Origin of the sequence: Candidatus Poriferisocius sp. (assembly GCF_965219775.1) — a bacterium.
GTDB lineage: Bacteria > Actinomycetota > Acidimicrobiia > Acidimicrobiales > Bin134 > Poriferisocius.
This window is the reverse complement of the sequence record NZ_OZ244793.1, coordinates 2,575,980-2,633,650: the sequence shown is the minus strand read 5'-3', so window position 1 is coordinate 2,633,650 and position 57,671 is coordinate 2,575,980. Positions and strand designations below refer to the sequence as shown.

The 57,671-nt window shown below is 67.4% G+C and carries 46 protein-coding genes, 1 tRNA gene and 1 pseudogene (2 of these 48 cut by a window edge); 26 read left to right on the top strand and 22 right to left on the bottom strand.

What is annotated here, in order from left to right; all coding sequences use genetic code 11:
* The 4 genes from ACOQPQ_RS11870 to ACOQPQ_RS11855 form a co-directional block, all read left to right on the top strand.
* Positions 1–1,712, top strand: the 3' portion of a protein-coding gene (locus ACOQPQ_RS11870; RefSeq protein ID WP_420640405.1) for an ABC transporter ATP-binding protein. 163 nt of this gene lie to the left of the window's left edge; only the last 1,712 of its 1,875 coding nucleotides appear in the window; its start codon lies off the left edge, out of view; it ends in the stop codon at positions 1,710–1,712.
* Positions 1,709–3,121: an exodeoxyribonuclease VII large subunit gene (xseA, locus tag ACOQPQ_RS11865; protein WP_420639637.1), complete on the top strand. Its 1,413-nt coding sequence runs from the start codon at positions 1,709–1,711 to the stop codon at positions 3,119–3,121. The genes ACOQPQ_RS11870 and xseA overlap by 4 nt, the downstream gene beginning before the upstream one ends.
* Positions 3,122–3,134: 13 nt before the next feature.
* Positions 3,135–3,395, top strand: a complete 261-nt coding sequence (xseB, locus tag ACOQPQ_RS11860; protein WP_420639636.1) for an exodeoxyribonuclease VII small subunit — start codon at positions 3,135–3,137, stop codon at positions 3,393–3,395.
* Between the two features lie 79 nt (positions 3,396–3,474).
* A complete protein-coding gene (locus ACOQPQ_RS11855; RefSeq protein ID WP_420640404.1) occupies positions 3,475–4,458 on the top strand; it encodes a hypothetical protein in 984 nt (327 codons plus the stop codon).
* A 69-nt stretch (positions 4,459–4,527) separates the two neighbouring features.
* Here the strand turns inward: ACOQPQ_RS11855 and ACOQPQ_RS11850 are convergent, their stop codons facing one another.
* Together ACOQPQ_RS11850 and ACOQPQ_RS11845 are read right to left on the bottom strand one after the other, a co-directional pair.
* Complete coding sequence (locus ACOQPQ_RS11850) at positions 4,528–5,781, bottom strand: acyl-CoA dehydrogenase family protein (RefSeq protein ID WP_420639635.1); 1,254 nt, start codon at positions 5,779–5,781, stop codon at positions 4,528–4,530.
* A 14-nt stretch (positions 5,782–5,795) separates the two neighbouring features.
* Positions 5,796–6,920, bottom strand: coding sequence for an acyl-CoA dehydrogenase family protein (locus ACOQPQ_RS11845; RefSeq protein WP_420639634.1), 1,125 nt, complete (start codon positions 6,918–6,920; stop codon positions 5,796–5,798).
* Between the two features lie 94 nt (positions 6,921–7,014).
* Between ACOQPQ_RS11845 and ACOQPQ_RS11840 the strand changes: the two genes are divergently transcribed.
* From ACOQPQ_RS11840 to ACOQPQ_RS11805, 8 genes are all read left to right on the top strand, one after another.
* Positions 7,015–7,088: transfer RNA gene (locus ACOQPQ_RS11840), tRNA-Ala, on the top strand.
* Between the two features lie 156 nt (positions 7,089–7,244).
* A complete protein-coding gene (locus ACOQPQ_RS11835) occupies positions 7,245–8,438 on the top strand; it encodes a Fic family protein (RefSeq protein ID WP_420639633.1) in 1,194 nt (397 codons plus the stop codon).
* 1,060 nt (positions 8,439–9,498) lie between these two features.
* The gene (locus ACOQPQ_RS11830) at positions 9,499–10,965 is read left to right on the top strand and encodes a hypothetical protein (RefSeq protein WP_420639632.1); all 1,467 of its coding nucleotides are present in this window, start codon (positions 9,499–9,501) and stop codon (positions 10,963–10,965) included.
* Entirely contained in the window at positions 10,938–11,387 is a 450-nt protein-coding gene (locus tag ACOQPQ_RS11825; RefSeq protein ID WP_420639631.1) for an ASCH domain-containing protein, read from the top strand. The genes ACOQPQ_RS11830 and ACOQPQ_RS11825 overlap by 28 nt, the downstream gene beginning before the upstream one ends.
* Before the next feature lie 272 nt (positions 11,388–11,659).
* Positions 11,660–12,463, top strand: a complete 804-nt coding sequence (locus ACOQPQ_RS11820) for a TIGR04255 family protein (RefSeq protein WP_420639630.1) — start codon at positions 11,660–11,662, stop codon at positions 12,461–12,463.
* A 746-nt stretch (positions 12,464–13,209) separates the two neighbouring features.
* Complete coding sequence (locus ACOQPQ_RS11815) at positions 13,210–14,022, top strand: hypothetical protein (RefSeq protein ID WP_420639629.1); 813 nt, start codon at positions 13,210–13,212, stop codon at positions 14,020–14,022.
* A 192-nt stretch (positions 14,023–14,214) separates the two neighbouring features.
* Entirely contained in the window at positions 14,215–15,699 is a 1,485-nt protein-coding gene (locus ACOQPQ_RS11810; RefSeq protein ID WP_420639628.1) for an ABC transporter substrate-binding protein, read from the top strand.
* 54 nt (positions 15,700–15,753) lie between these two features.
* The gene (locus tag ACOQPQ_RS11805) at positions 15,754–16,593 is read left to right on the top strand and encodes an HpcH/HpaI aldolase family protein (RefSeq protein ID WP_420639627.1); all 840 of its coding nucleotides are present in this window, start codon (positions 15,754–15,756) and stop codon (positions 16,591–16,593) included.
* A gap of 28 nt (positions 16,594–16,621) precedes the next feature.
* On the opposite strand, the gene ACOQPQ_RS11800 is transcribed toward ACOQPQ_RS11805, so the two are convergent.
* Positions 16,622–17,488, bottom strand: coding sequence for an NAD(P)-dependent oxidoreductase (locus tag ACOQPQ_RS11800; protein WP_420639626.1), 867 nt, complete (start codon positions 17,486–17,488; stop codon positions 16,622–16,624).
* Positions 17,489–17,614: 126 nt separating this feature from the next.
* Here ACOQPQ_RS11800 and ACOQPQ_RS11795 point away from each other — a divergent pair, with 126 nt between their 5' ends.
* The 5 genes from ACOQPQ_RS11795 to ACOQPQ_RS11775 all read left to right on the top strand — a co-directional run bounded on the left by ACOQPQ_RS11795 (position 17,615) and on the right by ACOQPQ_RS11775 (position 23,688).
* A complete protein-coding gene (locus ACOQPQ_RS11795) occupies positions 17,615–18,718 on the top strand; it encodes an amidohydrolase family protein (RefSeq protein WP_420639625.1) in 1,104 nt (367 codons plus the stop codon).
* Positions 18,719–18,732: 14 nt separating this feature from the next.
* Entirely contained in the window at positions 18,733–19,455 is a 723-nt protein-coding gene (locus ACOQPQ_RS11790; protein ID WP_420639624.1) for a class II aldolase/adducin family protein, read from the top strand.
* Positions 19,456–20,370 (top strand): amidohydrolase family protein, encoded by a 915-nt coding sequence (locus tag ACOQPQ_RS11785; protein ID WP_420639623.1) that lies wholly within the window; start codon positions 19,456–19,458, stop codon positions 20,368–20,370.
* Positions 20,371–20,513: 143 nt separating this feature from the next.
* Complete coding sequence (locus ACOQPQ_RS11780) at positions 20,514–21,296, top strand: VOC family protein (protein ID WP_420639622.1); 783 nt, start codon at positions 20,514–20,516, stop codon at positions 21,294–21,296.
* Positions 21,297–21,369: 73 nt separating this feature from the next.
* Positions 21,370–23,688, top strand: coding sequence for an arylsulfatase (locus tag ACOQPQ_RS11775; RefSeq protein WP_420639621.1), 2,319 nt, complete (start codon positions 21,370–21,372; stop codon positions 23,686–23,688).
* 60 nt (positions 23,689–23,748) lie between these two features.
* Here ACOQPQ_RS11775 and ACOQPQ_RS11770 read toward each other — a convergent pair whose 3' ends face one another.
* From ACOQPQ_RS11770 to ACOQPQ_RS11740, 7 genes are all read right to left on the bottom strand, one after another.
* Entirely contained in the window at positions 23,749–24,180 is a 432-nt protein-coding gene (locus tag ACOQPQ_RS11770; protein ID WP_420639620.1) for a nuclear transport factor 2 family protein, read from the bottom strand.
* 109 nt (positions 24,181–24,289) lie between these two features.
* Positions 24,290–25,246, bottom strand: coding sequence for a HipA domain-containing protein (locus ACOQPQ_RS11765; RefSeq protein ID WP_420639619.1), 957 nt, complete (start codon positions 25,244–25,246; stop codon positions 24,290–24,292).
* Positions 25,239–25,541, bottom strand: a complete 303-nt coding sequence (locus ACOQPQ_RS11760) for a helix-turn-helix transcriptional regulator (RefSeq protein WP_420639618.1) — start codon at positions 25,539–25,541, stop codon at positions 25,239–25,241. Before ACOQPQ_RS11760 ends, ACOQPQ_RS11765 begins: the two co-directional genes overlap by 8 nt.
* A gap of 111 nt (positions 25,542–25,652) precedes the next feature.
* Complete coding sequence (locus tag ACOQPQ_RS11755) at positions 25,653–26,741, bottom strand: phosphotransferase family protein (RefSeq protein WP_420639617.1); 1,089 nt, start codon at positions 26,739–26,741, stop codon at positions 25,653–25,655.
* Between the two features lie 35 nt (positions 26,742–26,776).
* Positions 26,777–28,984: a molybdopterin-dependent oxidoreductase gene (locus ACOQPQ_RS11750; protein WP_420639616.1), complete on the bottom strand. Its 2,208-nt coding sequence runs from the start codon at positions 28,982–28,984 to the stop codon at positions 26,777–26,779.
* A gap of 125 nt (positions 28,985–29,109) precedes the next feature.
* Positions 29,110–30,015, bottom strand: a complete 906-nt coding sequence (locus tag ACOQPQ_RS11745; RefSeq protein ID WP_420639615.1) for a hypothetical protein — start codon at positions 30,013–30,015, stop codon at positions 29,110–29,112.
* 59 nt (positions 30,016–30,074) lie between these two features.
* Complete coding sequence (locus ACOQPQ_RS11740; RefSeq protein ID WP_420639614.1) at positions 30,075–32,507, bottom strand: CaiB/BaiF CoA transferase family protein; 2,433 nt, start codon at positions 32,505–32,507, stop codon at positions 30,075–30,077.
* Between the two features lie 138 nt (positions 32,508–32,645).
* Between ACOQPQ_RS11740 and ACOQPQ_RS11735 the strand changes: the two genes are divergently transcribed.
* The gene (locus tag ACOQPQ_RS11735; RefSeq protein ID WP_420639613.1) at positions 32,646–33,041 is read left to right on the top strand and encodes a DUF5318 family protein; all 396 of its coding nucleotides are present in this window, start codon (positions 32,646–32,648) and stop codon (positions 33,039–33,041) included.
* A 56-nt stretch (positions 33,042–33,097) separates the two neighbouring features.
* Here ACOQPQ_RS11735 and ACOQPQ_RS11730 read toward each other — a convergent pair whose 3' ends face one another.
* From ACOQPQ_RS11730 to panB, 8 genes and pseudogenes are all read right to left on the bottom strand, one after another.
* Positions 33,098–34,495 (bottom strand): amidase, encoded by a 1,398-nt coding sequence (locus tag ACOQPQ_RS11730; protein ID WP_420639612.1) that lies wholly within the window; start codon positions 34,493–34,495, stop codon positions 33,098–33,100.
* 89 nt (positions 34,496–34,584) lie between these two features.
* Positions 34,585–34,956 carry a hypothetical protein gene (locus ACOQPQ_RS11725; RefSeq protein WP_420639611.1) on the bottom strand — a complete coding sequence of 124 codons (372 nt, stop codon included), beginning with the start codon at positions 34,954–34,956 and terminating at the stop codon, positions 34,585–34,587.
* 22 nt (positions 34,957–34,978) lie between these two features.
* Entirely contained in the window at positions 34,979–36,352 is a 1,374-nt protein-coding gene (gene dnaB, locus ACOQPQ_RS11720; protein WP_420639610.1) for a replicative DNA helicase, read from the bottom strand.
* A gap of 154 nt (positions 36,353–36,506) precedes the next feature.
* Positions 36,507–36,953 carry a 50S ribosomal protein L9 gene (rplI, locus tag ACOQPQ_RS11715; protein ID WP_420639609.1) on the bottom strand — a complete coding sequence of 149 codons (447 nt, stop codon included), beginning with the start codon at positions 36,951–36,953 and terminating at the stop codon, positions 36,507–36,509.
* Between the two features lie 266 nt (positions 36,954–37,219).
* A pseudogene (gene rpsR / locus ACOQPQ_RS11710) lies at positions 37,220–37,462 on the bottom strand (30S ribosomal protein S18); the annotation flags it as partial.
* Positions 37,462–37,962: a single-stranded DNA-binding protein gene (gene ssb / locus ACOQPQ_RS11705; protein ID WP_420639608.1), complete on the bottom strand. Its 501-nt coding sequence runs from the start codon at positions 37,960–37,962 to the stop codon at positions 37,462–37,464. The pseudogene rpsR and the gene ssb, both read right to left, overlap by 1 nt.
* Positions 37,963–37,979: 17 nt before the next feature.
* Positions 37,980–38,324, bottom strand: a complete 345-nt coding sequence (gene rpsF / locus ACOQPQ_RS11700; protein ID WP_420639607.1) for a 30S ribosomal protein S6 — start codon at positions 38,322–38,324, stop codon at positions 37,980–37,982.
* A gap of 160 nt (positions 38,325–38,484) precedes the next feature.
* Entirely contained in the window at positions 38,485–39,339 is an 855-nt protein-coding gene (gene panB / locus ACOQPQ_RS11695) for a 3-methyl-2-oxobutanoate hydroxymethyltransferase (protein WP_420639606.1), read from the bottom strand.
* A 270-nt stretch (positions 39,340–39,609) separates the two neighbouring features.
* On the opposite strand from panB, the gene ACOQPQ_RS11690 reads away from it, so the two are divergent.
* Positions 39,610–40,038 carry a hypothetical protein gene (locus ACOQPQ_RS11690; protein WP_420639605.1) on the top strand — a complete coding sequence of 143 codons (429 nt, stop codon included), beginning with the start codon at positions 39,610–39,612 and terminating at the stop codon, positions 40,036–40,038.
* Between the two features lie 158 nt (positions 40,039–40,196).
* Positions 40,197–40,583 carry a hypothetical protein gene (locus tag ACOQPQ_RS11685; protein ID WP_420639604.1) on the top strand — a complete coding sequence of 129 codons (387 nt, stop codon included), beginning with the start codon at positions 40,197–40,199 and terminating at the stop codon, positions 40,581–40,583.
* Between the two features lie 262 nt (positions 40,584–40,845).
* On the opposite strand, the gene ACOQPQ_RS11680 is transcribed toward ACOQPQ_RS11685, so the two are convergent.
* From ACOQPQ_RS11680 to ACOQPQ_RS11665, 4 genes are all read right to left on the bottom strand, one after another.
* Positions 40,846–43,497: an REJ domain-containing protein gene (locus tag ACOQPQ_RS11680; RefSeq protein WP_420639603.1), complete on the bottom strand. Its 2,652-nt coding sequence runs from the start codon at positions 43,495–43,497 to the stop codon at positions 40,846–40,848.
* A 484-nt stretch (positions 43,498–43,981) separates the two neighbouring features.
* Entirely contained in the window at positions 43,982–46,873 is a 2,892-nt protein-coding gene (locus ACOQPQ_RS11675) for a hypothetical protein (RefSeq protein WP_420639602.1), read from the bottom strand.
* Positions 46,874–47,117: 244 nt separating this feature from the next.
* Entirely contained in the window at positions 47,118–49,667 is a 2,550-nt protein-coding gene (locus ACOQPQ_RS11670) for a PKD domain-containing protein (protein WP_420639601.1), read from the bottom strand.
* Positions 49,668–49,712: 45 nt separating this feature from the next.
* The gene (locus tag ACOQPQ_RS11665) at positions 49,713–54,158 is read right to left on the bottom strand and encodes a DEAD/DEAH box helicase (RefSeq protein WP_420639600.1); all 4,446 of its coding nucleotides are present in this window, start codon (positions 54,156–54,158) and stop codon (positions 49,713–49,715) included.
* Positions 54,159–54,238: 80 nt separating this feature from the next.
* Here ACOQPQ_RS11665 and ACOQPQ_RS11660 point away from each other — a divergent pair, with 80 nt between their 5' ends.
* The 6 genes in view from ACOQPQ_RS11660 to ACOQPQ_RS11635 are tightly spaced (at most 55 nt apart) and all read left to right on the top strand, a layout consistent with a single transcriptional unit that may run on beyond the window.
* Positions 54,239–54,787: a class I SAM-dependent methyltransferase gene (locus ACOQPQ_RS11660; RefSeq protein WP_420640403.1), complete on the top strand. Its 549-nt coding sequence runs from the start codon at positions 54,239–54,241 to the stop codon at positions 54,785–54,787.
* Positions 54,788–54,814: 27 nt separating this feature from the next.
* On the top strand, positions 54,815–55,036 hold the full coding sequence (locus tag ACOQPQ_RS11655; protein WP_420639599.1) for a hypothetical protein: 222 nt from the start codon (positions 54,815–54,817) through the stop codon (positions 55,034–55,036).
* 52 nt (positions 55,037–55,088) lie between these two features.
* Entirely contained in the window at positions 55,089–55,850 is a 762-nt protein-coding gene (locus ACOQPQ_RS11650) for an ABC transporter ATP-binding protein (protein WP_420639598.1), read from the top strand.
* A gap of 46 nt (positions 55,851–55,896) precedes the next feature.
* Entirely contained in the window at positions 55,897–56,610 is a 714-nt protein-coding gene (locus tag ACOQPQ_RS11645; protein ID WP_420639597.1) for an ABC transporter ATP-binding protein, read from the top strand.
* 3 nt (positions 56,611–56,613) lie between these two features.
* Positions 56,614–57,561: a branched-chain amino acid ABC transporter permease gene (locus ACOQPQ_RS11640; RefSeq protein ID WP_420639596.1), complete on the top strand. Its 948-nt coding sequence runs from the start codon at positions 56,614–56,616 to the stop codon at positions 57,559–57,561.
* Positions 57,562–57,616: 55 nt separating this feature from the next.
* Positions 57,617–57,671: the 5' end (the start) of a branched-chain amino acid ABC transporter permease gene (locus ACOQPQ_RS11635; protein ID WP_420639595.1), read on the top strand. 1,088 nt of this gene lie beyond the right edge of the window; the window shows 55 of its 1,143 coding nt (coding positions 1–55); its start codon is at positions 57,617–57,619; its stop codon lies off the right edge, out of view.

Here is a 57,671-nt window from a genome sequence, read left to right as displayed (position 1 = left end):
TGCCACCGCTGCTGTTCCGTCAGATCATCGACGACGCCATCGCCAACCAAGACCGGGGCCTGGTGAACCTGCTGGCCGCCATCATCGTGTTGGCCGCTTTCGGGGAGGCGGCCCTGTCGTTCATCGAGCGCTACTGGTCGTCCCGCATCGGGGAGGGGCTGATCTACGACCTGCGGGTGGGGCTGTACGACCACGTGCAGCGAATGCCGATGGCGTTCTTCACCCGGGTGCAGACCGGATCGCTCATCAGCCGCATGAACAACGACGTGATCGGCGCCCAGCGGGCATTCACCGGCACCCTGGGGTCGGTGGTGTCCAACTCCATCGTGCTGGCCACCACCCTGGTGGCCATGTTCCTGCTGGAGTGGCGACTCACGCTCATGGCGCTGGCCCTGCTGCCGGTGTTCATCCTGCCCACCAAGCGGGTGGGGCGGAAGCTGCAGGCCCTCACTCGGGAGTCGATGGAACACAACGCGGCCATGAACACGGTGATGACCGAGCGGCTCAACGTGTCGGGGGCGCTGTTGGTGAAGCTGTTCGGCCGCCACCACCAGGAGCGGGACGGGTTCGGCGCCACCGCCGGGCGGGTGCGAGACATCGGCGTGCGCAGCGCGCTCTACGGGCGGGCCTTCTTCATCGCGCTGAGCCTGGTGGGGGCGGTGGGAGCCGCGGTGTTGTACTGGGTGGGCGGCCATTTGGTGATCTCCGGGACGATCACGGTGGGCACGCTGGCGGCCATGGGGCTGATGGTGGTGCGGATCTACACCCCGCTCACCAGCCTGACCAACGCCCGGGTCGACGTGATGACCGCCCTGGTGTCGTTCGAACGGGTGTTCGAGGTGCTCGACACCCCCAACCCCATCGACGACCGGCCCGACGCCAAGGCCCTGGCCAGGCCTCGGGGGCGCATCGAGCTGGACAACGTGACCTTCACCTACCCGCCCAGCGACGACCGGTTGGCCTCGCTGCAGACCGGTACGGCGGCGCCGGAGCCCACCGGCCACCCGGTCCTGCGCCACGTGTCGGCGGTGATCGAACCGGGGCAGTTGGTGGCGTTGGTGGGGCCGTCGGGCGCGGGGAAAACCACCCTGGCCGCCCTGTTGACCCGGCTGTACGACGTGGACGAAGGAGCGGTGCTGATCGACGGCACCGACGTGCGGGCCATCACCCAGGAGTCGCTGCGGGCGGCGGTGGGGGTGGTACCCCAGGATCCCCACCTGTTTCACGAGACGGTGGCCGACAACCTTCGTTACGCCCGACCGGGCGCCGGCGACGCCGAGATGGAGGCCGCCTGCCGTTCGGCCCACATCCACGACCTCATCGCTTCGTTGCCCGAGGGCTACGACACCGTGGTGGGAGAACGGGGCTACCGGCTGTCGGGCGGAGAGAAGCAGCGGTTGGCCATCGCCCGGGTCCTACTGAAGGACCCGGCCATCGTGGTGCTGGACGAGGCCACCAGCCATCTCGACAGCGAGAACGAGGCCCTGGTGCAACAGGCCCTGGGCACCGCCCTGCAGGGCCGCACCGCGGTGGTCATCGCCCACCGGCTGTCGACGGTGAACAACGCCGACGTGATCTTGGTCCTGGACCGGGGCGAGTTGGTGGAATCGGGCCGCCACCACGAGCTGCTGGCCGCCGACGGTCTGTACGCCGAGCTGTACCGCACGCTGGTGGGCAACGAACAGCGTTCACCGGTGCCGAGCGCAACATGAGCTCGTTCGACGCGGCCGAGGCGCCCACCGGGGCCCCGGAGCCCAGGACCTACACCGTCGCCCAGTTGACCGCCGGCATCCGCCAGGCCCTGAGCGACGCCTTCGGCGGCGAGCTGTGGGTGGAGGGGGAGGTCCGCAACCTGAGCCGGGCCCGCAGCGGCCACATGTACTTCGACTTGGTGGAGCCCGACCCCGACGGCGCCCACCGCCAGCCGGAGGCGTCGGTGTCGGTGGCCCTGTTCAAGTTCAACCGGACCCGGGTGGAGGAGACGCTGCGCCGCCACGGCGACATGGCGCTGGAGGATGGCATCAAGATCCGCATCCAGGGCGAGCTGGACTTCTGGCCTCCCCGTGGAACGCTGCGGCTGCGGATGACCGGGATCGACCCCAAGTTCACCTTGGGTGACCTCGAAGCCCAGCGGCTGCGGGTGTTGGAGGCCCTTCGCGACGAGGGCTTGTTGACCAGAAACCAGGCCGTGCCCTTCCCGGTGGCCCCCTTGCGGATCGGTCTGGTCACCTCGAAGGGCAGCGCGGCCCACCACGACTTCGGCAACGAGCTGGAGGTGAGCGGACTGGCCTGGGAGGTGGTGCTGGCCGACACCCCGGTGCAGGGGGTGGACGCCCCCGATGCCATCGCCGCCGCCATCCGGGCCGTGGGACACGCCGGAGTCGACGTGATGGCCGTGGTCCGGGGGGGCGGAGCCCGGACCGATCTGTTGGCCTTCGACAGCGAGATTGTGGCCCGGGCCATCGCCTCGGCCCCCGTCCCGGTGGTGACCGGTATCGGCCACGAAATCGACCGAACCATTGCTGACGATGTGGCCCACGAGGCCCAGAAGACCCCAACCGCCGCCGCGGCGTTCATCGTGGCCGCCGCCCGAGCCCACCTGGAAGCCGCCGAGACGACGTGGACGGCCATTGCCGGTCGGGCGGCCCGATCGCTGGGCGCGGCGCAACATCAGCTCACGATGGTGAGCCAAGTCACCGCCCGAGCCGTCGAGAGCCGCCTGCACCGGGCCGACCGACGGTTGCAACATCACGCCGGACAGATCCGTGAACTGGCCGAAGTCCGCACCCGCCAGGAGGCCCGCCGGGTGGACGGATGGGCCGCCGTGGTGGGTCATCGGGCCGGGGCCGTCGTGGTCGACGGTCGGCGCCGACTGGAACAGACGCAGTCGGTGCTGACGGGCCGGGCGTTGCGGGCACCCCGGGCCGCCAGCGGGGAGCTGACCAATCTCGAGGGCCGCCTCGGCCTGCTCGACCCCCGGGCGATCATGGCCCGGGGCTGGTCGATCACCCGCCATGGTGGCAGAGTCGTGCGCGATCCGGCGTCGCTGGCCGTCGGGGATGAACTGGTCACCACGCTGGCCGAGGGCGAGCTGTACAGCACCGTGTCCGAACACCGATGAGGAGCACCACACCATGAGCACACAGGACATCGGCTACGGCGATGCGTTGAGCGAACTCCAGCAGATCATGGGCGAGTTGGAGGCCGAGGACATCGACATCGACGTGTTGGCCGAGAAGGTGGAGCGGGCCGCCGATCTCATTCGCGTGTGTCGGGGGCGGATCACCGCCGCCGAAGTGCGGGTCAAGGAGATCGTGGCCGGTTTGGACTCCCAGGAAGAAGAGCCCACCAGCGATGGCCCCGGCGACGAGGCCGACTGGGATGACCCGTTCTGAGCGGACTAAAACGACGTAGTTGCCGTTCAGCCGTCGGGAGGTTGGCGGCCATGCGACCGGGGAGCAGGCCTTGCCCACTGTGAAACTCGACACGGTAGACGCCTTCATCGTGATCGACTTGGCCGACGCGCCCGAGTCGGTGGGCGTGGTGCGGTCGGCCCGCAAGATCCTGCCCGGCGGGGCGCAAGACCTGGCCCGGTCGATGACCTATGCCCTGGCCTCGTTCGAGATGCGCCGCAGCGGGGCCTCGGCGGGGATCAACGCCGTGGATGCCGACCGAGCCCAGGCGGTGGCCGACTTCACCGCCGAAGTCGCCCCCCTGGTGACCTCGGGTCGGTTTCTGCCCGAGCCGGGCACCCGGGTGGACCGAGCAGCTTTGGGGTCGTTGGCCGCCATTGACCCCCGGTCGGTGATCGGGAACGTGGCCGACCAGGTGACCGTCGCCGGGATCGTGGCCGCGGCCGAAGCCGCGGCGGGTGGGCTGGACGGCCGCCCGGTGGCCGTGGAGGGCCTGGGCGGTCACGGATCCGAGGTGGCGGCAGCCGTGGCCGACCGGGGGGCCAAAGTGGTGGCGTTGACCTCAGGTGATCGCGGTGTGGTCGATCGCGGCGGGTTCCCGGTTGATGCGCTCAAAGCGCCGGGCGACCTCCTGGGGGGTGAGACCAGTGCCGCTGAGGCCCTGGGGGAGTCGGTCGACGTCTTGTTGGCCGGCTCGAAGATGGGCGCAATCGACCACACTGTGGCCGCGCAACTCGACATCGAGGTGCTGGTCCCCCACGGCCCCCTTCCGGTCACCGCTCGGGCTCTGGCCGTTCTCGGCCGGGCCGACACCACGGTGGTGCCCGATTTCATCGCCACCGCCGGATCGCTGTTCGCGTGGTGGCCCACCGGCGAGCTCACCCCCGAAGCCATCACCGCCGATGCATGTGGCCGGATCACCGCGTCCCTGGACGAGATCGCCGGCCACCCCGATGGCCTGTTCCTGGCCGCGGCCCGTCGCGCCGAGTCGTTCCTGGCCACCTGGCAGGATTCCCTTCCCTTCGGACGCCCCCTGGCCCCCTAGCGGTGATTGGCCAGCGGCCCGATCGCCGCTGTGGTCGGCGTTGGCGCAGCCGTTGCGGGCGACGCCCGGTCAGCCGTTGCGGGGAACCTGGTTGAAGGGCAGTTCGCGATCGGCGGCGGGCTCGCGGGGCATGCCCAGAATCCGCTCGCTGATGATGTTGCGGGCCATCTCGGTGGTGCCGCCGCCGATGCAGCTCTGCTGGCGCTGCACGAATTCCACTCCGTAGGCACCGGTGGTCTCCCCCTGGTTCCACACCAGGGCATTGTCGCGCTGCAGCTCGAAGGCCAAGCTCTGGCGTTCCACCTGGGACAGCCCGTGAAACAGGCGCACCAACGACCCGGCCGGGGCAGGCAGGTAACCGCTCTCGATGCCCTTCACCACCCGGGCCGACAACAGCCTGTCCACCTGGTTGAGCGTCTCCAAGTGTCCCACCTTCTGGCGCAGCAAGCCCCGTTCCCCATCGTCTCGGTCGCGGGCCAGTTCGGCCAGGTCGGCCAGACCGTCGGCGGACCGACCTCGATGGCGACCCTGGGTGTAGGGGGAGGCGCCACCCACCGCGGCCCGCTCGTGGAACAGCAGGCGGCTGGCCACCGTCCAGCCGTCGTCCACCTCACCGAGCACGTTCTCCGCCGGGATGATGAGGTCGTTGAAGAACTCCTGGCAGAATTCCTCGGTGCCGTCCACCATCTGGATGGGGTGAATCTCGATGTCGGGATGGTGGATGGGCACGATGAACATGGTCAGCCCCCGGTGCTTGGGCACTTCCCAGTTGGTGCGGGCCAGCATCAGGGCGTAGTCGGAGCGCTGGGCGAACGTGCTCCAGATCTTGGAGCCGTTGATCACAAAGGCATCGCCGTCGCGGTCGGCCCGGGTGAGGGCTCCGGCCATGTCGGAGCCACCGCTGGGCTCGGACATGAACTGCACCCACAACTCGTCGCCCCTGATCCACGCCGGGATGTAACGCTGCTTTTGCTCCTCGGTGCCGAACTCCAAGATGGTGGGTCCGGTGATCGACATGGTGGGAACGCTGAACAACAGCGGCATGTCGAAGTCCATGCTGACCTCGTCGACGATCCGGCGGTGGGCGATGGTCAGGCTCTGGCCCCCGTACTCCGTGGGGTAACACACGGCGGCGTACCCCCCATCGGACAGGCGCCGCTGCAACTCCCGGTTGCGGGTGCTCCCCACATCGTCGTCACGGGTGGGGTGCCAGGGGTTGACCGGGTCGCGACGAGGCATGTTCTCGTTCATCCACGTCTCCACCTGCTCCCGGTAGGCAGCCAACTCGGCGGGGTCGGTCTCGGCGTACACGGAATCGTCCATCGGTGTCCCCTCCCTCAGAGTCCCCTGGTGGTCGCTAGGGCGTCGCGGTGGTCGGCCGGGGTGCCGAACAGGCCCCGGTTCACCGTGGCCCGACGGAGGTACAGGTGCAGGTCGTGCTCCCAGGTCACCCCGATGCCACCGTGGAGTTGCACGCAATCCTGCATGAGTTCCACCGAGTGATCGCCCACGTACGACTTGGCCACGCTCACCAGCCGGGCCTCGTCCTGACCGCCGACCAGGGCATCGACGGCGCCGTCGACCGCGGCCTGGGAGGCCTCCGACCACAGCTTCATGTCGGCAAAGCGGTGCTTGAGGGCCTGGTACGACGCCAAGGGCCGGCCGAAGGAGTAGCGGTTGAAGGCGTACTCCACGGTGAACTCCAGCACCCTGGCCGCCGACCCGACCAGGTCGGCGCACTGGAGCACCAGCATCATCAGGCGTTGGCGCTCCACGTCGGCCTCGGTGGGGGGACCCGGGGCACCCACCAGGGTGTCGGCGGCGGCTACCACCGAATCGAGTCGCACTTCGGCGAACCGGCGACCCAGATCCAGCGATTCCTGGGGGGTGACAGTCATTCCCGGGGTGTCGCGGGGCAACAGGAACTGGGCGAGGCCCGTAGGCGTGCGGGCGGTGATCAACAGGTTATGGGCTTGGGCACCGGCCTCCACCGCGGTCTTGGTTCCCGAGAGCACATGGCCCTTGTCGGCGGGCATGGCCTCGGCCACCACGTGATCGGCGGTCCAATCACCGCCCGGCTCGCAGAACGCCCACGCCAAGATGACCTCCCCGGCCATCACCCCCTCCAGCAGGGCCTGCTGGTCGGGCGTACCCGAGCGAGCCAACGTGGCCGCCACCACGTTCACCGGCATCAACGGACCCGGCGTGACGGCCCGACCCATCTCGTCGGCCACGATGGTCAAGTCCACGATGGGCCGACCCGAGATGCTGCCGCCCCCGAGCGACTCGGGCACCATCAGCGAGGTCCAACCGAGCTCGGCTGCCGACCGCCAGAAGCTCTGCGGGCAGCCGTCGGCCAGATCGTGCCATTCCCGCACCGTGCCGACGGGGCACTCCGCCTCGATGAAGCGACGGGAGGTGTCGCGAAACAGCTCTTGATCGTCGCTGAGGTCGACTCTCACCACCGCCATTCCACCATGACGCGGCCCAACGGGCCTACCGGAAGCGAAATTGGTCGGCCTCACGGGCAGCATGGCGGTACGCTGGCAGCACCGAGGGGCTGTAGCTCAGCCGGCTAGAGCACCTGCTTTGCAAGCAGGGGGTCGTGGGTTCGAGTCCCATCAGCTCCACACAACCCTTGGGCACGTTCCAGGCGTCCGGTGAGCGTGAGAGTCCGCCGCCAGGAGGCCGGCCAATTGACTTCGGCGAACGCAAACTTGGATTTCAGGGATGTGATTCCAAGTTTCGAGGTCGAAACTTGGAATGTGGCGGGTAGAATCCAAGTTGTGGTCACCGACCTCTCCCAGTCGCCCATCGGCTCGACGGTTCCCATCCGGGGTACCGACCACCGGTTCAACGCGCCCTACGAGCTTGCCGCTTTCGTCCCCGCTCCCCTTCCGCGCCAACTCAACCTGCCCGGCGACGTGTGGTTGGCGTTGACCGACGCCATGGCCGTACTCGGACGACTTGATGCGGCCGCGAGCAACATTCCCAATCCACTGCTCGTTACCCGGGTTGCCACCCGCCGTGAGGCCATCGGCACCTCGGCACTCGAGGGGACGTTCGCCAACTTGAGCGACCTCTTCGTCGCTGAGGCGGTTTCCATCGACGATACCGATTCGAGTATTCCGCCGAATGTCCGTGAGGTCATGAACTACACAAGGGCTGCCGATGCCGCCTATGACTGGGTCGCAGAGCGACCCATCACGGTCCCCCTCCTCTCCGGCCTCCAGGCCGAAATTGTCCGGGGCACCGACAGCGACGGTCCGGAGGCTGGGGCCCTGCGTGAGCGCCAGGTGTTCATCGGTGCCAAAGACCGGCCGATCACCGAGGCCCGCTTCATTCCACCCCCGCCGGGCGACCGGCTGAGGTTGCTCCTCGATGACTGGCTCAACTGGATCAACGACGAGTCGATTCGAGAGTCGCTGCAGCTATTGGTTCGAGTGGCGCTCGCCCACTACCAGTTCGAGACGATCCATCCCTTCACCGACGGCAACGGTCGCGTCGGTCGTCTCGTTGCGGCACTCCAAATCCTCATCGACGGTGCCCTGAAGACGCCGGTGCTGTCGGTCTCGGACTGGCTCAAAGAGCACTCGTCCGAGTACCGAGACCACCTTCTGCAAGTGAGCATCACCGGCGAATGGGCGCCTTGGGTCGGCTTCTTCGCCCAAGCGGTGGCGGCGTCAGCCGAGGACACATACCGCAGAATCATGAGGCTCCTCACGCTCCGAGAAGAGCTGTCCAAGCAAGCTCGGGAAGCGCTCCCCCGAGCGCGACTCGCCATAGAGATCGCCGAGGGCCTGATCGCGTTCCCTATGCTTACTGTCGCAACCGCTCAAGCCCACTACGGAAGATCGAACCAAGCGAATCGGGACGCCATCAACCGGCTCTGCGAACTCGGCATGCTCGAGCCCTACAGCGACACCGGCTACGACCGCCTCTACTGGAACCGACGTGTCTTCGAAATCATCTCCAGCTGATAGCAGACGGAGCTGGATGGCAGAAGGCCTCGCAACAACCCAGCCTAGCCACGCACTTGGGACATATGCCCTACTCATCCCGCAAAGGGAGAACATTCATGACACCTGAGGACTTCTTCCGCGACAGCGAACTCGACTCTCTGGGTGCCAGAGTTCTCAGGGACGATCTCCTGGATCGAATCCGGTATACTGCTAATGCTGAACGATCTGACGTCGAAACAGGTGTTGCCTTGCTTCGTCTGGCTCACGATGAACTTGAGGCATACGGCACACATGGCAGCGTGCGCACCTCTGAAAGACAGATCCTTCTCATTCTTCGTACCTGTCGGACTCTCCTCCAGCGACTCGGGATCAGCCTGGACCTCCCATTTAGTGATTTCAGTGCCTTTCAGTCACATTGGAATGCTAATGGCTGCCATGGCAGCTGGCAAGCGAGACGGAGTCTACTATATGGCCTGTTTGAACCAATTCATCGCCAGCTAGAACAACTTGAAGATGACGAGATCAGCTCAGCACTTGTACAACCTGTGGCGAGCCACCAAGAAACCGGGTGGCCCCAAGTTGACCGGGAGATCAACGAGCTACGACGCCACTTCCAAATTGCTCAAAGCGAACAAGACTATCGGAACATCGGTAATGACTGTGTTGCTGCCCTCGAAAGACTGAGTGGTGTGGTCTTCGACCCAACCCTGCACCTCTCTGAGGGTGAGGAGGAGCCGCCAACCACACACACAAAGAAACGAATAGATAGATTCCTAACACACACAGCATCAGGACAAGGAGACAAAGAGATCCGAAAGGTAGCCCGCTCTGTAGTCGATCTTGCACAAGCCCTAAAGCACCGTGATACTCCTACACGTCGAGACGCAGGCATTACGGCAGACTCTGTCATTCTCCTTACAACTATCCTCCGTCGTCTCGCTAGCACCTAGGGTAAGATAGAATGACAAGTACATTGAAGAGCCCTGATACAATCCTGATATTACCCCTAATGCAATTGTCTAGAGAGTACTCTGCCTCATCCTGCATTATCAAATTGCAACACTCCTTGGCCTAGGCTATGCGCTTCCTGATCGATACTAATATTCTCATAGCCTTGGAACCAGTGTCCGCTGAAGACATCGAGCCTGGCATGAACAATGCGACACATTTTGTAGCTCTTTGCAATGCAAATGGCCACCCAGTAATGCGCCACCCTGCTTCCAAGTATGACCTCCAGCGAGACCCTGACGACTCACGCAGACGCAACCGCCATCAACTACTGTACAAGTACCCTGAGCTCTCACAGGCACCATTAATCGACGATAGCCTTTCTGAGCGAATTGGCACTCCGGATATTGGTTCCAACGATTGGGTAGACAATCAACTTCTTGCTGCAGTCTATTATGATGCTGTTTCCTATCTTGTAACCGAGGATGGCGGTATCCATCGGAGGGCTGCTCGCTTGGACCTAGCGGATCGTGTGCTAACAGCAGCAGATGCTATAATCCTTATTTCAACACTTTGCCATCAGTTGCCCAAGCCCCTTCCATTAGTCACCTTCAATCCAGTTCATACTATAGATGCTGGTGATCCCATACTTGACTCATTGCGTGCCGATTATGCTCCTGGGTTTGACAGTTGGTTTTCTCGAGTCAAATGTGAGGGACGTGAAGCCTTCATAATCCGAGACAATACAGACTCATGTGCAGCCCTATGTATCGTCAAACCTGGTGACCATGAGTTTAGTTTTGGAAGAAACCCACTCAAAGTGTCAACATTCAAAGTTGCCGATGGATACTCAGGTAACCGCTTTGGTGAACTGCTGCTCAAGGCGCTTTTCTCATATTGCAATCTCAATAAGTTCGATTCAGCATGGGTGACTATCTTCGAAAAGCACGAGGCTCTGATTTCAGTACTCGAGCAATTTGGATTCCTTCTCACTGAACATAAGACCCAGAAGAATGAACTCGTTCTCCTTAAGCGATTTGTGCCGACACCCGAGGCTGACTCTTCCTTGTCTCCCCTCGCATTTCACATCCGATTTGGTCCCCCAGCCCTCAAGTCTCCTGAGAAGCCAATGGCTATCATTCCTATCAAGCCGGAGTTCCACAGGATGCTCTTTCCAGAATTGGAATCCCAACAGAGCATCATTGGTCCTGGCCCCTTCGGCAACGCGATTCGAAAGGCCTACCTGTCGAATGCCCCTATCCGAACGATTACCCCAGGAGATGTCCTTCTCTTCTATCGGTCGGGCGACATTCGAGCTGTGACGACCATTGGTATCGCTGAGCGAGTCCTCGTCTCCAAAGATCCTGCTGAGGTCAACAAGTTTGTCGGAGGACGAACGGTTTATTCTTCAGAACAGGTTCAGGACTTGACACGCCGAGAGGTGGTGGCCATCCTCTTCCGGCAAGACCGGTCGCTAGAAGAACCGATCTCACTCCAAGAGCTTGTCGGTGCAGGGGTTCTCCGTGGCGCACCGCAAGCGATCTGTCGAACCAGTCCGGAGGTGCAGGAATGGCTCTTGGCCAGGATCAGGCCGTAGCACTGCTCTCTGTACACTCTGAGTTCGCACAAGCAATTTTGCACGGCACGAAGACAGTCGAGTTGCGTCGTCGACCACCCAAGCGTGAGGTATCCCATGTCGTACTCTACGAGACTGCACCAACCAGCGCCATTGTCGGCTGGGCTCGCGTCCAGTCGGTCGAGACCCGGTCACCCACTTCCATCTGGACGACCTGGGGAGTTTCGGCGGGAGTGACGCGGGACCGGTTTCGAAGGTACTTCTCGGGCACTAGTGAAGCGACCGCCATAGTGCTCGGCGTCACGAGAAGACTCGAAGTTCCCATGCCCCTTGCCTTGCTCGGCCTTCACGCAGCCCCCCAGAACTTCATCTATCTCAACGGACAAGCTGACGCCGTCCCGGGACTAGCAGAGGACGCCATGCGTTGCACGGGCTCATGGTGACGTGGAGGGCATGCACCACCGCCGCGCCCGTGAGGACCCAATGCAACTCCCACCGGGCCCACATGGTCCACGGTGGTTCATCAACCAAGCCCAGGAGTGCACCACAAGCAGGGGGTCGTGGGTTCGAGTCGCATCTGCTCCGCTTGATTCCGGCGGGGGCCCGCCGTGGTGGGGCGAGACAGCCTGGTGGTCTCAGGCTGGGCTGGTCACCGTCAGAGGCCGCTGTTTCCCGAGTACATGCAGAAGTGTAAGATTTTATGTAAGATCAGATCGTGCCACCTGCCCGCAGGGAGCGACCTGCTCTTGATCTGGCTTGGAACCCGATCGTGTTCGCGTTGGGGCAAGTAGTCATCTCAGCCGTCCTCAACATGGAGAGTTACATCCCGGAGATCCAGGAGCGGCTCCGCAAGAGCGGGTATCCGCGATTCGAACGGCTCGAACTCCAGACACTGCGGTTCGAGGCAAGGTCGAACCCGCGGATGCAGACCGACACCCGATGGCTGTTCATCAATCGCGACGACACAGGGTTGGTGTCGATCAACACACACTCGGTCGTTCTGGAACGATCCGAGTACGGGTCGTTCGATGACTTCGCCAGTGAGCTTGCGGCGGTCCTCGCCCAAATCCAGGAAGTGATCGATGTCGAGATCACAGACCGCCTCGGCTTTCGCCGTGTCAACCTGATCGAGGGGCAGGACGACCTGCCTCTGACCGATGCCCTCAGCGGGGGGTTGCTCGGCATTGATGCTGGATCGTTCGCCGATGCCGCTGAGCATCGCTACGAGTTCTGGGCTGACACCCCGGTCGGGCGCCTTATGGTGCGGACATCTCATCCAGTACCCGAGGATGTGCTTCCTGACGATCTCTTGCCCAGCCGGCTCATCGTCCGGAGGCCGGCCGTCCCGACAAGGGCGGCAACGGTGGACATTGACCACTTCATGGTCGAGCCGGCTGATTTCTCGGCTGAGAACATTATCGAGTCTTTCTGGAAACTCCACGACGCTTCTGACCAGGCGTTTCGCAGCGCAGTGACGGAAGCTGCGCTTGAGGCCTGGCAGAAGGGGGGCCCATCGTGAGCACTGCTTGGAGAGACGTGCCATCGGCCTCAGCCCACGGAGCCGGGCCAACGGTCAAGAGGCAGGCATCGCCATCGTCACCGCGCGGCGCAACGACAGTGGTGTCACGGGACCCGCGCCTGGCCAACCTCCTCGACTGGGGGAATACCCTCTCCCTTCGCCGGGGCAGCGGGGCGAAAGAACCTCAGATCATTCGCATCCAGTTCGCGAAACCCACGTCTACCGGGGCACGCGTTGACTCTTCGAGCAGGATGCAACGAACAGAAGCTCCAGGACTGAAGCCACCGATACGACAAATGCTCATTGACATCCGTGCCGCGTGGGGTATGGGAGTTAGCCAGCTAGCAAGGGCACTTCGAGTCGAGAGACCGACGGTCTATGCGTGGCTTGAATCAAAGAACGAACCTCGAGCAGACAATAGGAACAGGATCGAGGCCATTTGGGATCTTTCACAACGCTGGGCACGCTCCGGGCTCCCTGCCGATGCAGGAGCCACGGATCGTGTCGAAGTCCATGGGCAGACCATCGGCGAACTCTTGATGCAGACTCCATTGCGGTTTTCCATGATTTCCAGCGCCATCGACCGCCTCGCAAAGGAAACCGCACCCGCAATGATACGCGGACGGAAGGGCCGCCAACTCGCTGAACGCTTCGGCAGGACTGAGTCGCAGGAGGCAGTAGCACAGTTGGATGCAATCACGGGGCGGCCCTTCGCCGAGGACCTGTAGCCCGAGGAGCGGGTCCGAATGACGCCGCCTCAGGACAGATCAGCCAAGAAGCAGAGCAGTTGGGACCAAGGGTCCTATCTGCTGGGCGAGACCGTCGATGCGCTGGCTGACGCCGAGGTGGTGCCTCCAGATTGGACTGGGCAGGGCTACGCGTTGGCAATCAGTCACCCATGTGATGTTGCCGCGGATGTAGCCGTGGAGCCATACATCGAATTTGTGCTCGCAAGGCCGGTTGAGCGACCGGACGGCAACTTTCGCTACGCGAAGAGTGCCCGGACGCTCCGCATCGAAAGCAATGTCGCTGGTCTGCCAACCGCCCTGGCTCTGTCGATTCATGATCGCGTGCGTGTTCGACGGGGTGATCTCGTGCCGCCGGAGGGACGGCTGGATCGAGAAGCGGTTCAATTGGTGGCTCTTTGGGTTAGCCGTCGGTACTCGCGATCGGCGTTCCCGGATGCGTTCAACGACCGACTTCGGATTGAGCGGCGGGCAATGCGAAGGCTGCTCCAGCGTGACGGTAGCGCGTTGTCGGGCATCTACTTCTATCTCTCCTCGCAAGAGGAACTGGATGAGTCGACCGTCTACGAACTGGCCATCAGAGCGACCATGACCGTGAACAACTACGACGACGCCGGTCTCCGTGCGCACTGCCAGGGTACGCTCGACAGCTTCGTGGGACTCTTGGGTTCTGTTGAAGGGGTGGAGATCGTCGATCACGAACTCTGTGACGAGGGCTCGATGAGTCTCGATGACCTGCGCTTCTACCAACGCTGGGACGTTGATGACTTGACCCTCCGACTCGAAGGCTCGGAACTGCCGCCCGACGGATAGCGAGGATCCCTGACACGCAGATGCAGTTCCCAGGAACGGCGGGGCTCGGCGTCGGTGACCGGGCCTTCCGAAACGGGGAGCGATCCACTTGGCATCGGCTCTGGTCTTGTTTGGGAGTGGGGGTCTTGTAGGGTGTCGGGGTACTTGATGGGTCGGGACCGAGTGTCGGGACCGAGCGTGCTGGGGGTTCTCATGCGGACTGGCAAGTTGCGTTGGATGATGGCGGTGCTCGTGGCACTGGCCTTGGCGGTGGCGGGGTGCGGCAACGACGACGACTCCGCTGGGGACGACGGGGCGGCGCCAACCGCGGAGGCCCCGGCGGCCACCGAGCCGCCCGAGGTCGACGACCCCGAGCCGGAACCCTCGACCCCCGAGCCAGACGAGCCAGCGCCCGAGGAACCGACCGACCCGCCCGAGGACGAGCCCGAGTTCGAGCCACCGCCCACCCCGGAACCGCCGCCGGAAATCGAGTTGACCGCCACCTGGCGAGGGGTGACCGCCGACACCATCACCATTGGCGTCTCCTACCTCGACATCGAGGCATTGGTCGACCTGGGGTTCTCGCCCGCGACCTGGGGCGACCAGGAACTGGTCATCCAGGCCTTGACCGACGACATCAACGAGCGGGGCGGCATCAACGGTCGCCAGGTCGAGGTGATCATGGACAAGTACAGCCCCATCGGCATCACCGAAGCCGAAGCCGCCTGCCTGCGACTCACCGAGGACAACGAGGTGTTCGCGGTGTTGTTCGGGTTCCTCGGCCCCGCCGAAGTGGCCAACACCTGCATCGTCGGCAACCAGGAGACGGTCCTGGTGGGCGGCACCATCACCGACGAGCGCATGGCCGAGGCCCGGGCTCCGTGGGTCAACGAGCGGGCCCCCCGCGCCCGGGTCACCAACGCGCTGTTCGCGCTGCTCGACGAGGAAGGCGAGTTGCAAGGACGCTCCATCGCCATCGTGGCCGACGCCTCGGCCGCCGCTCAGCTCGAAGAGGTCGCCGGGTTGGTGCGGAACTTCGGCGTCGAACCGGTCCTGGAGGTGGCCACCTCCTCGGCCGTCGGCGATCTCATCGCCCAGAACCAAGAGTGGTCCGCGCTGTCCGAACGCATCAGCGCGGCGGGCGCCGACACCCTGTTGTTGGTGGGCAACGCATCCGCCGGCATCCAGAATGCCTCCCTGTACGGCCTCGACGTGGACGTCTGGGCCACCGACGCCTCCGGTTTGGGCAGCAACATCGGCAGCAACGTGGAACCCGAAGCGGCCCGGGGCGTGATCTCCGTGGCCGCCATGACCGGCGCCCAGATGTACGAGTCCGATCCCCGATTCCAGGAGTGCTTCGACGCCTTCACCTCCCGGCACCCCGACATCGAGGTCAAGCACCCCGACACCCTGGAGGAAGGCGAACCGCTGTGGTTCACCAGCCTGTCCGGTCACTGCCGGTTCTTCCAGTTGTTCGAGCTGCTGGCCACGTCCGCCGGGCCCGAACTGACCCATGAGACCTTCGCCCAGGCCATCCAGGATGCGGGCGATTTCTCCATCGCGGGCCAGCCCTATGCCTCCTTCGGGCCGGACAAGTTCTCCAGCAACGACTCCTTCCAGCTCGTCGCCCAGGACCCCGACATCGGGGCCCGGGGCGAGTTGGTTCCCTTGGGACCGCTGCGGGACACCACCCCGTAAGGGCCTGACGGCCAACCGCAGTACTCGACCCCCAACGGGGATACGGTTGCCTCCATGAGCGACCACACTGGTTCCCCCCACCCGCTGGCCGGTGCCTTCGACGAGGGTCGGCCCGCCTTGGGGGCGTGGGCTGGCCTGCCGACGGCCATGGGGTGCGAGATCATGTCCCGGGCCGGCTTCGACTACGTGTGCATCGACATGCAGCACGGGCTGGCCGACTATTCCGACGCCCTGGGGATGCTGGCGGCCATCGACCTGGGCACGGCCACCCCGGTGGTGCGGGTGCCGTGGAACGAGCAGGGCATCATCGGGCGGATGCTGGACGCCGGCGCTCTCGGCATCATCGTGCCCATGGTCAACAGCCGGGCCGAGGCCGAAACCGCGGTGCGATCCTGCCGCTACGCCCCCGAGGGGGCGCGCAGCGTGGGGCCGGTCCGGGCGAGCCTGCGCGACGGTCCCGGCTACTTCGCCGGGGCCAACCGGGCGGTGCAGTGCATCCCCATGGTGGAGACCACCACGGCCCTGCAGCACCTGGACGACATCTTGTCCACCCCCGGCGTCGACGCCATCTACGTCGGACCTTCCGACCTGTCGGTGAGCCTGGGGTTGGGTCCGGGCAACAACGACGGCCACGCTGACTTCGACGACGCCCTGGCCACCATCGTGGCCGCCTGCGGTCGCCACGGCGTCGTGCCCGGCATCCACTCCACCCCGACCCTGGCCCCCACCCGAATCGAGCAGGGGTTCCGCATGGTCACCGTCACCGCCGATTCCGCCGCCCTCACCGCCGCGGTCACCGGCCACCGCCAATCGGTGTTGGCCGCTCTCGACGGCCACTCCGAGGCCAACTCCAAAGAGGCCGACCGACCATCAGGGAACGAATCCCTCTACTGAGCCCTCCCTGGAAGGCCACCCATCCGGACTACTCGCGGTAGCGGCGGATGATGGCGGTGGTGTCGAGGCGGTTCTCGCCGACGGCGGCGGTCTCGGCGGTGTAGCGGCGGCACAGCTCCACCAGGGGGATGGGGGCGCCCAGGTCGGCGGCGGCGTCGGCCACCAGGTTGAGATCCTTCAGCATCCAGTCGACGGCGAAGCCGAAGTCGAACTCGTCGGCCACCATGGTGTGGCCCCGGTTCTGCAGGTACCACGAGCCCGCCGCCCCCTTGGTGACCGCGTCCAGCACCTTCTCCATGTCCAGACCGGCCCGCTCGCCGAAGGCCAACGCCTCGGCCGCCCCCTGCACGGTGCCCGCGCACAGTATCTGGTTGACCATCTTGGTGAGCTGGCCCGACCCCGCCGGCCCCATGAGGGTGACCGCCGAGGCGTAGGCGTCCATCACCGGTGCGGCGGCCTCGAAGTCTTCGGGCCGGCCCCCGCACATCACGGTCAGCACCCCGTTCTCGGCCCCGGCTTGGCCCCCCGAAATGGGGGCGTCCAGCCACCCGATCCCCCGCTCGGCGCACACGCCGGCCAACTCCCGGGCCACGTCGGCCGACGCCGTGGTGTGGTCCACCAGCACGGAGCCCGCCGCCATGGCGCCCAGCGCACCGTCGTCGCCGAGCACCACCGCCCGCAGGTCGTCGTCGGCCCCCACACAGGTGAACACGAACTCGGCCCCGGCGGCCGCCTCGGCCGGAGTGGCGGCCAAAATCCCCGGATGGCGCTCGGCCCACCGCTGGGCCACCTCGGTGGTGCGGTTGAACCCCCGCACCTCGTGGCCGGCGGCCACCAGGTGCCCGGCCATGGGAAAGCCCATGTTGCCCAGTCCGATGAATGCGCACACGCTCATGGAGGTCACGTTACCCAGCGGCGGTGACAGTGACCCGTCGGGAAGCCACCAGGTCGATCGGTGCGGCCCGGTCGACCCACGGGCAGGCAGGGCCGATGGAGGCCCCAACCACTAGCATCGGCCACGATGACCGAGCCCGGCTACGACATCTTCTCCGCCGACTCCCATGTGATCGAGCCCCACGACCTGTGGCAGATCTACACCCCGGAGGCCTACCGGGACCGGGCCCCCCGTCTGGTCCACGAACCCACCACCGACCGGCTGGTGTGCGACCAGGCCCGACTCCCCCCGGTGGGGCTGTTGGCCGGCTGCCTGCGCGCCGACGACGACGTGCGGGCCAAAGGCCGCTGGGACGAGGACGTGCCCGACGTGGGCTGGGACCCGCAGTCCCGCCTGGAGGCCCTGCGCACCGACGGGGTGACCGGCGAGGTGCTCTACCCCACCATCGCCATGCAGATGTACCCGATCCGTGACGTGGAGTTCCAGTGGGCCCTGTTCGAGGCCTACAACACCTGGATCGGGGAGTTCGTCAGCCAGGTACCCGACACCTTCGTGGGCATCGGGCTGTTGTCGCCGGTGGACCTGGATCGGGCCACCGCTGAGATCAAGCGGTGCCGGGCCATGGGCCTGCGAGGGGTGATGATCCCGGTGGTCAACGGGGAGGACAATCCCTACCACGACCCGGCGTTCGATCCTCTGTGGGCCGCGGCGGTGGAGCACGCCATGCCGGTCAACCTCCACGCGGCCACCACCCGCGACCCCGACAAGGCCTGGGACCAGGGCACGTCCACCCGCTCGGTGCTGCAAACCGTCGACATCCAGGAGGTGGTGCTCGACCTCATCTTCGGCGGGGTGTTCGACCGCTTCCCCGACCTGATGATCGTGTCGGCCGAGAACGACGTGGGCTGGGCGGGCAACCTGCTGGAGCGGGCCGACTACTGGTTCCACCGCCACGGCCGGTTGCTCAAGGACATGAACTGCCAACAGGAGCCGTCGCACTACTGGCGCCGGAACTTCCGGGTGACGTTCATGCGGGACCGCACCGGGGTGGCCGCCCGCGAGGTGATCGGCACCGAGACCATGATGTGGGGCAACGACTTCCCCCACCACGTGTCCACCTGGCCCAACAGCCAGGCGGTGATCGCCGAGCACTTCGCCGACGCCGGCGACGACGTGCGCGACGCCGTCGTGTCGGGCAACGTGCGGCGGCTCTACGACATCCCGGCGTGAGAGAGTAGAGAGCCATGGCCACAACCTGGACCGAGGACCATCCCGCCTTCCGGGTGGCCGCCGCCCGTCGCATCCTGGGCCGGGAGGGGTGCGAGAGCCGGGTGGCGGGCCACGTGTCGGTGCGCCACCCCGAACGTCACGACGCCTTCTGGGTGTCGCCGTTCGGCTACTTCAGCGAGACCCTGCCCGGCGACGTGAACTGCTACGACATGGACCTGCAGCTCCTGGAGGGCGACACCCCGGCGTCACCGGCGGTGCGGTTCCACGCCGGGTTCTACCAGGCCCGTCCCGACGCCAACTCGGTGATCCACACCCACTCCCACTACGTGGAGGTGCTGTCCACCACCGGCAAGGACGTGGGCATGTACTCGGCCGACGCCTGCCTGTTCTACCGGGAGCAGGCCCACTACGCCGACAACGGCATCGACAACCCGGTGGACGGCCCCCGCATGGCCGAGGCCCTGGGGGAGCGGTCGGTGGTGATCATCGGCAACCACGGGGCCTGCTTCGTGTGCGGCTCGCTGGAGGAGGCCACCGTGAAGGCCATCGCGCTGGAGACCTCGGCTCGAGCCCACTTCGAGGCCCAGATCGTGGGGGGCCACGAGATGCCCGAGGCCGAGGCCGCCCGGGCCAAGAAGGCCTACCACCGCTACTTCATCCCCATGATGTGGGAGGCCAACTACCGCCGCCTGCGCCGCACCGACGCCGACCTGTTCGAGGCGTTGGCCGACTCGTAGATGGCCGACCCGCACCCCGTGGACGGAACGGAGGAGGTGGCCGACCCGCACCCCATGGACGGGATCGGGGTGGTGGACCTCATGTTGGGGGTGCCCCCCAACCGCGACGCCTGGTTCGCCGACTACGAGGGGCTGCTCAAGGACACCGAGAGCCGCGGGTTCGGCCACGGCGCGGGCTACATGTTCAAGGATCTCCCCCACGTGGACGGCACCGTGGACTACGTGGCCTACCTGCTGGCCGAGATGGACCGCTGGGGGGTGGACAAGGGCCTCCTGCCGGTGGGCTTCGGCGACACCTGGGGCACCCGGGCGGTGACCGAGCACCCCGACCGCCTGTACGGCAGCTTCCTGGTGGACCCCAACCTCGGGATGCGGGGGGTGCGCGACCTGCGCCGAGCGGTGGACGAACTGGGGGTGATCGCGGCCGCCTGCTTCCCCACCGGACTGCACCCCCAGGTGAACATCGGCGACCCGCTGATGTATCCGGTGTACGCCACGTGCTGCGAGCTGGACATCCCCATCTGCATCAATGCCGGTGTGCCGGGGCCCCGGTTCCCGTTCGGCCCTCAGCACGTCGAGCACCTCGACCGGGTGTGCTACGACTTCCCCGAGTTGGTGGTGGTCACCCGCCACGGGGCCGAACCGTGGGGCGCGCTGATGGTCAAGCTCATGCTGAAGTGGCCGGGGCTGCACTACTCCACCTCGGCGTTCGCCCCCAAGCACTACCCCGAGAGCGTCATCGCCTACGCCAACACCCGGGGGGCCGACAAGGTGATGTACGCGGGCTACTTCCCCTCCGGACTGTCGCTGGAGCGGACCATGACCGAAATGCGCTCGGTCCCGTTCCGTGGCCACGTCTGGGCGAAGTTCCTACGGGACAACGCCCTGCGGGTGTTCAACATGGGCGACACCTGACGAGTCGGTGGCCGTGCCCGCCGGTAGGGCACCCGGTGGCGGCCCCGCCACCGAATGGGCGCAACTAGTGTGGGCTGTCGCCGCCACCATGAGCGGCAAGCGACCCGAGAACCACCAAAGAACAACCGGAGAGGAGCGCAACCATGCCCGAGCGAGAGTCCTACAACCACGGGGTTTTCAACTGGACCGACCTGTGCGTCGACGACCCGGAGAGGGCCAAGGAGTTCTATGCCGCCCTGTTCGGGCTGAGCTTTCTGGACGAGACCGACGCCCACGGCAACGTCTATTCCCTGGGCCAGAAGAACGACCGACCGGTGTTGGGGGTGATGGTCAAGCCCGCCGAGATGGCCGAAGCCGGGATACCCAACGTGTGGGAGACCTACATCAAGGTGGACGACGCGGACGCCGCCCTGGCCGCATCGGTGGCGGCGGGGGGCACGGCCATGGGCCCGGTCATGCAGGCCACCGACGCCGGGCGCTTGGCGGTGGTGGCCGACCCCACCGGGGGCGTGGTGGTGCTGTGGGAGCCCATCGACCACCAGGGTGCCCACCTGGTGAACGAGCACGGCACGCTGTGCTGGAACGAACTGGTCACCTCCGACGTGGCCGCGGCCACCGCCTTCTACTCCGAGGTGCTGGGCTGGACGACGGTGCCGCTGGGCATGAACGACATGGTGGGCATCCGCCAGGGCGCCGACATGATCGGCACCATCTCCCCGCTCCCCGCCGAAGGGGTACCCACTCACTGGGCGGTGTACTTCGCGGTGGACGACTGCGACGCCACCGTGGCCCAGTGCCAGAGCCTGGGCGGCTCGGTCACCGTGCCCGCCATGGACATGCCCCCGGGCCGCATGGCCCAGTTGGCCGACAACCAAGGCGCCATCTTCTGGGTCATCACCCTCAACCCCGACTTCTCCATGGCCTGATGACGCCGGCCCCCACCACCGGCGGCCCAATCGTCAACCAGTCGGCCACCGCCACCAACCCGAAGGGATTCCCATGAGCAGCACACTCGGCACCGACCCCACCACCCCGCCGGGGGCGTACCAGGGGTGGGAGGGGCGCGTGGGACGGACCATGGCGGGGTCGGATCCGTGGTGGGCCGAGGCGGCCCGGGCCCCGGAGGGGGCACCCAACATCGTGGTGGTGCTGGTGGACGACCTGGGCTTCGCCGATCTGGGCTGCTACGGCTCGGAGATCGACACCCCCCACATCGACCGGATGGCCGCCGAGGGGCTGCGCTACCTCAACTTCCACGTCAACCCCATGTGCTCGCCCACCCGGGCGTCGCTGCTCACCGGGCTGAACCATCACGACGTGGGCGTGGGCCACGTGTGCCACTCCGACCCCGGCTTCCCCGGCTACACCGCCGAGCTCACCGAGCACTGCGCCACCATGGCCGAGATCCTCCAGGCGGCGGGCTACGCCACGCTGATGGTGGGCAAGTGGCACCTCTGCAAGGACTCCAACCTGGTGGGGCCCCGGCACTCCTGGCCCCTGCAGCGAGGATTCGACCACTACTACGGCATCCTCGACGGGTTCACCAACTTCCACCACCCCCACCGGCTGATCCGCGACAACAGCGTGGTGCGCACCGACCGCTACCCCGACGACTACTACTTCACCGACGACATCACCGACGAGGCCATCGCCATGGTGCGCGAGCAAAAGGCGGCCCGCCCCGACCAGCCGTTCTTCCTCTACCTGGCCCACGGGGCCGTCCACGCCCCCCTGCAGGCCAAAGAGGCCGACATGACCAAGTACCGGGGGGCTTACAACGCGGGCTGGGACGAGATCCGAGACCGCCGCTACCGCCGCCAGATCGAGTTGGGCATCGTCGACGCCGGCACTACGCTTGCCCCCCGCAACACCGAGGAGGGCAACGACGTCACGCCCTGGGACGAACTCTCCCCCGTCCAACAAGAGGTGTTCGCCCGCTACATGGAGGTGTTCGCCGCCATGGTGGACAACGTCGACCAGAACTTCGGGCGGCTGCGGGGTGCGCTGGAGGACCTGGGCGAGTGGGACAACACGCTGGTGCTGTTCACCTCCGACAACGGGGCCTCCCGGGAGGGTGAGGACACCGGTTGCTCCCAGTACTTCGAGATCCTGTCGCCCACCACCGGCGACGTGGCCGTCGACCACGCCCGCCTCGACCTTTTGGGCGGGCCCCAGACCCTGGCCCACTACCCCCGCGGGTGGGCCATGGCCGGCAACACCCCGTTCCGGCTGTACAAGTGCAACACCCACGCCGGCGGCCATCAGGTGGCCATGATCTCGTCGTGGCCCGATGGCCTGGCCGACCCCGGCGGGCTCCGCCGCCAGTACCTGCACATCACCGACGTGTTGCCCACCGTGTTGGACGTGGTGGGTCTGCCGGCCCCCTCGGCCCGCAACGGCGCGCCGCTCAAGGGGCCGTTGGCCGGGGCCAGCTTTGCGGCCACGTTCACCGACGCCGGCGCCCCCGAGCACCACCCCGAGCAGTACTACGAGCAGCAGGGCCACCGGGGCTTCTACCGCCAGGGGTGGGAGGCGGTCACCCTGCACCGGCCGATGACCCCCTTCGGCGACCACGAGTGGGAGGTGTACCACCTGGCCGAGGACCCCACCGAGATGGTCGACCTCTCCGACGCCGAGCCCGAGCGGCGCCAGGAGCTGATCGACGCCTGGGAGGCGGCCGCCCACCGCTACCAGGTGTACCCGCTGGACGAGGGGTCGATGCTCAAGTTCGTGCAGCGGCCCCCGTCCGAGCAGGTGTACGAGGCGCCGGTGCGGATCACGCCGGGCACCGACACCCTGGAGCGCTACCGGAGCATGAAGCTGATCGCGGCCCGGTCGTTCACCGTGGACACGGTGTTCCGGTACGCCGACGGCGACGCCGGGATGCTGGTGGCCCACGGCGACCAGGGCGGGGGCTACGCCCTGTACATCGACGACGGCGAGTTGGTGTACTGCCACAACGGGTACGGGCACATGCGCCACCTGTCGGGCGGACCACCGGCGCCGGGCAACCACACGGTGCGACTGGCCTTCACCATCACCGACGGGTTCGCCTGGGATCTGCGCATCCTGGTGGACGGGGCCGAGGTGGCCGCCGGCGAGGGGTTCACCGGCATGTGGACCATGGCCCCCTTCGAGGGGATCGACGTGGGCATCGACCGCCGCTCGCCGGTGTCCTGGGACATCTACCGGCGCCACGGCCCCTTCCCCTACACCAACACCATCGAGTCGGTCACCTACACCCCCGGCGAGCCCGGCCGCATGGCGTCGATCCACACCACCCGCATCCTCAAGGAGATGGGCGCCCGCTTCGAGTAGTCACGATCGGCCCGCGCCGGGGCCGGCCACCCCGCGCGTGGGGCGTTGGGCAACCGGGGGTCAGTCCCAGCGAGGGCGGGGGGATTCGGGGAGCCAGGTGTCGGGCTGCTGGGCGATGAGGTAGTTGTAGTCCCAGTACTCCCGCCAGTGGGCGATCTTGCCGTCGCGGATGTCGAGGCGGCACAGCACCGGGAGGCCAGCGGTCTCGCCGCCGGGGTGGTGCCACACCTCCACCCGCTCCACCAACACGGTGTCGCCGCTCACCCAGATGTCGCTCACGCCCAGCTCGAAGCGGTCGAGCCCCGACAGGCCCACCTCCAGCTTGGCCACGATCCCGGCGTGGCCCACCGTGCCGCCGGTGTCGGTCTCGAAGGGCATGTCCTGATACACGCCGTCCTCGGTGAACAACTCGGCCACCGCGGCCCAGTCCATCCGCTCCAGGGCCTCGAACAGGGCCTCAGCCACCGCCCGGTTGGCGCTCTCGTCACTCATCGCATCCTCCGTTTCAAGGTGGCAACCCAGGTTCAAGCCCCTTACGGGGTACGCACAAGAGCCTAGGTCAGCGCGGCCATTGGGGTCGCCGACTCGCCACCACCCTTGCTCAGGCCCCGGCCAAGCCGGCCAGACATTGGCGGCGGCGGTCGGCGGACATCGTGACCAAACTCTGCACCACCGGCAGGATTCGCAGCCCGGAGGGCAGTTCGTCCACCGCACGTTGCACGGCCTCGGGAGCAGCCTGCGCAATGGCTTCGGCCCGCTCGACCCCTTCGGAGGCGCCCAGACCCACCGCCCGGGCCGTGGCTTCCCATGCGTGCTTGCTCTCCGCGGTGATGATCCTCCGATCGGACAGGGCCGACATGGCCAACGAATAGGACCGATAGTGATGAGGGTCGTAGGGCATCATCGACCAGATGTCATAGAGCGGCGCCAACCGCACCCGGCCTCCGGCCAGCAACAGGCTGTAGTTCTTGGAGTGGCCGTCGGTGTTGCACATCACCCAGTTGAACACCAGCGCATCAAAGAACACTCTGAGGTCCACATCCCGGTCGGCGGAATGATCGGCCAGGAGGCGGGCCAGGCGCTGCACGCTGTGGCCCTCCCCGCGGTCATTCTGATAGAGGGGTACCTCCGGTTCGCCGCAGGCCTGGTGCAAGTCCTCCTGGTGGACCCGACGCAAGGTGCCTCCCACGTCGATGCGGTCGAAGCGACGGACCACCAGCACCGGATGTCCGGCGATCACGGCCATCTCGGTGGCAACAGCAGGGAGTCCACAGTGCCTGGCCGCCTCCAGACATAAGTGCTCATTGACCGATTGATCAGCCAAGTCCCTCATCGACGGCTTGAGGATGTGCGTCGTCGGCAACAGTCCAGACAGCCACCCCTCCACCCGGCGATCCTCGATCTCGCCGTCGGCCAGGGGAAGGGACAGCGAGAGTGGGGAGGCGTCAGGACGGCGGGAGTATTCGTCGTCGTAGGTGAGACACAGCAGCGACCCACGTCGGGCAATGCGACCGACCTGCTCTCCCCCGATGCGGACGAGCAGCAAGTCCTCAGGCATCCACGCCGCCGGGGCCCAGGCCCTCCAGCACCCGGTCGATGTCGGTGACCGGGCGTTCGTGCAGGGCCAACGACAAGCCGAGGACGCCCAGCAGGCGCATCATACGGTGGGTACCGCAACTGCCCTTGCCGTTCTCAAACGCCGACAGCCACTGGGGCGACACGCCGGCCTGGCGGGCGGCCTCCTGCTGGGTCATGCCCAGCTCCTTCCTCCGCTCCTTGAGGGCACGCGACACTTCCGGCGGTGTCCTCAAATCCCAGTCCAGCGCAGCCAGCGTGTACGTCGCCCTCGTCATGCATCCTCAAGTTTCATCTATTCCTGAAACTCTTGCTTCCGAGTTGGGGTTTCAGGTTTAGGTGAACTCTACTCGATACTGTGGAGTTTCAGGAAAAAGCGAAGTCTCGGGTCACTCGGGGTCGGGGAGGTTGAGGTAGCGGGCCAGCATTTGGGTGGAGGGGTTGACCCGCTCGATCACGGCGCCGTCCTCGGGGCTGAAGAAGCCGTATTTCACCTGCATGTTCACGATGGCCACCATGATGATGGAAAAGCGCAGGCAGCCCCAGGCCTCGAAGTAGTCGACGTGCTCGGCAGGGCGGCCACGCTGTTGCTCCCAGCGGGCGATGGTGGCGTCCCGGTCGGGGAAGCCGGGGAGCCAGTCGCAACCGGCGCCCTCGCTCAGGTACCGGTTCATGAACAAGAACCACCCCAAGTCCACCTCGCCCGGCCCCAGATGGGCCATCTCCCAGTCGAACACGGCCAACACCGTGAAGTCGTCGGCGTACATCAGGTTGCTGGGACGGGCGTCGCCCCAGTTCAACTCGATGGGCATCGATCCCGACGGATCGTTGGCCTCGAACCAGTCCAGGGCGGCGTCGATCAGGGGCTTCGGACGATCCTCGGAGGCCCAGTCGGCGTAGTAGCGCTGGTAGCCCAAGGCCTGGGCGAATCCGAGCGAGCCGTACCTCGGGTCATCCAGGAAGTCGAACCCGGTGGCCTGCCAGTCGGTGGCCGACACCGCGGCCAGGATGTCCACCGAGGAGTTGTACAGCACCGCCTGCTGTTGCGGGGTGGCTTCGTACACCCATCCCCCCTGGAAGAACGGCGGGTTGTCGGTGGGGACCCGGCCGTGCAGTCGCTCCATGATGAAGAACGGCTCCCCCAACACGGTGCCGGTGTCCTCCACCCACAACACCTCGGGCACGGGCACGGCCCCGCAGGCGGCCATGTTCTGCATCGACCGGTACTGCACCGCCATGTCGTAGGAGGGGAAGATGGCGTAGTCCTTCGGACGCTTGCGGACCACGATGCCCGAATCCCGGCGTTGCCCGTCGGCGTGCCAGGTGGCGTCGCACACCAGGGTCTCGTTGCTGAAGCCGGAGGCCTCGGGGTTCACCAGGTTGGTCACCTCGGCCCCGGTCACGCCCGGCTGGGCGTTCATCCAGTCGGACAGGGAACCCTTGAGGGCCTCGATGTCGCGGTCTTGGGGAATGGCCATGGAAACCGAGGTTACCCAACGGTGGCCGGGTGGTTTCAGGCGGGAACGGGCACCACCTCCACCTTGATCCCGTTCACGATGGCGTTGCCGGAGATCTCGTCCACCAACTCGCCGGGGGCCAGCAGGTTGTTGTTGACCCCGGCGAACTCCTTGGCCACCGAGAGCTGCACCCCGTCGAGGTTGTGGCCCCAGCCATGGGGCAAGCACACCACGCCGGGCATCATCTCGTCGCTCACCTCCACCGGCACGTCGATGCTGGCGATCTCGGTGCTCACCCGGGCGACACGCCCGTCGGCCAGGCCGATGTGGGCGGCGTCGTCGGGGTGGACCAGAAGCGTGCAGCGGTCCTTGCCCTTCACCAACACCTTCACGTTGTGCAACCACGAGTTGTTGGACCGCACGTGGCGGCGGCTCACCAGCACCAGGCCGTCGTCACGGCCCAAACGGCGGCTCAGACGCTCGGCGTCGGCGGTGATGTAGGGCGGGGCCATCTCGATCTTGCCCGACGGGGTGTTGATGACCTCGGCGGCCCGGGGGATCATCGGCCCGAAGTCCAGGCCGTGGGGGTTGTCCTTGAAGTCCTGCAGGGTCAGCCCTCCGGGGTTCTCGCCGTAGCGGTCGCCCCGGTGGCCGATGCGGATGAAGAAGTCGGTCATCCGCTCGGGCCCGCCCGCCTCGTAGTGCGACAGCACGTGGGTCGGGTCGAGGCCGAAGAACCCGCACAGCCCGGAGAACAGCTCGTCATCGACGCGGGCTACGTCGATCTCGTCATTGGTCTGGCCGCCCATGAGCCCGCCCACCCGCACGAGCACCTCCCATTCGTCGGGTCGGTCGCCCCGGTCGAACACGGGGTCCGACCAGTTGCCCGCAGTCCGGGCCGCCCACGACCAGATCATCTCGTCGTAGTGGGGCTGCTCCAGCGGGGACAGACCGGGGAGGATCACATCGGCGTGGCGGGTGGTCTCGTTCACGTAGTTGTCGATGCTGATCATGGCGTCGAGCAGGGGCAGGGCCTCGTCGAGTCGGCCGGCCTCCGGCGAGCTGATCACGGGGTTGCCGGCCACGGTGACCAGGGCCTTGATCTGGCCGTCGCCGGGGGTGATGATCTCCTCCGACAGGCACGACACCGGCACCTGGCCCAGCACCTCGGGGGCGCCCCGCACCCGGCTGTGCCAGCGGCCGAACTCCGGCGTGCGCGGTCCCTCGAAGTTGATGGTGGCCATGGCCGGGGCGATGGGGTTGCCGAACATCATCCCGCCGGGCACGTCGAAGTTGGCGGTGAGCAGGTTCACCACGTCGATGAGCCACGAGGCCAGCGTGCCGAACTCCTGGTTGCACAGGCCGATGCGGCCGTACACGCAGGCGCTGTCGGCCGCGGCGATCTCCCGGGCCAGTCGCCGGGTGGTCTCGGCCGGGATCCTGGTGGTTGCGGCCACCCGTTCGGGGGTCCAGTCGCGCACCAGGGTTTCCACGTCGTCCACGCCGTTGACCAGCTCGGCCATGGTGCCCAGATCCACCAGGCCTTCGTCGAACAGCACGTGGGCCAGGGCCAACAGGAAGGCGGCGTCGGTGCCGGGCACGATGGGCACCCACTCGTCGGCGTGATCGCAGGTGCCGGTGCGGCGGGGGTCGATCACCACGCACTTGCCGCCCCGTTGGCGGATCTTGTCCATCTCGCCCAGCACGTCGGGGCAGGCCAGCAGGCTGCCCTGGGAGGCGTGGGGGTTGGCCCCCATTACCACCAGGTACTGGGTGCGGGTGATGTCGGGGGTGGGGAACATCCACGAATTGCCGTACATGCAGGCCGACGACACGTTCTTGGGCCACTGGTCGATGGTGCCCGCCGAGTAGCCCATCTTCACGCCCGAGAGCATCACGAGCGAGCCCACGTAGCGGCTGAGCGAGAAGCTGTGCACCGTGGGGTTGCCGATGTAGTAGGTGAGAGCCTCGGGGCCGTGGGTGGTGCGCACCCCGTGCAGCAGCTCCTCGCACCGGGCGAAGGCCTCCTCCCAGGTGGCCTCCCGCAGGCGGCCTCCGTCGCGCACCAACGGCACCCGCACCCGGTCGGGATCCTCGTGCAGATGCCCCAGGGTGGTCCCCTTGGGGCACAAGAAGCCCTTGCTCCACACGTCGTCGTGATCGGCCCGGATCGGCGGCAGCACCTTGCCGTCCTGGGTCTTGACCTCGAGGCCGCACATGGCCTCACACAGCGGACAGGTCACATAGTGGGTTTCCACGCTCATCCCGCCGATGCTACCCGCCCCGCCCCCGGCCGGGTTCTCTCGCCCCTGCGGCCCGACAAATCACACCGCTGACGTACTAACTCATACTAATTCATGTCAAATTAGTAGTTGGGGGGTTGGGGGGGTCAGCGGAGGGTGTCGACGTGGGTGTCGGTGCCGGGGATGGTGGGGATGAAGGGGGCGGAGAGGGCGAGGGCGGCGCGGGGATGGTCGGCCAGAGCGGCGTGGTGGGTGGCGAAGGGGGCGGGGAACACCTCGGTGGGGTCCCGGTCCAGGAACCACAGCAGGCACAGGCGTCGGCCCACGTTGGCGGTGGGGGCCACCGGCGGGGTGCCGGGCTGGTTGATCAGTCCTTGGGTGAACTCCCGAGGGGCAAAGGCCAGACACAGCGCAGCCGGGAAGTCGGGTCGGGCCAGCACGGCCGGCAGGTGGTCGTCGGCCAGCCAGGCCTCCACGTCGGGCTGGTCGTCCACCGTGGCCGCGTCCACCACTTCGACCACCAGGCCGACAAAGGGGTGGTCGAGGGCCACATGGGGCTGCAGCGGGGCGGCATCGGGGCGGCCGGCGGCAAACCGGTAGTGGTGGAAGGCGGTGTACACGTGGGTTCGGTGGGTGAAACCCCGGCCGTGGGGCATGAGTGCCTGGTCCATGGCCAGGAAGCTCCACCGCTCCACGTCGTCCTCGTGGCCCGCCGTGCTCCAGTACAGGGCGATGTAGCAGCCGGCGTCGGGCGGGGTGACCGCCGGGTCGTCCACCTCGGGGCGCATCTCCCGCAGGGCTCTCGGGGCCACCCAGCGGCGACCGGCGAACACCCAGGGGCCGTGCATGGCCCCCGAGTAGAAGTGGTCGTCCTCGTACCACCGGTTGTAGGCGTGTTCGTGCCCCACGTGGGGCTCCACCATGGTGATGAGGGCGCTGCCGATGCGGTTTTCGTTGGGCCGGTGGAGGGCCAAGCGCTCGTACACTGCTCTGTCGGGGGTGGGGTCGGCGGGAGAATGGTCGGTGGCGGGGTCAGCGGCGGGGTCGGGCATGGCTCGGTCTCCTTGGTTGGCGGCGGTGGCGGTTCGGTCAGGGGGTTCGGGGGCTCCGGTCAGGTGAGGGCGCCGGTGGCGGCCAAGGTGGTGATTTCTTCGTCGGTGAAGCCGAGGATCTCGGACATCACCTGCTGGGTGTGCTCGCCCACCAACGGCCCGGCTCGCCAGGGGCGGGCAGGGGTGGCGGAGAACGCGGTGACGGGGCCGTCGAAGATCATGGGGCCGATGGCCCCGTGGTCGAGTTCGATGAAGAACTCCCGGGCCACCAGGTTGGGGTCGGCGGTGAAGTCGGTGGGCCGAAGCGCCATGTAGGCGGGCACCCCGGCGCCCCGCAGTTGTCGGGCGGCCTCGAAGCCGTCGCGGTCGGCGAACCAGGCGGCCAGGATGCCGTCGGCGGCCGCCGAGTCGGCCCACCGGTCGTCCACCCGCTCCAGCTCAGGCACCACCGAACACAGCGCTTCCCACTGCTCGTCGGTCTCCACGGCCAGCGCACAGAAGCGCTCGACACCGGCGGTGCGATACACCCCGTGGGGAGCGGCCCGCTCGGAGCTCAACCCGGCCTGGGTCCGCACCCGCCCGCTTTCGCGGTACTCCAGCACCACCGGGGCCAAGAAGTGGATGGAGGCCTCGATCTGCGACAGGTCGATGTACTGCCCCTGGCCCGTGCGGTGGCGGTGGTGCAGGGCCGCCCCCAACGCCGCCAGGGCGTAACGGGGGGAGATGAAGTCGGTGTAGGCCCCCCAGGGGGCGTGCGGGGCCCGGTCGGGCCAGCCGGTGAGGGCGGCAAAACCGGCCAGGCAGGCCCCGTGGAGGCCGAACCCGGTGTGGCGGGCCTCGGGGCCGGTCTGGCCCCGCATGCAGCTCGACAGCATCACCGCCGAGGGGTTGAGGGCCCGCACCCGCTCGTAGCCGAAACCGAGACGGGCGGCGGTGCCGGGGGTGTAGTTCTCCACCACCACGTCGGCCCACGTGACCAGGCGGTCGATCACCGTCTTGGCCTCGGGAATGGTGAAGTTCAGCCCCAGGCCCAGCTTGGACTGGTTCATGTTGGCCATGGGATGACCGGCGCTCATGGGCGAGGAGTGGGGCACGTGCGGTGGTATCCAGCGCAGGGTGTCGAGGCGGGCCTCGGTTTCCACCCGCACCACGGTGGCTCCCAGGTTGGCCAGGTCCTTGGCGATGAGCGGCCCCGCCGCGATCCACGACAGGTCGGCCACCTTCAGCCCCTCGAACAACGCCGTGCGGGGCACCGCCGGCCCCGCCAACGGCGGATCATCCGGGGGCGGGGGCGTGGCCACCGGGGGGGTCAGGTTTTCGAGCAGGTCCTGGTGTTGGCCGAGGGCGGGGGCGGGGTGGCGATAGACGATGGGGGTGGCCGACAGACGGGCGAACGGCCCGGCGTGAACTTCACCGTCCACCTCCACCCAGAAGTCCCGGGCGGCCAACTGGGGATCGTCGGCCAGACGGGCGGCGGTGTAGCAGGGGGCCACCAGCATCTTGTCGGCCACCGCCCGGCGTTGGATCTCGGCCTGGGTCTTGGTCTTGACGAAGGCCAGCAGGTCACCCACCCCCGTCGCCGCCTCGGCGGGGCGCAGGGAGCCGTCGCCCAACATCTCCAGCCACTTCTCCCAGTCCAGATCCTCCAAGTCGTCGTCGAGGGCGCCCTCCTCGATCACCCAGTTCATGAGCGCTTTCATACCCCGGTTGCCCTGCTCGCCCACCACCAGGGTCATGCCCACGAAGCCGTCGGCGCAGGGTTCGATCACCGGCATCGGCACGCCGGGCACCACTTCGGGGTGCGACCGGTCGGCCCGATCGTCGCCCCGGTTGGGGAAGTCCATGCCCAAGGCGGCGTAGCTGGTGATCGACATGAGCGACCACAACACCGCGGCCTGCATGGAGCTGTCGAGGTGCTGGCCCCGCCCGCTGCGGTCGCGTTCGCACAGCGCCATGGCGGTGTCGGCGGCGGCCTGCATGGCCCCCAGAAACGACGTCTCGGGGTACCCCACCGGGGTGGGCACCCGGTCGTGTTCTCCCTGCATGGCCAACAGCCCCCCGGCGGCCGACAGCGTGAGGTCGGTCATGGTCACGGAGGCGTCGGGGGTGTCCCAACCGAAGGGGGTGACCGACACGTACACCAGTCCCGGATTGACGGCGGCCAGGTGGTCGGGTCCGAGGCCCCGGTCGCCCAAGTGTCCGGGGGCGAACGACTCCACCAACACGTCGGCGGTGGCGGCCAGGGCCCGGAGCTGCTCTTGGCCCGCAGGGGTGTCGATGTCGCACACCACGCTGTATTTGCCCAGTCCCCAGGCCGCCCAGAACAGCGACGACCCGTCGACGGCCAACGGCGGGGTGGTCCGGGCGTCGCAGCCGCCGGGCGGTTCCACCTTGATCACCTCGGCACCGAGATCGGCCAGCGTCTTGCCGGTGGCCTCGGCCAGCCGGGTGGAGAGATCGAGGACTCGAATCCCCTCCAGGGCACCGCTCATGAGGTCGGGAGGTGGGGCACAGGCATCGGGTACACCTCGGGTTGGGGAGGCAAGGCCGCGGGATTGTAGCGGAATCCCCCACCTGGACGCGGCCACAACGCGAGTGCCGCCGGGGGCTCACGCGGCTACGGTGGGGCGATGCCCGACACGGTGGCTGCCGCCAGCGGGGTTCAGCCCGAGCCCGCCTCCACGGTGGATTACCGGCTGGTGCGCACCCACGTGCTGCACCGGCTGAAGAGCGGCACCCGCATGGCCGACGACGTGTGCGACGCCCACCCCGAGTTGGTGCGGGCCGGTCGGGAGGTGGGATCGGCCGCCGGGGAGCCCTGCCCGGTGTGCCAGGGCGACCAGTTGGCCCTGGTGTCGTACGTGTTCGGGCCCCGGCTGCCCGCCCATGGACGGTGCATCAGCTACCCCACCGAAATCGCCAAGCTGGCCCGGCGCAAGGGCCGGTTCACCTGCTACGAGGTGGAGGTGTGCCCCGAGTGCCGCTGGAACCACCTGCGGCGGAGCTACGTGCTGCAACCCTGCTGAGCGGCGTCCCCGCCTGGGTGGCTGCAACCCTGCTGATCGGCGTCTCTGAGGCCGCCCTAGCTGGGGCCGAGCCAGAAGGGGCGGGCCTGCTCCAGTTGGGCGGCGAGCTGCAGGAGCAGGGCCTCGTCGCCGTAGGGGGCGATGAAGTGGCTGCCCACGGTCAGGCCCCGGTCGTCGCGATACAGCGGCACCGACATGGCGGGCTGGGCGGTGGCGTTGGCCATGGCGCAGAAGGGGCTGTAGGTGCCCTGGCGGGCGCCCCACTCGGCCACGTTGTCGGCGGTGGCCACCAGCTCGCCCAACGGCGGGGGCACGGCGGCCAACGTGGGGGTCAGCACCAGGTCGATGCCCGAGGCGTGGTACTGCCCCATGAGGCGACCCAGGCGGTGGGTGGTGCGCAGGGCCTCGGCGTAGTCGGCTGCCGACATGCCCTTGGCCCGTTCCACCATCATGGCGGCCACCGGCTCGATCTCGTCGCCCGCCGGCCGTCCGGCCTGGGCGGCCCGCCGGGCCACCAGCGCGGCGGTGTGGGCCGCGGTGATCACCCCCTGGGCACCCCCCATGTCGCCCCGGCGCACCGGCAGGTCGGCCTCCTCCAAGTCATGGCCGAGTTCCTCGCACAAGGCCACGGCTTCGTTGAGGGCCGCCCGGGCCACCGGGTCGAGCTCGATGCCGTCGGGGGCACCGTCCCACACCGCGATGCGAAGCCGCCGGGGCGGGGTGGCCAGGGCCTGCTCGAAGGGTCCGGCGGGGGCGGGAGCAGTGTAGGGGTCGCCGGGGGCCAGACCGGCGGTGAGGTCGAGCATGACCGCGCTGTCGCGCACCGAGCGGGTGATCACATGCGTACAGGAATACCCGCTCCACCCCTCCCCGGCGTCAGGCCCGAAACTCATCCGGCCCCGACTGGGCTTGAGCCCGAACAACCCGCAGGCCGACGACGGTATGCGGATGGAACCGCCCCCGTCGGAGGCGTGGGCCATGGTCAGCATCCCCGAGGCCACCGCGGCGGCGGCCCCGCCGCTAGACCCGCCTGCGCTGCGGGTGACGTCGAGGGGATTGGCGCAGGGGCCGAACAGGGAGGGCTCGGTGGTGGTGGACAGGCCGAACTCCGGCGAGTTGGAGCGGCCCACCAGCACCAGTCCGGCGGCCCGGTAGCGGCGCACCACCTCGGCGTCGTGGTCATCGCTCGGAGCGTCGGCGAAAAGGCGTGACCCGTGGGTGGTCACCGTGCCCCGGACGGGGAAGTGCAGATCCTTGATGGCGAACGGCACTCCCCGCAGCCGTCCGTCGGCAGGGGGTTCGGGGTCGATAGCGGTGGTGATGGCCCTCAGGGCCGGATTTCGCTCGTCGATGCGGGCCAGGGTGGCGTCGAGCACTTCCTGCTCGGACACCTCGCCGGTTCGTATGGCCTCGGCCAGGCCCAGGGCATCGGATCGGTCCAACAGATCATCCATGTCCAGAACCTAGTGGAGCGACGTAGTGGTTGGCAGGGGCGGTGCGGGGGAGAGGACCCGCCGCCAAGGTCTCCGCCTCGGGCGCAGCCCTACCCGAAGCCCCGCACGGCGCCGAGCACCGCGCCCACATTGGCCATGGTGAGCCCCGCGAAGCTCAGCACCATGTTCCGCATCATCTTGACGTACTGACGATCCGAGTGAACCCGCTCCTCACGGAACCGAGTATCGATCTGCTTGAACTGAGCAGCAATGTGGGCAAACCTCGCATCCATCTGTTCAAACCGAGCATCCATCTGGTCGAACCGCCCATCGATCTGGGCGAAGCGGCCGTCGATCTCGCCAAACCGCGCGTCCATCTGGACAAACCGGCCGTCCATGTAGGTGCGAAGGCGATCTTCGGAGGCTCGTAGGTCATCTTTGGTGGCGAAATCGGACCAAGGGATGGGAGGAAGGCTCGTCATCAGAGTGTGAGCCTACCCCCACTCAGCCGGTGCTGTTGGCGAAGCGGGTGTATTGCTTTTGGAAGGCCAGTCGGGTCTTGCCGGTGGGGCCGGTACGGTGCTTGGCGACGGCCACCTCGGCGGAGTCCTTCTCCTGGGTTTCCGGGTTGTAGAGCTCGTCGCGGTAGAGGAACATCACGATGTCGGCGTCTTGTTCGATGGATCCTGATTCCCGGAGGTCGGCGAGGATGGGCCGCTTGTCCTGGCGCTGCTCCAGGTTACGGGACAACTGCGACAGCGCCACCACGGGACACTCCAGTTCCCGAGCGAGGATCTTGAGGCCCCGGCTGATCTCCGACACCTCCACCTGGCGGTTCTCGGCGGTGTTGCGCCCGGTCATCAATTGCAGATAGTCCACGATCACCATGCCCAGTTCCCCGGTCTGGCTGCGCAACCGGCGGGCCTTGCCCCGGATCTCCATGATGGTCACCGCCGGGTTGTCGTCCACCCAGATGGGGGCCTCGGCCAAGCGGCCGATGGCCGACGACAGCGACGTCCAGTCGCCGTCGTTGAGCTTGCCGGTGCGCACCCGGGTGGCGTCCACCCGGGCTTCGGAGCACAGGATTCGTTGGCTGATCTCCAGTTGGCTCATCTCCAGGGAGAAGATCAGCACCGGTTTGTCGGCCCGGATGGCTGCGTGGGAGGCCATGCCCAAGGCGAAGCTGGTCTTGCCCACCGACGGGCGGGCGCCGATCACCACCAGGGTGTTGGGCTGCAATCCGCCGGTGATCTCGTCCAGGTCGGTGTAGCCGGTGGGGGTACCGGTGACCACTTGACCCTGGTCGTAGAGCATCTCGATGCGCTCCAGGTTGGCGGGCAGCAACTCCGACAGCCGGGCGGTGGTCTCACCCATCCGGTCGGCGGCCAGGCGATACACCATGGCCTCGGCGGTGTCCACCGTCTTGACCACGTCGTCACCACCGTCGTAGCCCAACTCGGCGATCTCCCCGCCCACCTCGATCAACTTCCGCAGGGTGGCCGCCTCGTACACGATGTCGGCGTACTTGGCCGCGTTGGCCGAGGCGGGGGTACCGGTCTGCAACCGTACCAACGTGGCGTTGCCGCCCATCTTGTCGGCCACGCCCCGGCGGTTCAGCTCGGCCGACACCGTGACCGCATCGGCTGGCTCCCCGGCCGCATATAGCGCACAGACCGCCTCGTACACGTGCCCGTGGGCCGGCCGGTAGAAGTGCTCCGGGCGAATCTTGTTCACCGCGTCGGCAATGGCGTCGCGGCTCAACAACATCGCCCCCAACAACGCCTCCTCGGCATCGAGATCATGCGGGGGCACGCGCCCGGAACGACGCGTGGTTCCGCCGGACCGGCCGCTTTGGGAACTCTCGAATGGATCGCTCATCGGTTGAACCTGCCCTGGGCGGCGACACCGGGAGACGCCGAAATGGCGGCATCCACGGCTGCCCACTGTGGCAAAACTGCCGTGTGGGATGCTAGGGGACGGGCCGTGGAAATTGGTGGATAACCTGGGGATTTGCTCCCCAGGCCCGCCGGGATCAGTCGGCGGCGAGCACCTCGACGGTGATGGGAAACTCCACCTCGGGGTGAGGCTTGGCCGTCACCACATGACTACCCAGTTCCTTGATGGCCTCGGCTTCGATGGCCTTGCGTTCCAGCATGATGTTGGCCTGCTCGGCCACCGCCCGCACAATGTCGGCGGTGGTCACCGAGCCGAACAGCTTGCCCTCGGCCCCGGCGCGCGCCGCGATGTGGATGGGGGTGGACACCAACCGGGTGGCCATCTCCTGGGCCTCGGCCCGCTCCTTGGCGTCCTTCAGCTCCCGTGAACGGCGCATCCGCTCGGCCTGGCGCTCGGCCCCGGCCGACGACCTGAAGGCCTTGCCCGCCGGGATCAAGAAGTTGCGGGCGTAGCCGTCGGCCACGTCCACCACGTCGCCCTTCTTGCCCAGGTCGTCCACGTTGTCCCGCAGGACCACCTTCATCAGCTCGTCTCCTCTTCGGCTTCGTATTCCGGCGAAGCGTCGGCACCCACGGGTTCCATCACGCCGGGTGCCTCCTCCATCACGTCGGGACTCTCGTCCGGCCCGTGCAAGGCGGCATCGACTCCATTGACCTCATGGTCCTCAAGGCCGTCGGGGTCACCCGCCCGTATGCCCGGGGGTGGGGCGGTGGGCTGAGGCGCCGGCCCTTCGACCCGGTTGTCGTCGCGGGAGCGGGAAGCGCTGCGCTGGGTGGTGATCCGGTTGTTGTAGGGGAGCAGGGCCATCTCCCGGGCGTTCTTGATGGCCCGGGAGATTTCCTTCTGCTGCTGTTGGTTGTTGCCGGTCACCTGGCGGGCCCGGATCTTGGCCCGGTCGGACATGAACCGCCGCAGCAGGTTGATGTCCTTCCAGTCCACGTAGTCGATGCCCTCCTGGGTGAGGACGCTCACCTTCTTCTTGCGGCGACGGTTGATGTCCTTGGACTTCGGCTTTCTCGGTGCCTTGGCCATCAGAACGGCTCCTCGTCGTAGTCGTACTCGGGTGCTTGGTTGCGCGGCTGTCGGGTGGTGCCGCCGCCCTGGTTGCCGCCGCCTTGGTTACCGCCGCCCTGGTTGCGGCCCCCGCCGCCACCGCCACCGCCGTCACGGCGCTCGTTGCGGATCACTTCCACCGAAGCCCATCGCAGACTGGGCGACACCTCGTCGGCGATGATCTCCACCTTGGACCGACGGTCACCCTCCTGGGTCTGCCAGGAGCGTTGCTCCAACCGTCCGGAGACCACCACTCGGGTGCCCTTCACCAGGCTCTCGCTGACGTTCTCGGCCAGCGTGTTCCAGCAGGTCACGTCGAAGAACGACACCTGCTCTTCGGTCTCGTTGGTCTGGCGGTTCTGCCACCGCCGGTTCCAGGCCAGCCCGAAGGTGGCCACTGCGCTGCCACCGGGGGTGAAGCGAAGCTCCGGATCCCTGGTCATGTTCCCGGTGACGGTCACTGTGTTGTCGAATGCCATCTCTGCAACTCCTTGGATTACCCGGCCTCGGCCAGGGGGTCCTCGTCGCCCAACAGGCCGCGTCGGGCGGCTTCACTGTCGGGCAGACGGATCAGTTTGTGGCGGACCACATCGTCCGCGAGTCGGAGGAGACGTTCCAATGAGCCCATCTCGCGCGTCTCGGTCACGAATTCGAGGACCAGATAGTAGCCCTCGTGTTGATGGTTGATCTCGTAGGCAAACCGACGCTTGCCCCAGCGGTCCTCGGTCATCAGCTCGCCACCGTGAGCCGTGATGTTCTCTACGATCTGCTCGACCCGGTCGGAGACGTCGGATTCCTCGACGCCCGCGTCCATGATGACCATCATCTCGTATGCCCGCATGGGCAGTTCACCTCCCTGTGGATCCGGCATCGGCCGGAGCCCCGCACACCGGGGCAGGGGTCTGTTTTGCTCGGCCGAGCCTACCGGACGGCGTGGGCATCCACTGCATCAACCCATTATCACCGGAGGGGTGACAGTTCCCTCCGCTTCGGCCGGACAATCAACCCTGGTGGCCGTACAGGCCCAGCGCCATCTCCTCGTCGGAGTTCATCTCGTAGCCCTCCTCGGGGCTGGGGAACGCCCCCGAGCGCACATCGGTGGCGAAACGGGCCAGCGCCTCCACCCCGTCGGCGTGCAGAGAGGCGTAGCGGCGCACGAAGCGGGGCAGCATCCTGGTCTCCAGCCCCAGCACATCGTGGAACACCAGCACCTGACCGTCGCAGTGGCCGCCCGCACCGATGCCGATGGTGGGCACGTCCACCGCGTCGGTGATCATACGGCCCACCGCGGCGGGCATCCCCTCGAGCACAATGGCGAAGCAGCCGGCGTGGGCCAGGGCTTTGGCGTCGGCCACCAGGCCAAGGGCGGCCTCACTGCTGCGGCCCTGCACCCGGTAGCCCCCCTGGGCCAGCATCGACTGCGGGGTGAGCCCCAGGTGGCCCATCACCGGCACCTGGGCCGACACGATGGCTTCGATCATGGCCACCCGCTCCTGGCCGCCCTCCAGCTTCACCGCCTGGGCCCCGGCCCGGATCAGCCGGGCCGCGTTGGTCACCGTGTCGGCGGGGGTGACGTGATAACTCATCCACGGCATGTCGGCCACCACCATCGCCCGAGGACGGGTGCGGGCCACCGCCGCGGTGTGGTGGGCCATCTCGTCCACGGTCACGCTCATGGTGTCGTCGTGGCCCAGTACCACCATGGCCACCGAGTCGCCCACCAGAATCAGATCGGCCCCCGCTTGGTCGGCCATGCGGGCGCTGGGGGCGTCGTAGGCGGTGAGCATCACCAGGGGGTCGGCCCCCGTGGCGCGCTTGCAGCGGCTGATGGTCGGAGCAGTGAGCTTGGCGCCCATGGTCGTTCTCCTTTCCCGTCCAGCGCACTTCGGCTGCCGGCGGTGCATCCACCTTAGCCCTCCCGGCTCGCCCTGTCGCCAACCCGGCCCTGTCGTCATCCTTGCCATTGGGCTGGGCTGGGCAGCTCGACTGCCGGGTAGGTGTTGTGCCGAGGTTGGTTGCGGGTGGCGGAGGTGGTGGGTAGAGTCGTTGGCATCACTCGGGGACAGTGAATCAAGGGTCCCCCGTCAACGTAGGGCTCACACAGGTGAGCCGAGAAAGATGAAATCATGTCGCCGAGTGAGGCACTGAGCGAGCGTCGGCGCTTTGCGCTGATGGACCGCCTGATCGAAGAACTAGGGGAAGAGGAGGCCGAAACCCTGATGGCAAGCCTTCCCCCCGTGGCATGGGCCGACCTGGCCACCAAAGACGACCTTCGCAACCTGGAGGACCGCTTGAGCGCGAGGATTGCCCGGATCGACGCACGGTTTGAACAGATCGACGGGCGCTTCGCCCAAGTTGATGCGCGGTTTGAACAGATTGACGCGCGGTTTGAACAGATTGACGCGCGGTTTGAACACATTGATGCTCGGTTCGTTGGGCAGCGGGGGCATTTTGAGCTGCAACTCGCCAAGTCGGTAAGGACCATGGTTTTCGCGATGTTGGCGTTCTCCATGGCGATCATTGGGACCGTGCTCGGTACCGGGCTGGGCGCCTGAGAGCACTGAGGAGCTCGGCCGCCGCGTAGGTGTTGTTCCTAGGGTGGTTGCGGGTGTTGGGGGTGGTGGGTAGAGTCGTTGGCATCACTCGGGGACAGTGAATCAAGGGTCCCCCGTCAACGTAGGGCTCACACAGGTGGGCCGAGAAGGATGAAATCATGTCGCCGAGTGAGGCACTGAGCGAGCGTCGGCGCTTTGCGCTGATGGACCGCCTGATCGAAGAACTAGGGGAAGAGGAGGCCGAAACCCTGATGGCAAGCCTTCCCCCCGTAGCATGGGCCGACCTGGCCACCAAAGACGACCTACGCAACCTGGAGGACCGCCTGAACGCGAGGATTGCCCGGATCGATGCACGGTTTGAACAGATCGACGGGCGCTTCGCCCAAGTTGATGCGCGGTTTGAACAGGTTGATGCGCGGTTCGTTGAGCAGCGGGGGCATTTTGAGCTGCAACTCGCCAAGTCGGTAAGGACCATGGTTTTCGCGATGTTGGCGTTCTCCATGGCGATCATTGGGACCGTGCTCGGTACCGGGCTGGGCGCCTGAGAGCACTGAGGAGCTCGGCCGGTTGGGCTGAGGGGCTCGGCCGGTTGGGCTGAGGGACTCGGCCGGTTGGGTTGAGGGGCTCGGCCGGTTGGGCTGAGGGGGTGGCCGCTGGGGAGGCGGCTGCGCTTTTTCTTGAATTGAGGGGGGTTGGTGCGCGCCTGGGGTTGGGTTGGGGGGAAAGAACCCCGGACGCGGAGCGGCCCGGCTGGTGGGGCCGGGCCGCTCGGTGGGTTGGGTTGGTTCTTGCGAACCGGTTGGGATGCTAGCTAGTCGGTGCCGGCACCAGAGGGCCGCCCAGGGCCGGTTGGGCAACATCGGGGTTGCACTCGTCCTTGGCCAAAGCGGCCTCGCCGTCACCGAAGTCGGTGGAGCCCAGAGCAGCACACGCACTGGCCAGAGCCGACGCGTACTGCGGGTGCTTATCCATCATCTCCAGAGCGTTCTGGCGGGCCACGGCCTCGCGGCGGGTGTAGGGCAGCGAGCACACGTCGCCGACACCGTCACCATCGCTGTCGAAAGCGTAGGTACGAGGTCCGCCCAAGCTCAGGTTGGTGCAGTAGTCCGGGCCGGTGATTGTGCCGGAGAAGAACTCGGCAGCCTTGGCCGGATCAACCGGCGGCGGCGGATCGGACACATTACCGGTCTCACAGGCATCAGCAGCCAAATCGGCCTCCGAGTCACCCAGGTTCTTGGGAGCGCTCTTGCAGGTACCGTCGACTGAGGCGACCGCGGGCGTATCAGGATCGGTGCTGGTGTCAGCATCAACACCGTCACGACCGACTACCAGATCTTCGAAGCTGGCATGCGACTCGGCCGGGTTCTCGCTGGCGTCGAGACCGTCTACCTCGATGGTGGAGTCCAGCGCCACCAGCGTGTACAGGGCGTTCTGGCGGGCCACGGTAGCCCGGCGGGTGGTCCGCAGCGAGCAGGTATCCGCCCTACCGTCACCGTTGCTGTCGAAGGCGTAGGTACGAGGCCCGCCCAAGCTGACGTTGGTGCAGAAGTTCGGGCCGGTAATGGGCGGCCAGTAGAAGCCGGAGTCCACCGTGATGACCACCGTGTCCTTGTCTTCGTTGGCAGCGCTCATGCGACCGTCCTGCACCGTGAGGGTGAAGGTGAGGTGGATGGCGGCGATGCCGGAAGCCACCTTGGGCGCATCAAAGTAGGGATACGCCGTGTTTGCACCGGTGAGGAACCCAATTGGGTAGTCATCGTCCGTCGTGGCAGGCAGGGAGGCCTCCAGGAAGTCCTCCACGTCGTCCCTGACCTTGTCGGCCACCGACTTGAGCACCTCGGTGGTGGAGGGGCTGGTGGAAATGTCAGTCAGCTCCCACTCGTAGTAGGCGATGCTGTCACCCTTATCGGGATCGGCACTCCCCGCACCGTTCAGCCGCACGAAGTCACCAGCCGGGACGACCACGTCGGGACCGGCGTCGGCCACGGGATTGGCATCTGTAGCCTCTATGGTCACGGTCACGGTGTCGGTGGCGGCCACGCCGTACTGGTCGGCCACGGTGAAGCTCAAGGTGACTGGCTTGTTATCTGCTGCGTCCTTACCAATTTCGGGAACCGCGAACGACACGGTGTCGGTACTGGCCCCTTCCAGCTCCAGCACGGCGTCGTCGGGGTCAACGGGCTTACCGTCGCTGCCCAACTCGGCCCAGGCGTAGATGAGGGAACTGGCGGACTGATCCTCGTCAAAACCGATGCCGCGGAAAGTGATCCGGCCGGTGGGATTGTTATTGGCGTCCTTGTCACCGCCCAAGGCACCGTCCGGGGTCGTGACATCATCGGAGCCGGTGTTGGCACGGGGACGGTTGTTGCCGTCCACCACCAAGAACTCGATGGAGGCGGTGCCGGTGAGACCGGAACTGTCGGTGGCAGCCACCGACACGGTCAGCACCGTGCCGTCCTCGGCGTCGTCATCCACCTTCAACGTCGCCGTGGTGGCGGTAGTGGAATCCTGCTTGGCACCAGTCCATGCATAGTTGGTGATGGTGGTGGGGCCACCACTTGGGTCATCAGCGTCGGTGGTGCCGCTGGCGTCCAAGGTGATGGTGGTACCAGGCGACGCAATCCACCGCGGCGTGTCCGACGGGAACGTGGACTCCTGCAGGCTGCCATCGGCGTCGGTGCTGGCGACCAGCTTGACCTCCGGTGTGGCGGGCTGGTCGTGGATGACGAGCTTTACCACCGCAGGCTGGGACTCGGAAGCTGGCTGAGCGTTGTCGGTGACGGTGAGCGTGTAATAGGCGTAGTAGGGAGAATCGGGGGAATCGTCAGCCGGCAGGTTGTCCAAGGTTTCCACCGTTTCGGCTGTGTTCGCGTCGTCCGTGCTGTGGGTCGGGCCACTACCCGACTCTGCTGGGAGACCATAGGTACTGGCGGTGTTCGTCACATAAAGCCGAGACCAAGCGTAGCTGGCCACCCGGCCGTTGGCGTCGGAACTGCCGGAGCCGTCCAACACCAACAGGGCACCCTCTCGGATGTCCCACTCGTTGTCGGCGTTGCCGTTCTCGCCCGGTCCGTCGATCACCGCATCCACCGTGTAACGGTCGACGCCGGTCTCGGTGGAGTCCTCGTCCTCAAGATTGGCCGAGACCGAGATGTCGGCCGTCGGGGTCTGGTTCAGGTTGAACGTGACTTCCGCGGAGGCGGACACGTCCTCGTCGTCGGTGACCGTCAACCGGAAGTCGATCGACAAGCCGTACCGAGCGGCCAGCGCGGCGCTGGGAACGGTAAACGTGGCTGTGGTTGTTGTTCTCCCGGAGAGTTCAAGCCACGAATACGCATCGGTCACCACTTCCCACTTGTAGGTCAGTTGAGGGTTGCTGTGGTCGTCGTCGTCGGGATCGAAGCTGTTGCCGCCGTTCAACGTCCCCGTCTGCACCCCCGTATCCGCGTCGGTGGTCACGGTCACCGGAAGGATGATCGCCACCGGGGGCGACGTGCTCTGCGCTTGAGCAGGGGCAGTCCAAATCAGCACGCTGGCCACGAGCGCCAACAGCGCTCCGAGCGCGAGCGCGGACTTGCGACGACCAGCAGCACTCCCGCCGCCGGACCAAACCGAGTGAAGCATCGTCATCATGGGCAACTTTCTATCAGACCGGGCCATGGGTTCAAAGTCTATACGATCACCGACGCCCCGAAAGGCCCAAGGCCACATGACCTCGGCTCGGTGGGCTGAGCCTGACCCCGGCTCAGCACGGCGAACAGTTTGGCAGGTCTGCGGCGAAGTTTCAAACACTCACGGAACCCCGTCCCCTCGAATCCCAGGGGGGTTGTTGCGCATGATGAGTTGGGCTGTTGGAGGCGCGAGCCGCACACGCGGAGCGGCCCGGCTGGTGGGGCCGGGCCGCTCGGTGGGTTGGGTTGGTTCTTGCGAACCGGTTGGGATGTTAGCTGGTCGGTGTCGGCAGGGGGCTGCCCAGGGTCGGCTGCGCAACGTCGGGGTTGCACTCGTCCTTGGCCAGAGCGACGTCGCCGTCACCGAAGTCGGTGGTGCCCAGAGCGGCGCAGGCGGTCGCCAATGCGGCGGCGTACTGCGGGTGATTCTCAAACTCCTCCAGTGCATTCTGGCGGGCCACGGCCTCACGGCGGGTGTAGGGCAGCGAGCACACGTCGCCGACACCGTCACCATCGCTGTCGAAGGCGTAGGTGCGAGGTCCGCCCAAACTCAGGTTGGTGCAGTAGTCCGGGCCGGTGATGGTGCCGGAGAAGAACTCGGCGGCCTTGGCCGGATCAACCGGCGGCGGCGGGTCGGACACGTTACCGGTTTCGCAGGCATCCGCAGCCAGATCGGCCTCCGAATCGCCGAGCGTCTTGGGAGCGCTGTCGCAGGTACGGTCGACCGAGGCGACCGCGGGCGTATCAGGATCGGTGCTGGTGTCAGCATCAACACCTTCACGACCCAGCATGTAGTCCTCGAAGCTGGCCGCTGAGGTCCGGCCTGCGTCGTCAGTCTCCTCGATGGTGTAGTCCAGCGTGACCAGCGTGCTCAGGGCATTCTGGCGGGCCACGGTGGCCCGGCGGGTGGTTCGCAGCGAGCAGGTGTCGGCTTCGCCGTTCCCCGTGCTGTCGAAGGCGTAGGTGCGCGGGCCGCCCAAGCTAGCGTTGGTGCAGAAGTTCGGGCCGGTGATGTTGCCACCGTAGAAGCCGGAGTCCACCGTGATGACTACCGTGTCGGTGCCTTCATGGTCTCTGCTAGCACGATCGTCTCGCACAGAGAGGGTGAAGGTGAGGTGGATGGCAGCGATGCCGGTGGCCACCTTGGGCGCATTGAAGTAGGGGTAGGCATCGTCGTGATCCTGCAGCACCTGTTGGTACTGGCCGGGATCATCCGTGGTGGGCAGGTAGCCGGCCAAGTCCCTTTCGACCTGGTCGGCCACCGACTTGAGCACCTCGGTGGTGGACGGGCTGGTGGAAATACCACTCAACTCCCACGCGTAGGAGGCAATGCTGTCACCCTTGTCCGGGTCGGCGCTGCCCGCACCGTTCAGCCGCACGAACTCACCGGCACCAACAACAACGTCGGGGCCGGCGTCGGCCACCGGATCGCCATTCGCAGCGTTGATCATCACGGTCACGGTGTCGGTGGCGGCCACGCCGTACTGATCCGCCACGGTGAAGCTCAGGGTGACCGAGACGTTATCTGTTGCGCTGGTACCAATTTCGGGCACCGCGAAGGACACGGTGTCGGTGTTGGCTCCCTCCAGCTCCAGCACGGCGTCGTCGGGATCAACGGGCTTGCCGTTATCCAGCTCGGTCCAGGAATAGATGAGGGAACTGGCGGATTGATCCTGGTCAAAGCCGATGCCACGGAAGGTGATCCGGCCGGTGGGGTCGCCATTGGCGTCCTTGTCGCCGCCCAAGGCACCGTCATCAGTGATGTACTGAGTGCCATTGGTGTCATCGTTGTCGTCATCCCGGGAGCCGGTGGTGGCTTCGGGACGGTTGTTGCCGTCCACCACCAAGAACTCGATGGAGGCGGTGCCGGTGAGGCTGGTGTTGTCGGTGGCGGCCACCGACACGGTCAGCACTGTGCCGTCCTCAGCGTCGTCTTCCACCTTCAGCGTGGCCAGAGTGGCCTTTGCGGGATCGGAATCCTGCTTGGCACCGGTCCACGCATAACTGATGTTGCCCCCGTCGGTATCGTTGGTACCGCTGGCATCCAAGGTGATGGTGGTACCGGGCGACACGACGAACCGCGGCGTGTCCGACGGGAACGTGGACTGCTGCAGACTGCCATAGGCCTCTGCGTCGTTGGTCGGATCGTCGTCGTTCAGCTTGGTCAGTGCGTCGGCTATTTCATCACCCCTTATGTCAGGATTTTGGACGATGCTGGTGGCGACCAGCTTGGCGACCGGGGTGGCAGGCTGGTCGTGGATGACGAGCTTGACCACCGCAGCCTGGGACTGTGAACCGTCGTTGTCGGTGACGGTCAGGGTGTAATAGGCGTAGTAAGGAGACAGAGCCGCCGAAATGTCATCGAGGGTTTCCACCCCTTCGTCGTCGGTGTCCGTGCTCAACGTTTCTTCGTCGTCGTCATTGGGATCGTTGGGATCATCGCGATCCGCATCAATCAAGCCGATGGAAACGTAATCATCGGCGTCCGCATCGGGATAGATGAGTTCCCAGTCGTACGAGACCACGCGGCCGTTGGCGTCGGAACTGCCGGAGCCGTCGAGCACCAGCAGGGCACCCTCTCGGATGTCCCACTCGTTGTTGGCGTTGCCGTTCTCGCCCGGCCCGTCGATCACCGCATCCACCGTGTAACGGTCGACGCCGGTCTCGGTGGAGTCCTCATCCTCCAGATTGGCCGAGACGGCGATGTCGGCATTGGGGGTCTGGTTCAAGTTGAACGTGACCGTAGCGGAGACCGAGTTGTCCTCGTCGTCGGTGACCGTCAAACGGAAGTCGATTGACAACCCGTAACGAGCGGCCAGCGCGGCACTGGGAATATCGAACCGGGAGACGGCCGCGTTGCTGCCGTCTACATCTAGACCCAGCCAGGAATAGGCTTCCGTCACCACCTCCCACTTGTATTTCAGGACATTGGTGTCGTCAGGGTCGAAGCTGTTGCCGCCGTCCAGCTTGCCCTTTGTGGCATCTCGCTCATCCACGTCCGCGAGGGCGATCGCAACGGGTGAAGCGTCAACCTGCGCTTGGGCAGGGGCAGTCCAGATCAGCACGCTGGCCACGAGCGCCAACAGCGCTCCGAGCGCAAGCGCGGACTTACGACGACCAGCAGCACTCCCGCCGCCGGACCAAACCGAGTGAAGCATCGTCATCATGGGCAACTTTCCATCAGAGCCGGGCCAGGGGTTCAAATCTTATACGATCACCGACGCCCCGAAGGGCCCAGGGCCACACGACCCCGGCTCGGTGGGCTGAGCCTGACCCCGGCTCAGCACGGCGACAGTTTGGCAGGTCCACCGCGAAGTTTCAAACACTCACGGGCAATCTTCCGATAGTTCTTCGACCCGCCGAGTGGGGGGCGCTCGGGCGCAGGAGTCGTGCGATGGAGCGGGGCGCTCAGGCGCAGGCGTCGAGGGCCATGCTGGCGACGGTGTCGCCGGGGAAGGTGGTGCTGCCCAGGTTGCGGCAGGCCAGGGCCAGGGCGCTGTTGAACACCGCCTCTGGAGCGGCGAACGCTTCCAGGGCGTTCTGGCGGGCCACGGCCTCCCGGCGGGTGTAGGGCAGCGAGCACACGTTGGCCACACCATCGCCGGTGCTGTCGAAGGCGTAAGTGGTGGCCCCACCCAGGCTCAGGTTGGTGCAGAAGTCGGGGCCGGTGATGGTGCCGGAGAAGAAGGTGGCGGCCACCGCGGGGTCGACCGGGGGTGGGGGCTCGGACACCTGGTTGGTCTCGCAGGCGTCGTTGTCGAGGTCGGCGGTGCTGTCGCCGAAGTCGCCGCTGAGTTCGTCGCAGGCGGCCAGCACCTCGGTGCGGAAGCGGGCTTGGTCGAGCGAGGCCAGGGTGGTGAGGGCGTTTTGGCGGGCCACGGCCTCCCGGCGGGTGTAGGGCAGCGAGCACACGTCGGCCACGCCGTTGCCATCGCTGTCGAAGGCGTAGGTGCGGGCCCCGCCCAGGCTCAGGTTGGTGCAGAAGTCGGGGCCGGTGATGGTGCCGGAGAAAAACCGGCCGGTGACGTCGATGGTGACGGAGTCGAAGTCGCTGCCGCCGGCGCGGTCGGTGACGGTGACGGTGAAGGTGAGCCGCACGCTGGAGAGGCCGCCGAGTTGGGGGGCGATGAAGTAGGGGACGGGGGTGTCCTTGCCCACCAGCGGGCTGAGGTTGGAGAAGTCGTCGCCGTCGGGGAGGAAGGCGCGCAGGGCCACGTTCTTCTCGTAGCTGCTGAGGGGGCGCTCCGATTGGGACGGGGTGGTGGCGAAACCGGTGTACTCCCACTCCCAGTCGAGGGTGGTGCCGGGGTCGGGGTCGTTGCTGTCGGAGGCGTTGAGCTGCACCCGCACGCCGGGTTCCACCGTCTGGTCGGGACCGGCGTCGGCCTCGGGGCGCTCGTTGCGGCCGAGCACGGTGACAGTCACGGTGTCGGTGTCGCCCACGCCCCACTGGTCGATGACGGTGAAGGCCAGGTGGTAGTCGCGCCGGCCGCTGGTGGAGAGCTGGGGGACGTCGAACGACACGGTGGCGGTGGTGGGGTTCCTGAGTTCCACGGTGGGCTTCTCCAAGGGGATGCCGTCGTCGTCGACCTCCACCCAGCGGTAGCTGAGGACGGTGCCGTCGGGGTCTGAGCCCCGGCCGGTGACGAACACGGTGCCCCGCTTGTTGGTGCCGCCCCGGGGGCCGTCCTCGGTGGCGATATTGGCGGGGGCGATGGCGGTGGGGGCCACGTTGAGGGCCACGGTGAGCACGATCTGGTCCTGGGCGGTGCGGTTGGTGGTGTCGGCCACCGACACGGTGGCGATGAAGGTCTGGCCCTGCTCGGCGTCGGCGGGCACGGTGATGGAGGCCCTCGATTTGGCCCCTTGGGTGGGGTTGGTGGGGTGGGGGGTGACGCCGGGGCCGGTCCAGGTGTGGACCAGGGAGTTGGCCTGGTTGCCGTCGGCGTCGGTGCCGTTGGCGATGAAATGGACGGTGGTGCCCGGGGTCACCAGGTAATTGAGGGTGGGGGCGTCGGGGTTGGCGGCGTTGGCATCCTGGGCGGGCTGTTTGTTGTCGAGCAGGGTGAGCTCGACCTCGGGGTCGGTGGGTTCGTCGGCCAGGTTGATGCGCACGGTGGCGGTGGCTTGCACCCCGGTGGGGGCGGTGACGGTGACGGTGTAGTGCAGGATGGTGGAGCGGTCTTCCTCGAGGTCGGGGAGGAGGAGGGAGAAGGAGGGGCGCTTCACCTGAGCGGAGGGGATGTTGTAGTCGGGGTGGTTGGGGACGGCGGAGAGTTTGCGCCAGGAGTACTGGAGTTGCTGGTTGCCCGAGGGGGTGGAGGCGGCGGCGGTGAGGGTGAGGCGGGACTTCTCCCGGACGTCCCATTCGATGTCGGAGTTGCCGTCTTGGTTGGGGCGGGCGAGCACGGCGTCGATGATGTAGCGCTCCTCGTCTTCGATGAAGCCGTCGCGGTCGAGGTCGACGGGGTCGTCGGTGGGGAGGTTGGCGGCCACGCCGATGGACACGGAGGGGGGGCCCTCGAAGGAGACGGTGACGGTGTCGGTGCCGGAGTCGCCGTCGGGGTCGGTGACGGTGAGGCGGAAGGTGATGCTGGAGCCGTAGAGGTTGACCTCTCGTTGGGAGGGGGCGATGAAGGTGGCCTCGCTGCCCAGGGGGGCGCCGATGTTGGTGATGAAGATCCAGTCGTAGGCGGGGGTGAGGACGTCCCAGCGGTAGGAGAGGTCGGAGATGTCGTTGTCGATGTCGAAGCTGCGTGATCCTCGGAGGGTGCGCACGGCGGCGCCCACGGGGTAGGTCTGGTCGGGGCCGGCGTCGGCGATGGGGGCGACGTTGACTTGGGCTCGGGCCACCGGGGCGGTGGTGACGAGGAGGGTGGCGATGAGGGCGGCGGCGAGAAGGGTGGCGAGGAGGGTGCGTATGGCGGTGGCGGTGGAGGTGGCGGCGGCGGCGGGCATTACTTGAGACTACCTGCCGTTTGGTCTCCGGCGACACCGGGGGGTCTAGTTGGTGGGGGTGGTTGGGGTCTGGTTGGCCGGGGTGGGGGTGGGGAGGCCGTCGGTGTAGGTGAGGGTTCGGGTGGCGGTGGCGGGGGTGCGGGGGCCGTCGAAGAGGATGCCGGTGAGGTTGAGGGGGTCGCAGGCGGCGATGGTGATCTGCTGGTCGGTCCGGGGACGGCGGCGGGTGGCCTGAATTTGGTCGGCGGCGGCGGGGAGGGCGAACTGTTCCCCGCCGGCCCCGGCCACGAAGCGTCCGCCGCGGACGAGGCCACGGTCTTCGAAGCGGCGCAGGGCCTTGAGGAGGTGTCGCCATCCGACGGCGGACGGGGTGGCCGGGTGGTGGGCCAGGTCGCGGTACACCACGCCCCAGCAGGCCAGGAGTTGTTGGGCGACAGCTTCGGCCAGGTCGTCCTGGTCGAGCGGTTCGGGCGGGGCCACCAGCGACCAGCGGCCGGGGGCGGCGTGGGCCGAGCGGGATCGGTGGGGGCGGCGGGGGTTGTGGTAGTTGGCTCGGGGGGCGGTGCTGCGGTTGGCTCGGGGGGCGGGGTTGGCGGTGCCGGGGTTGCCGGTGCCGGGGAGTGACCGGGAGCGCAGGCTGCGGGGGCGGTGGCGTTGGCGTTGGGAGGAGCGGCGGGTGAGCAGGGCCCGGACGGCGGCGAAACCGTCGGCGGTGAACAGGCCGAGGGCCACCCCGTTCCACAGGGCCCGCTCGATGTCGTCGGGCAGGCGACCGGTGGCGGTGGCCAGGTCGGGCAGGAAGCTGGCCCCCCGGGTGGCGAGGATGTCGGCGATCTCTTCGACGGGGCCGGCGTCGGGGGGCTCGGGGTGGGCGGTGCGGGCGGCGGCCACCAGCCAGGGGAGGTCTTCCCGGAAGGCGAGGGTGATGGGGGTGGCCTTGCGGGGGGCCATGGCGTTGGCCTTGGTCGGGGCGGTCGGGGGGGTGAGGCGGAGCCAGGCCAGCTCCCCCCGGTAGCACAGCTCGTCGAGCCAGAGTGGGTCGTAGTCGGGCAGCCGCCGGGCGATGATCTGTCGTTCCCAGGCGCCGGCGGGCAGGTCGAGGCCTTGGAGCTGTTCGATCACCTTGGTGAGGCCGGGGCGGCCCCGCAGGGTGGTGTTGGGGGTGAGGTGGTGCCAGTCGAGGAGGAAGCGCATGAAGTCCTGCGGGGTGACGGCCTGGACCGAGGCCCGCTTCTGGCGGCGGGAGAGGTAGGACATGCGCAGCAGGAGGCGCCGGGCGCACCATGTTTCCGGGGGTGTTTCGGGTTTGGCGGGGCAGGTGGGGGGGAGGTGGTTGGCGCGCATGGCCACCCCCTCGGCTTCCAGGGCGGCGAGGGCCTGGCGGACGGTGCTCGGGGGGAGGGTGGTTCGGTGGGCGAGCTGTTCGGGGGTGACGGGGCCGGACACCTCCAGGTGGCCCCGGACGGCCTCGGTGGCCATGTCGGGGTGGAGGGCGGACTCGCCCTGTTCGGCGGTGGTCCAGACGGTGTTGTCGGGGGTGTCGCCAGCGATTTCGCCGGTGTTGTCGGCGGTGCTTCCACCGGTCGACTCGCCGAAGCTGTCACCGGTGGTGGTTAGGGTGCGGGCCCGTCCTCGGGATTCGAGGGCGGTGTAGAGGTCGTGCCATTCGGGGCGGGGCCGGGTGATCACCAAGGAGGTGAGGTAATCGTGCAACTCGTCGGGATTGCGGGGGTCGGGGGCGGCCTCGTCGATCACCTGGGCCAGGGCGTCGGGGGTGATCTGGCCGAGGGTGCTCGGGTCGAGGGTGGCACCGGGGGACGGGCGGCGGGGGCGGAGGCCCCGGGGCACGGTTACGGCGTTGGTGCGGCGGTCGGCCAGTTCGGCGTCGTCCAGGAAGGCGTAGGGGCGGGCGTTGACGATCTCGTGGCTGAGCGGGGAGGGCTCGGCGGTGTCACGGAAGTGGGTGCGGACCCGGCCCTGGTGGATGTCGGTGAGGAGTCGGCGCAGCCCGGTGACGTCGAGGGCTTCGTGGAGGGTGTCGTGGATGGTCTGGCGCACCAGGAGGTGGTCGGGAATGGGGACGGGGCCGGCCACGTTCTCCTGGCAGGCGGCGGCCTGGGGGAACACGGCGGCCATGATGTCGTCGGCCTCCATGCGCTGGATGGGGGGCGGGTTGCGGCGTCCGCCCCGGCTGCGGAGCACCACCAGCGCTCGGTTGAGGTTCCAGCGCCAGCGGGTTTGGAACATGGGCGAGTCGAGCACGGCCTGCTCCAGCACCTCCTCCACCGAGTCGGGATGCAAGTAGGCGGGGACGTCGCTCAGCGGGAAGCTGTGGTGGGGGCCGAGCGACAGGATGATGGCGTTGTCGTTGGCGGCGGCCTGCAGCTCGAAGTCGAATCGGCGGCAGAATCGCTTGCGCAGGGCCAGGCCGAAGGCCCGGTTGATGCGCCCGCCGTAGGGGGAATGGACCACGAGTTGCTGGCCGCCGGTGTCGTCGAAGAAGCGCTCGAAGACGATGTCGTGCAGGGTGGGGATCACCCCGAGGGTGGCCTTGGCCGACGCCAGGTACACCACGGCCTGTTCGGCGATCTCGGTGGGGGTGTCGGTGGCGAGGGCGAGCTGCCGGGTGGCGTGGGCCACGGCGGCCTCGTCGAGCGGGTCGGTGTCGGGGGGGTCGGGCAGGAGCCCGCCGATGGTGGTGCGCACCTCGGCCACCTGCTGGGACAGCTCGGCGGTGCGGGCGGGGGCCTCGCCGAGCCAGAAGGGGACGGTGGGCGGGGCGTCGCCGGCGTCGGTCACCCGCACGGTGCCGGCGGCCACCTGCTTGATGCGCCAGGAGTGGGAGCCGAGCAGGAAGATGTCGCCCGCCATCGACTCCACTGCCCAGTCCTCGTTGACGGTGCCGATGAAGGTGTCGTCGGGCTCGGCCACCACCCGGTAGTCGCCGTTCTCGCCGATAGCCCCGCCGGAGGTGAGGGCGGCCAGCCGGGCGCCCCGACGGCCCCGCACCTCCTGATTGATGGTGTCATGGTGGAGGTAGGCCCCCCTCGGGCCCCGGCCGGTGACCACTCCCTGGGCGCCCTGGGCCACCGCCTGGTCGAACTGGGATCGGGTGAGGCCGGCGTAGGGGGCGGCCTTGGTGAACAGGTGGTAGAGGCCGTCGGTGGTGTGGGTGTCGTCGGCGGCGGCCTCGGCGATGATCTGCTGCACGAGGATGTCGAGCGGGGCCTCGGGAGGGTTGATGGCGTCGAGTCGGCCCTGGTTCACGGCTTGGAGGAGGGCGATGGACTCGATGAGCTCGTCTCGGGTGAGGGGCCAGAGGCGGCCCTTGGGGGTGCCGTGGCGACTGTGGTTGGAGCGGCCCACCCGCTGGAGGAAGGTGGCGATGCTGCGGGGGGAGCCCACCTGGCACACCAGCTCCACCGGGCCGATGTCGATGCCCAGCTCCAGGGAGGCGGTGGCCACCAGGGCTCGGAGGTCCCCCGCTCGGAGGCGGTGCTCGGTGCGGATGCGGCGCTCGGTGGACAACGAGCCGTGATGGGCGGCCACCGCGTCGTCACCGAGCCGCTCGGCGAGCTGATAGGCCAGCCGCTCGGACAGCTTGCGGGTGTTGACGAACACCAAGGTGGTGTGGTGTTGGACGATGAGTTCGGCCATCCGGTCCAGGACTTGGTCCATCTGGGCGTGGGAGACCACCGCCTCCAACTCGTCGTCGATCAGCTCCAATTGGATGTCGAGGTTGCGCTGGTGCCCGGTGTCCACGATGGCACAGCGGGAGGGGATGCCGGTGAGCAGGTCGGCGATGGTGGTGATGGGGTGCTGGGTAGCCGACAAGCCGACGCGGGTGGGTCGGGTGTCGGCCACGTGCTCGAGGCGTTCCAGGGTGAGGGCCAGGTGGCTGCCCCGTTTGTCGCGGGCGGTGGCGTGGATCTCGTCGACGATCACCGTCTCCACGGTGCGCAGCACCTCTCGGCTGCGGCCGGCGGTCACCAGCAGATAGAGCGACTCGGGGGTGGTGACCACGAAGTTGGCCGGTCGCTTGACCATGGCGGCCCGGGTGTGGGCCGGGGTGTCCCCGGTGCGCACGGCCACGGTGAGCGGCGGGGGCTCGAAGCCCTGGTCTCGGGCGATGGCGGCGATCTCGGCCAAGGGGCGCTCCAGGTTCTCGGCGATGTCGGAGGCCAGGGCCTTGAGGGGCGATACGTAGACAACCTGGCTGGCCTGGGCCACTGTTTGGCCGCGGGCGTGGCGCTGGTAGAGGTGGTCGATGGCGATGAGGAACCCGGCCAGCGTCTTGCCCGACCCGGTGGGGGCGGCGATCAGCGTGTCCTGCCCCGAGGCGATGGCCACCCACCCCTGAGCCTGCGCCTCGGTGGGACCGGCGGGAAACCGCCGCTCGAACCAGGCGGCCACCGCCGGATGGAACGAGTAGCCGACTGTCTCGCAGAGGCTCTGCGTGGGGGAGGGCTCGGCCGGGGCCAGGGAAGCCATCGCCTCACACTACCGACCAGCAGTGACAGCGCAGGGGGCTGTGGCACACTCGGGGGGTGGGGTCGACGTGGGGCGGGAGGATGTCGGGGCGGGACTATGACGCCCGGTGGGAACGGTTGGCGGCCGAGGGGCACAATCCCCACGGGGAGGCCGACTTCGTGGACCAGCATCTGGGGGGTTCGGGGCGGGTGCTGGACGCCGGGTGCGGGACGGGGCGGGTGGCCATCGAGTTGGCCCGCCGGGGCTTTGCGGTGGCCGGGGTGGATGTGGACTCGGAGATGATCTCGTCGGCCCGGGCCAAGGCCCCCGAGGTGGCCTGGCATCAGCTCGACCTGGCCGGCTTCGAGCTGGGCGAGGTGTTCGACGCGGTGGTGATGGCGGGCAACGTGCTGTTGTTCACCGCACCGGGCACCGAGGCCGCGGTGGTGGAACGGTGCGCAGCCCACCTGGCGCCGGGGGGTGCGTTGGTGGCCGGATTCCAACTCCGTCGCGGGGGCTACGGCCTGACGGCGTACGACACCCAATGCGCCGACGCCGGGTTGACCCTGTCGGCCCGATACTCGACCTGGGAGCGGGCACCGTGGACCGGTGGGGATTACGCGGTTTCGGTTCACCTCTCGGGTGCTTGAGGGTCTGCCGGGTGCGAGACTGAAGCCATGCTGGGCGGGCCGGACATCATCACCTTCCTGTTGCTGGCGTTGGGGGGGGCGTTGGCCGTGGGGAACCTGGCCGCCCTCGTCAACCCGGAGGGGCCGAAGCGGGCCCGTCAGGACGCCGACGGCGACCCACCGAGCGCCCGGGTGGGGCGCAGCGTGGTGATGACGGCGGTGGGCACGGTGATCGTGGTGTGGGCCATCGCCAGCCTCATCCGGGGCTGAGGGGCCGGTTCGGTCATCCCGACAGGGGCAGGCGAGATAGGGTCGCGGGCGTATGGCCTTGTTGGAGGTGGCGGGGGTCACGGTGCGGTTCGGCGGGGTCACCGCCCTGCGGGATCTGTCGTTCACCGTGGACGAGGGCAGCATCTGCGGGCTGATCGGGCCGAACGGGGCGGGCAAGACCACCCTGTTCAACGTGGTCAGCCGGGTGTACGACGCCGAGCAGGGAACGGTGGGGTTCGACGGGGCCGACCTGCTGCGCCGACCGGCCCACGCCATCAGCGGGCTGGGCATCGGCCGCACCTTTCAGAACCTGGCCCTGTGGCCGGGCATGACGGTGCTGCAGAACGTGATGGTGGGGGGCCACCACCGCACCAAGATCGGGGCCCTGCGGGCCGCTGTGCGGTGGGGGTCGCGCCGAGAAGAAGCCGAGCTGACCCAAGCGGCGTGGGAGGCCCTGGAGGAGCTGTCGCTCGCCGACGTGGCCTACCACCCGGCGGCCGGTCTGCCCTTCGGCACCCTGAAGCGGGTGGAGCTGGCCCGGGCCCTGGTGGGCCAACCCCGGCTCCTGCTGTTGGACGAGCCCGCCACCGGGCTGACCCAAACCGAGGTGAGCGAATTGGCCGGAGTGCTGGCGGGCCTGCAGGAGCGGCACCGGCTCACCTTACTGTTGGTGGAGCACCACATGGGCATGGTGATGGGCGTGTCGCACAAGGTGGTGGTGCTGGACTTCGGGGCCAAGATCGCCGAGGGCACCCCGACCGAAGTGCAAAACGACGCCGCGGTGGTGGAGGCCTACCTGGGGAGCGAGCAATGACGCTCCGGACTCTGCGCGGGCGCATCCAGTGGTGGGGGCACCGCCGATGAGCACGCCCTACTTGGAGGTGCGGGGGCTGCGGGCGGCCTACGGGGACATCCAGGTGCTGCACGGCATCGACTTCACGGTGGCCGAGGGGCAGATCGCGGTGATCCTCGGGGCCAACGGGGCGGGCAAGACCACCACGTTGCGGGCCCTGTGCGCCATGGTGGCCACCGAAGGGTCGATCAAGCTGGCCGGAGAAGAGATCGGGAGGCGGCCCACCGCCGACATCGTCCGCCGGGGGGTGGCCCACGTGCCCCAAGGTCGGGGGACGTTCCCCGAACTGTCGGTGGAGGAGAACCTCCAGGCCGGGGGGTTCGTGCGCACCGACGGGGAGGTTCGGGCCGACATCGACCGGTGGTACGGCCTGTTCCCCGTGCTGGGCGAGCGGCGGCGTCAGGCGGCGGGCAGCCTGAGCGGGGGCGAACAGCAGATGCTGGCCATCGCCCGGGCGCTGATGCTGCGGCCCACGCTGTTGCTGCTCGACGAGCCGTCGCTGGGATTGGCCCCCATGATCACCCGGGAGCTGTTCGACCATCTGACCGTCATCAACGCCGAGTCGGGCACCACCATGTTGGTGGTGGAGCAAAACGCCAGCCTGGCCTTGTCCATGGCCGACCAGGCCTACGTCCTGGAGGCCGGGGAGGTGGCCCTGTCGGGGGCGGCGGAGGAGTTGGTCGCCGATGACAACGTCCGCCGGGCGTACCTGGGGTACTGAGCGATGGGGGTGAGCAACGTGGCCGCGGTGTTGGGGGTGTTCGACATCTCCCTCGACAAGCTGTCGGACGGGGAGCTGTGGCTGGCCCAGTTCTTCCGGGGGTTGAGCGACGGGGCCACCTACGCCTCGGTGGCGCTGGCCCTGGTGCTGATCTACAAGGCCACCGGGTTCATCAACTTCGCCCAGGGCTCGCTGGCCCTGTTGGGGGTGTACCTGGCCTACGTGCTGAGCGTGGAACGGGGGCTGCCGGTGGCGTTGGCCGTGCTGTGCGCCATGGTGGCCAGCGCGGTGGTGGCCGCCTTCGTGGAACGGGTGTTCATCCGGCCCTTCCCCCCCGACCACGTGCTGCCCCTGGTGATCGTGACCCTGGGGTTGTTGCTCATCATCGACTCGGCGGTGGGAATTGTGTGGGGTTTTCGCACCCGCAGCCTGCCCAGCATGTTCCCCTCCGGTGCCCCCATCGAGTGGGGCATCGCCCAGCTCACCTGGCGGACCATCGGCAACCTGGGCACGGTGTTCGCGGTGGTGGGGCTGTTGTCGCTCCTGTTGTTGCGCACCAAGGTGGGGCTGGCCTTTCGGGCGGTGTCGTCGAATCTGGAGTCGGCCCGGCTGGTGGGCATCCGAGTGGGGCCGACGCTGGGGTTCGGGTGGGCGCTGGCCGCGGCCATCGGCACGCTGGGCGGGTCGCTGGTGGTGCCCGACCTGTTGCTGGAGCCGTCGATCATGTTGCGGGTGCTGATCTTCTCGTTGGCCGCCGCCGCCCTGGGGGGGCTCGACAGCATGGTGGGGGCGGTGCTGGGCGGCCTGGCCGTGGGGCTGGCCCGGAACCTGCTGGTGACGTTCTTGGATCTGAGCGAGTTGGCCCTGGCCACCGCGGTGGCGGTGATCCTGGTGGTGTTGTTGGTGCGACCCACCGGCCTGTTCGGCTCGACCCGAGTGGAGCGGGTATGAGGGCGGCGGTCACTCGCGCCATGGCCGCGGGCGCGGTGGGGCGAGGAGGAGTCGGGTGAGGGCGACCGCGGTGGTGGCCGGTAGCCGCTCGCATCGTCGGCGCCAGATGG

What these genes read in the sequence shown, in the direction of transcription:
- xseA (WP_420639637.1), top strand. Translation starts at nt 1,709, where the DNA reads ATGAGCTCGTTCGACGCGGCCGAGGCGCCCACCGGGGCCCCGGAGCCC.
- xseB (WP_420639636.1), top strand. Translation starts at nt 3,135, where the DNA reads ATGAGCACACAGGACATCGGCTACGGCGATGCGTTGAGCGAACTCCAG.
- ACOQPQ_RS11850 (WP_420639635.1), bottom strand. Translation starts at nt 5,781, where the DNA reads ATGGACGATTCCGTGTACGCCGAGACCGACCCCGCCGAGTTGGCTGCC.
- ACOQPQ_RS11830 (WP_420639632.1), top strand. Translation starts at nt 9,499, where the DNA reads ATGCGCTTCCTGATCGATACTAATATTCTCATAGCCTTGGAACCAGTG.
- ACOQPQ_RS11825 (WP_420639631.1), top strand. Translation starts at nt 10,938, where the DNA reads ATGGCTCTTGGCCAGGATCAGGCCGTAGCACTGCTCTCTGTACACTCT.
- ACOQPQ_RS11815 (WP_420639629.1), top strand. Translation starts at nt 13,210, where the DNA reads ATGACGCCGCCTCAGGACAGATCAGCCAAGAAGCAGAGCAGTTGGGAC.
- ACOQPQ_RS11810 (WP_420639628.1), top strand. Translation starts at nt 14,215, where the DNA reads ATGCGGACTGGCAAGTTGCGTTGGATGATGGCGGTGCTCGTGGCACTG.
- ACOQPQ_RS11805 (WP_420639627.1), top strand. Translation starts at nt 15,754, where the DNA reads ATGAGCGACCACACTGGTTCCCCCCACCCGCTGGCCGGTGCCTTCGAC.
- ACOQPQ_RS11800 (WP_420639626.1), bottom strand. Translation starts at nt 17,488, where the DNA reads ATGAGCGTGTGCGCATTCATCGGACTGGGCAACATGGGCTTTCCCATG.
- ACOQPQ_RS11795 (WP_420639625.1), top strand. Translation starts at nt 17,615, where the DNA reads ATGACCGAGCCCGGCTACGACATCTTCTCCGCCGACTCCCATGTGATC.
- ACOQPQ_RS11790 (WP_420639624.1), top strand. Translation starts at nt 18,733, where the DNA reads ATGGCCACAACCTGGACCGAGGACCATCCCGCCTTCCGGGTGGCCGCC.
- ACOQPQ_RS11785 (WP_420639623.1), top strand. Translation starts at nt 19,456, where the DNA reads ATGGCCGACCCGCACCCCGTGGACGGAACGGAGGAGGTGGCCGACCCG.
- ACOQPQ_RS11780 (WP_420639622.1), top strand. Translation starts at nt 20,514, where the DNA reads ATGCCCGAGCGAGAGTCCTACAACCACGGGGTTTTCAACTGGACCGAC.
- ACOQPQ_RS11775 (WP_420639621.1), top strand. Translation starts at nt 21,370, where the DNA reads ATGAGCAGCACACTCGGCACCGACCCCACCACCCCGCCGGGGGCGTAC.
- ACOQPQ_RS11770 (WP_420639620.1), bottom strand. Translation starts at nt 24,180, where the DNA reads ATGAGTGACGAGAGCGCCAACCGGGCGGTGGCTGAGGCCCTGTTCGAG.
- ACOQPQ_RS11765 (WP_420639619.1), bottom strand. Translation starts at nt 25,246, where the DNA reads ATGCCTGAGGACTTGCTGCTCGTCCGCATCGGGGGAGAGCAGGTCGGT.
- ACOQPQ_RS11760 (WP_420639618.1), bottom strand. Translation starts at nt 25,541, where the DNA reads ATGACGAGGGCGACGTACACGCTGGCTGCGCTGGACTGGGATTTGAGG.
- ACOQPQ_RS11755 (WP_420639617.1), bottom strand. Translation starts at nt 26,741, where the DNA reads ATGGCCATTCCCCAAGACCGCGACATCGAGGCCCTCAAGGGTTCCCTG.
- ACOQPQ_RS11750 (WP_420639616.1), bottom strand. Translation starts at nt 28,984, where the DNA reads ATGAGCGTGGAAACCCACTATGTGACCTGTCCGCTGTGTGAGGCCATG.
- ACOQPQ_RS11745 (WP_420639615.1), bottom strand. Translation starts at nt 30,015, where the DNA reads ATGCCCGACCCCGCCGCTGACCCCGCCACCGACCATTCTCCCGCCGAC.
- ACOQPQ_RS11740 (WP_420639614.1), bottom strand. Translation starts at nt 32,507, where the DNA reads ATGAGCGGTGCCCTGGAGGGGATTCGAGTCCTCGATCTCTCCACCCGG.
- ACOQPQ_RS11735 (WP_420639613.1), top strand. Translation starts at nt 32,646, where the DNA reads ATGCCCGACACGGTGGCTGCCGCCAGCGGGGTTCAGCCCGAGCCCGCC.
- ACOQPQ_RS11730 (WP_420639612.1), bottom strand. Translation starts at nt 34,495, where the DNA reads ATGGATGATCTGTTGGACCGATCCGATGCCCTGGGCCTGGCCGAGGCC.
- ACOQPQ_RS11725 (WP_420639611.1), bottom strand. Translation starts at nt 34,956, where the DNA reads ATGACGAGCCTTCCTCCCATCCCTTGGTCCGATTTCGCCACCAAAGAT.
- dnaB (WP_420639610.1), bottom strand. Translation starts at nt 36,352, where the DNA reads ATGAGCGATCCATTCGAGAGTTCCCAAAGCGGCCGGTCCGGCGGAACC.
- rplI (WP_420639609.1), bottom strand. Translation starts at nt 36,953, where the DNA reads ATGAAGGTGGTCCTGCGGGACAACGTGGACGACCTGGGCAAGAAGGGC.
- ssb (WP_420639608.1), bottom strand. Translation starts at nt 37,962, where the DNA reads ATGGCATTCGACAACACAGTGACCGTCACCGGGAACATGACCAGGGAT.
- rpsF (WP_420639607.1), bottom strand. Translation starts at nt 38,324, where the DNA reads ATGCGGGCATACGAGATGATGGTCATCATGGACGCGGGCGTCGAGGAA.
- panB (WP_420639606.1), bottom strand. Translation starts at nt 39,339, where the DNA reads ATGGGCGCCAAGCTCACTGCTCCGACCATCAGCCGCTGCAAGCGCGCC.
- ACOQPQ_RS11690 (WP_420639605.1), top strand. Translation starts at nt 39,610, where the DNA reads ATGTCGCCGAGTGAGGCACTGAGCGAGCGTCGGCGCTTTGCGCTGATG.
- ACOQPQ_RS11685 (WP_420639604.1), top strand. Translation starts at nt 40,197, where the DNA reads ATGTCGCCGAGTGAGGCACTGAGCGAGCGTCGGCGCTTTGCGCTGATG.
- ACOQPQ_RS11675 (WP_420639602.1), bottom strand. Translation starts at nt 46,873, where the DNA reads ATGACGATGCTTCACTCGGTTTGGTCCGGCGGCGGGAGTGCTGCTGGT.
- ACOQPQ_RS11670 (WP_420639601.1), bottom strand. Translation starts at nt 49,667, where the DNA reads ATGCCCGCCGCCGCCGCCACCTCCACCGCCACCGCCATACGCACCCTC.
- ACOQPQ_RS11665 (WP_420639600.1), bottom strand. Translation starts at nt 54,158, where the DNA reads ATGGCTTCCCTGGCCCCGGCCGAGCCCTCCCCCACGCAGAGCCTCTGC.
- ACOQPQ_RS11660 (WP_420640403.1), top strand. Translation starts at nt 54,239, where the DNA reads ATGTCGGGGCGGGACTATGACGCCCGGTGGGAACGGTTGGCGGCCGAG.
- ACOQPQ_RS11655 (WP_420639599.1), top strand. Translation starts at nt 54,815, where the DNA reads ATGCTGGGCGGGCCGGACATCATCACCTTCCTGTTGCTGGCGTTGGGG.
- ACOQPQ_RS11650 (WP_420639598.1), top strand. Translation starts at nt 55,089, where the DNA reads ATGGCCTTGTTGGAGGTGGCGGGGGTCACGGTGCGGTTCGGCGGGGTC.
- ACOQPQ_RS11645 (WP_420639597.1), top strand. Translation starts at nt 55,897, where the DNA reads ATGAGCACGCCCTACTTGGAGGTGCGGGGGCTGCGGGCGGCCTACGGG.
- ACOQPQ_RS11640 (WP_420639596.1), top strand. Translation starts at nt 56,614, where the DNA reads ATGGGGGTGAGCAACGTGGCCGCGGTGTTGGGGGTGTTCGACATCTCC.